The organism is Algoriphagus aquimarinus (genome assembly GCF_007997215.1).
In the GTDB taxonomy this organism is placed as follows: Bacteria; Bacteroidota; Bacteroidia; order Cytophagales; family Cyclobacteriaceae; genus Algoriphagus; species Algoriphagus aquimarinus_A.
On the sequence record NZ_VORW01000019.1, the window covers coordinates 1 to 57,671 of the forward strand.

General features: G+C 39.9%; 55 protein-coding genes and 1 pseudogene (1 of these 56 running past the window's edge). 17 read left to right on the forward strand and 39 right to left on the reverse strand.

The window, feature by feature from the left end:
* Positions 1 to 151: 151 nt before the first annotated feature.
* From ESV85_RS18100 to ESV85_RS18115, 5 genes and pseudogenes are all read right to left on the reverse strand, one after another.
* Positions 152 to 616 carry a hypothetical protein gene (locus ESV85_RS18100; RefSeq protein ID WP_146920109.1) on the reverse strand — a complete coding sequence of 155 codons (465 nt, stop codon included), beginning with the start codon at positions 614 to 616 and terminating at the stop codon, positions 152 to 154.
* 8 nt (positions 617 to 624) lie between these two features.
* The gene (locus ESV85_RS22360; RefSeq protein ID WP_191322051.1) at positions 625 to 984 is read right to left on the reverse strand and encodes a hypothetical protein; all 360 of its coding nucleotides are present in this window, start codon (positions 982 to 984) and stop codon (positions 625 to 627) included.
* Positions 985 to 1,116: 132 nt separating this feature from the next.
* A pseudogene (locus tag ESV85_RS18105) lies at positions 1,117 to 1,278 on the reverse strand (acyl-CoA dehydrogenase family protein); the annotation flags it as partial.
* A gap of 41 nt (positions 1,279 to 1,319) precedes the next feature.
* Complete coding sequence (locus ESV85_RS18110; RefSeq protein ID WP_146920111.1) at positions 1,320 to 2,237, reverse strand: ORF6N domain-containing protein; 918 nt, start codon at positions 2,235 to 2,237, stop codon at positions 1,320 to 1,322.
* A 124-nt stretch (positions 2,238 to 2,361) separates the two neighbouring features.
* Complete coding sequence (locus ESV85_RS18115; RefSeq protein WP_146920113.1) at positions 2,362 to 3,567, reverse strand: acyl-CoA dehydrogenase family protein; 1,206 nt, start codon at positions 3,565 to 3,567, stop codon at positions 2,362 to 2,364.
* Positions 3,568 to 3,686: 119 nt separating this feature from the next.
* Here ESV85_RS18115 and ESV85_RS18120 point away from each other — a divergent pair, with 119 nt between their 5' ends.
* Positions 3,687 to 4,646, forward strand: coding sequence for a tryptophan 2,3-dioxygenase family protein (locus ESV85_RS18120; protein ID WP_146920115.1), 960 nt, complete (start codon positions 3,687 to 3,689; stop codon positions 4,644 to 4,646).
* A 449-nt stretch (positions 4,647 to 5,095) separates the two neighbouring features.
* On the opposite strand, the gene ESV85_RS18125 is transcribed toward ESV85_RS18120, so the two are convergent.
* Complete coding sequence (locus tag ESV85_RS18125) at positions 5,096 to 6,706, reverse strand: membrane dipeptidase (protein WP_146920117.1); 1,611 nt, start codon at positions 6,704 to 6,706, stop codon at positions 5,096 to 5,098.
* 225 nt (positions 6,707 to 6,931) lie between these two features.
* Between ESV85_RS18125 and ESV85_RS18130 the strand changes: the two genes are divergently transcribed.
* The 6 genes from ESV85_RS18130 (at position 6,932) to ESV85_RS18155 (ending at position 13,332) form a co-directional block, all read left to right on the forward strand.
* Positions 6,932 to 8,416 (forward strand): calcineurin-like phosphoesterase C-terminal domain-containing protein, encoded by a 1,485-nt coding sequence (locus ESV85_RS18130; RefSeq protein ID WP_146920119.1) that lies wholly within the window; start codon positions 6,932 to 6,934, stop codon positions 8,414 to 8,416.
* A gap of 100 nt (positions 8,417 to 8,516) precedes the next feature.
* The gene (locus tag ESV85_RS18135; protein ID WP_146920120.1) at positions 8,517 to 9,905 is read left to right on the forward strand and encodes an MATE family efflux transporter; all 1,389 of its coding nucleotides are present in this window, start codon (positions 8,517 to 8,519) and stop codon (positions 9,903 to 9,905) included.
* Positions 9,906 to 9,960: 55 nt separating this feature from the next.
* On the forward strand, positions 9,961 to 10,674 hold the full coding sequence (locus ESV85_RS18140) for a 6-phosphogluconolactonase (RefSeq protein ID WP_146920122.1): 714 nt from the start codon (positions 9,961 to 9,963) through the stop codon (positions 10,672 to 10,674).
* Between the two features lie 150 nt (positions 10,675 to 10,824).
* Positions 10,825 to 12,204 (forward strand): MATE family efflux transporter, encoded by a 1,380-nt coding sequence (locus ESV85_RS18145; protein ID WP_146920124.1) that lies wholly within the window; start codon positions 10,825 to 10,827, stop codon positions 12,202 to 12,204.
* 205 nt (positions 12,205 to 12,409) lie between these two features.
* Positions 12,410 to 12,700: a hypothetical protein gene (locus tag ESV85_RS18150; protein ID WP_146920125.1), complete on the forward strand. Its 291-nt coding sequence runs from the start codon at positions 12,410 to 12,412 to the stop codon at positions 12,698 to 12,700.
* Between the two features lie 194 nt (positions 12,701 to 12,894).
* Entirely contained in the window at positions 12,895 to 13,332 is a 438-nt protein-coding gene (locus ESV85_RS18155) for a VOC family protein (protein ID WP_146920127.1), read from the forward strand.
* Positions 13,333 to 13,574: 242 nt separating this feature from the next.
* Here ESV85_RS18155 and ESV85_RS18160 read toward each other — a convergent pair whose 3' ends face one another.
* Positions 13,575 to 14,123: a fasciclin domain-containing protein gene (locus tag ESV85_RS18160; protein ID WP_146920129.1), complete on the reverse strand. Its 549-nt coding sequence runs from the start codon at positions 14,121 to 14,123 to the stop codon at positions 13,575 to 13,577.
* A gap of 182 nt (positions 14,124 to 14,305) precedes the next feature.
* On the opposite strand from ESV85_RS18160, the gene ESV85_RS18165 reads away from it, so the two are divergent.
* Positions 14,306 to 14,776: a DUF1456 family protein gene (locus ESV85_RS18165; protein WP_146920131.1), complete on the forward strand. Its 471-nt coding sequence runs from the start codon at positions 14,306 to 14,308 to the stop codon at positions 14,774 to 14,776.
* 108 nt (positions 14,777 to 14,884) lie between these two features.
* Here the strand turns inward: ESV85_RS18165 and ESV85_RS18170 are convergent, their stop codons facing one another.
* From ESV85_RS18170 to ESV85_RS18185, 4 genes are all read right to left on the reverse strand, one after another.
* Positions 14,885 to 15,586: an SCO family protein gene (locus ESV85_RS18170; protein ID WP_146920133.1), complete on the reverse strand. Its 702-nt coding sequence runs from the start codon at positions 15,584 to 15,586 to the stop codon at positions 14,885 to 14,887.
* 4 nt (positions 15,587 to 15,590) lie between these two features.
* A complete protein-coding gene (locus ESV85_RS18175; RefSeq protein ID WP_146920135.1) occupies positions 15,591 to 16,283 on the reverse strand; it encodes a formylglycine-generating enzyme family protein in 693 nt (230 codons plus the stop codon).
* A gap of 81 nt (positions 16,284 to 16,364) precedes the next feature.
* A complete protein-coding gene (gene nirK / locus ESV85_RS18180) occupies positions 16,365 to 17,819 on the reverse strand; it encodes a copper-containing nitrite reductase (RefSeq protein WP_191322052.1) in 1,455 nt (484 codons plus the stop codon).
* Positions 17,820 to 18,035: 216 nt separating this feature from the next.
* Positions 18,036 to 18,251, reverse strand: coding sequence for a YwbE family protein (locus ESV85_RS18185; RefSeq protein WP_146920139.1), 216 nt, complete (start codon positions 18,249 to 18,251; stop codon positions 18,036 to 18,038).
* 169 nt (positions 18,252 to 18,420) lie between these two features.
* Between ESV85_RS18185 and ESV85_RS18190 the strand changes: the two genes are divergently transcribed.
* Together ESV85_RS18190 and ESV85_RS18195 are read left to right on the forward strand one after the other, a co-directional pair.
* On the forward strand, positions 18,421 to 18,879 hold the full coding sequence (locus tag ESV85_RS18190) for a hypothetical protein (RefSeq protein WP_146920141.1): 459 nt from the start codon (positions 18,421 to 18,423) through the stop codon (positions 18,877 to 18,879).
* 25 nt (positions 18,880 to 18,904) lie between these two features.
* Entirely contained in the window at positions 18,905 to 19,375 is a 471-nt protein-coding gene (locus tag ESV85_RS18195) for a hypothetical protein (protein WP_146920143.1), read from the forward strand.
* 85 nt (positions 19,376 to 19,460) lie between these two features.
* Here ESV85_RS18195 and ESV85_RS18200 read toward each other — a convergent pair whose 3' ends face one another.
* The 10 genes from ESV85_RS18200 to ESV85_RS18245 all read right to left on the reverse strand — a co-directional run bounded on the left by ESV85_RS18200 (position 19,461) and on the right by ESV85_RS18245 (position 29,008).
* Positions 19,461 to 19,709: an acyl carrier protein gene (locus ESV85_RS18200; RefSeq protein WP_092901786.1), complete on the reverse strand. Its 249-nt coding sequence runs from the start codon at positions 19,707 to 19,709 to the stop codon at positions 19,461 to 19,463.
* A 380-nt stretch (positions 19,710 to 20,089) separates the two neighbouring features.
* Positions 20,090 to 21,244: a glycoside hydrolase family 26 protein gene (locus tag ESV85_RS18205; protein WP_146920145.1), complete on the reverse strand. Its 1,155-nt coding sequence runs from the start codon at positions 21,242 to 21,244 to the stop codon at positions 20,090 to 20,092.
* Positions 21,241 to 22,860: a glycosyltransferase family 2 protein gene (locus tag ESV85_RS18210; protein ID WP_146920146.1), complete on the reverse strand. Its 1,620-nt coding sequence runs from the start codon at positions 22,858 to 22,860 to the stop codon at positions 21,241 to 21,243. Before ESV85_RS18210 ends, ESV85_RS18205 begins: the two co-directional genes overlap by 4 nt.
* Positions 22,857 to 24,434, reverse strand: coding sequence for a tetratricopeptide repeat protein (locus ESV85_RS18215; protein WP_146920148.1), 1,578 nt, complete (start codon positions 24,432 to 24,434; stop codon positions 22,857 to 22,859). The genes ESV85_RS18210 and ESV85_RS18215 overlap by 4 nt, the downstream gene beginning before the upstream one ends.
* A gap of 321 nt (positions 24,435 to 24,755) precedes the next feature.
* Positions 24,756 to 25,061 (reverse strand): hypothetical protein, encoded by a 306-nt coding sequence (locus ESV85_RS18220; RefSeq protein ID WP_191322053.1) that lies wholly within the window; start codon positions 25,059 to 25,061, stop codon positions 24,756 to 24,758.
* A gap of 203 nt (positions 25,062 to 25,264) precedes the next feature.
* On the reverse strand, positions 25,265 to 25,759 hold the full coding sequence (locus tag ESV85_RS18225; protein WP_146920150.1) for a hypothetical protein: 495 nt from the start codon (positions 25,757 to 25,759) through the stop codon (positions 25,265 to 25,267).
* Between the two features lie 66 nt (positions 25,760 to 25,825).
* On the reverse strand, positions 25,826 to 26,170 hold the full coding sequence (locus ESV85_RS18230; RefSeq protein ID WP_146920151.1) for a hypothetical protein: 345 nt from the start codon (positions 26,168 to 26,170) through the stop codon (positions 25,826 to 25,828).
* A gap of 63 nt (positions 26,171 to 26,233) precedes the next feature.
* Positions 26,234 to 27,721 carry a glycoside hydrolase family 32 protein gene (locus ESV85_RS18235; RefSeq protein ID WP_146920153.1) on the reverse strand — a complete coding sequence of 496 codons (1,488 nt, stop codon included), beginning with the start codon at positions 27,719 to 27,721 and terminating at the stop codon, positions 26,234 to 26,236.
* Positions 27,722 to 28,471 carry a glycosyltransferase gene (locus ESV85_RS18240; protein WP_146920155.1) on the reverse strand — a complete coding sequence of 250 codons (750 nt, stop codon included), beginning with the start codon at positions 28,469 to 28,471 and terminating at the stop codon, positions 27,722 to 27,724.
* Positions 28,472 to 28,516: 45 nt separating this feature from the next.
* Positions 28,517 to 29,008: a glycosyltransferase gene (locus ESV85_RS18245; protein WP_146920156.1), complete on the reverse strand. Its 492-nt coding sequence runs from the start codon at positions 29,006 to 29,008 to the stop codon at positions 28,517 to 28,519.
* A 320-nt stretch (positions 29,009 to 29,328) separates the two neighbouring features.
* Here ESV85_RS18245 and rfbA point away from each other — a divergent pair, with 320 nt between their 5' ends.
* Positions 29,329 to 30,189 carry a glucose-1-phosphate thymidylyltransferase RfbA gene (rfbA, locus tag ESV85_RS18250; RefSeq protein WP_146920158.1) on the forward strand — a complete coding sequence of 287 codons (861 nt, stop codon included), beginning with the start codon at positions 29,329 to 29,331 and terminating at the stop codon, positions 30,187 to 30,189.
* Between the two features lie 5 nt (positions 30,190 to 30,194).
* On the opposite strand, the gene ESV85_RS18255 is transcribed toward rfbA, so the two are convergent.
* The 7 genes from ESV85_RS18255 to ESV85_RS18285 all read right to left on the reverse strand — a co-directional run bounded on the left by ESV85_RS18255 (position 30,195) and on the right by ESV85_RS18285 (position 37,376).
* Entirely contained in the window at positions 30,195 to 31,217 is a 1,023-nt protein-coding gene (locus ESV85_RS18255) for a hypothetical protein (protein ID WP_146920159.1), read from the reverse strand.
* Positions 31,218 to 31,220: 3 nt separating this feature from the next.
* A complete protein-coding gene (locus ESV85_RS18260) occupies positions 31,221 to 31,538 on the reverse strand; it encodes a DUF3817 domain-containing protein (protein ID WP_146920161.1) in 318 nt (105 codons plus the stop codon).
* 2 nt (positions 31,539 to 31,540) lie between these two features.
* Entirely contained in the window at positions 31,541 to 32,113 is a 573-nt protein-coding gene (locus ESV85_RS18265) for a hypothetical protein (RefSeq protein WP_191322054.1), read from the reverse strand.
* Between the two features lie 99 nt (positions 32,114 to 32,212).
* Positions 32,213 to 34,489: a S9 family peptidase gene (locus ESV85_RS18270; protein WP_146920164.1), complete on the reverse strand. Its 2,277-nt coding sequence runs from the start codon at positions 34,487 to 34,489 to the stop codon at positions 32,213 to 32,215.
* A 100-nt stretch (positions 34,490 to 34,589) separates the two neighbouring features.
* Complete coding sequence (locus ESV85_RS18275) at positions 34,590 to 35,144, reverse strand: DUF4287 domain-containing protein (protein ID WP_146920166.1); 555 nt, start codon at positions 35,142 to 35,144, stop codon at positions 34,590 to 34,592.
* Between the two features lie 6 nt (positions 35,145 to 35,150).
* Positions 35,151 to 36,152, reverse strand: a complete 1,002-nt coding sequence (locus tag ESV85_RS18280; protein WP_146920168.1) for an endonuclease/exonuclease/phosphatase family protein — start codon at positions 36,150 to 36,152, stop codon at positions 35,151 to 35,153.
* Positions 36,153 to 36,230: 78 nt separating this feature from the next.
* Complete coding sequence (locus tag ESV85_RS18285; RefSeq protein WP_146920169.1) at positions 36,231 to 37,376, reverse strand: acyltransferase family protein; 1,146 nt, start codon at positions 37,374 to 37,376, stop codon at positions 36,231 to 36,233.
* A 119-nt stretch (positions 37,377 to 37,495) separates the two neighbouring features.
* Between ESV85_RS18285 and ESV85_RS18290 the strand changes: the two genes are divergently transcribed.
* Together ESV85_RS18290 and ESV85_RS18295 are read left to right on the forward strand one after the other, a co-directional pair.
* Positions 37,496 to 38,380: a PPK2 family polyphosphate kinase gene (locus ESV85_RS18290; RefSeq protein ID WP_146920171.1), complete on the forward strand. Its 885-nt coding sequence runs from the start codon at positions 37,496 to 37,498 to the stop codon at positions 38,378 to 38,380.
* A gap of 130 nt (positions 38,381 to 38,510) precedes the next feature.
* Complete coding sequence (locus ESV85_RS18295; RefSeq protein ID WP_146920173.1) at positions 38,511 to 39,890, forward strand: S8 family peptidase; 1,380 nt, start codon at positions 38,511 to 38,513, stop codon at positions 39,888 to 39,890.
* A gap of 57 nt (positions 39,891 to 39,947) precedes the next feature.
* On the opposite strand, the gene ESV85_RS18300 is transcribed toward ESV85_RS18295, so the two are convergent.
* From ESV85_RS18300 to pdxA, 11 genes are all read right to left on the reverse strand, one after another.
* Positions 39,948 to 42,158 (reverse strand): adenylate/guanylate cyclase domain-containing protein, encoded by a 2,211-nt coding sequence (locus ESV85_RS18300; RefSeq protein WP_146920175.1) that lies wholly within the window; start codon positions 42,156 to 42,158, stop codon positions 39,948 to 39,950.
* 172 nt (positions 42,159 to 42,330) lie between these two features.
* Positions 42,331 to 44,460 carry a c-type cytochrome domain-containing protein gene (locus ESV85_RS18305; RefSeq protein WP_146920177.1) on the reverse strand — a complete coding sequence of 710 codons (2,130 nt, stop codon included), beginning with the start codon at positions 44,458 to 44,460 and terminating at the stop codon, positions 42,331 to 42,333.
* Positions 44,461 to 44,467: 7 nt separating this feature from the next.
* Positions 44,468 to 45,922: a DUF1501 domain-containing protein gene (locus ESV85_RS18310; RefSeq protein ID WP_146920179.1), complete on the reverse strand. Its 1,455-nt coding sequence runs from the start codon at positions 45,920 to 45,922 to the stop codon at positions 44,468 to 44,470.
* Between the two features lies 1 nt (position 45,923).
* Positions 45,924 to 48,236, reverse strand: coding sequence for a PSD1 and planctomycete cytochrome C domain-containing protein (locus tag ESV85_RS18315; protein ID WP_146920181.1), 2,313 nt, complete (start codon positions 48,234 to 48,236; stop codon positions 45,924 to 45,926).
* Positions 48,237 to 48,488: 252 nt separating this feature from the next.
* The gene (gene accC, locus ESV85_RS18320) at positions 48,489 to 49,838 is read right to left on the reverse strand and encodes an acetyl-CoA carboxylase biotin carboxylase subunit (RefSeq protein ID WP_146920183.1); all 1,350 of its coding nucleotides are present in this window, start codon (positions 49,836 to 49,838) and stop codon (positions 48,489 to 48,491) included.
* Positions 49,839 to 49,863: 25 nt separating this feature from the next.
* Positions 49,864 to 50,322, reverse strand: coding sequence for an acetyl-CoA carboxylase biotin carboxyl carrier protein (gene accB / locus ESV85_RS18325; protein ID WP_146920185.1), 459 nt, complete (start codon positions 50,320 to 50,322; stop codon positions 49,864 to 49,866).
* Between the two features lie 96 nt (positions 50,323 to 50,418).
* The gene (efp, locus tag ESV85_RS18330; RefSeq protein ID WP_146920187.1) at positions 50,419 to 50,982 is read right to left on the reverse strand and encodes an elongation factor P; all 564 of its coding nucleotides are present in this window, start codon (positions 50,980 to 50,982) and stop codon (positions 50,419 to 50,421) included.
* A 31-nt stretch (positions 50,983 to 51,013) separates the two neighbouring features.
* On the reverse strand, positions 51,014 to 52,012 hold the full coding sequence (locus tag ESV85_RS18335; protein ID WP_146920189.1) for a beta-ketoacyl-ACP synthase III: 999 nt from the start codon (positions 52,010 to 52,012) through the stop codon (positions 51,014 to 51,016).
* Positions 52,013 to 52,242: 230 nt separating this feature from the next.
* Positions 52,243 to 52,434 (reverse strand): 50S ribosomal protein L32, encoded by a 192-nt coding sequence (rpmF, locus tag ESV85_RS18340; RefSeq protein ID WP_075352334.1) that lies wholly within the window; start codon positions 52,432 to 52,434, stop codon positions 52,243 to 52,245.
* Positions 52,435 to 52,452: 18 nt separating this feature from the next.
* Complete coding sequence (locus ESV85_RS18345) at positions 52,453 to 53,025, reverse strand: YceD family protein (RefSeq protein WP_146920190.1); 573 nt, start codon at positions 53,023 to 53,025, stop codon at positions 52,453 to 52,455.
* Positions 53,026 to 53,134: 109 nt separating this feature from the next.
* Positions 53,135 to 54,157, reverse strand: a complete 1,023-nt coding sequence (gene pdxA / locus ESV85_RS18350; protein ID WP_146920192.1) for a 4-hydroxythreonine-4-phosphate dehydrogenase PdxA — start codon at positions 54,155 to 54,157, stop codon at positions 53,135 to 53,137.
* Positions 54,158 to 54,279: 122 nt separating this feature from the next.
* Between pdxA and rsmA the strand changes: the two genes are divergently transcribed.
* The 4 genes from rsmA to greA form a co-directional block, all read left to right on the forward strand.
* Positions 54,280 to 55,065, forward strand: coding sequence for a 16S rRNA (adenine(1518)-N(6)/adenine(1519)-N(6))-dimethyltransferase RsmA (gene rsmA, locus ESV85_RS18355; RefSeq protein ID WP_146920194.1), 786 nt, complete (start codon positions 54,280 to 54,282; stop codon positions 55,063 to 55,065).
* Positions 55,052 to 56,419: a magnesium transporter gene (mgtE, locus tag ESV85_RS18360; RefSeq protein ID WP_146920196.1), complete on the forward strand. Its 1,368-nt coding sequence runs from the start codon at positions 55,052 to 55,054 to the stop codon at positions 56,417 to 56,419. The genes rsmA and mgtE overlap by 14 nt, the downstream gene beginning before the upstream one ends.
* Positions 56,420 to 56,431: 12 nt before the next feature.
* Positions 56,432 to 57,367 carry a 2-hydroxyacid dehydrogenase gene (locus tag ESV85_RS18365; RefSeq protein ID WP_146920198.1) on the forward strand — a complete coding sequence of 312 codons (936 nt, stop codon included), beginning with the start codon at positions 56,432 to 56,434 and terminating at the stop codon, positions 57,365 to 57,367.
* A gap of 151 nt (positions 57,368 to 57,518) precedes the next feature.
* A protein-coding gene (gene greA / locus ESV85_RS18370) for a transcription elongation factor GreA (RefSeq protein WP_146920200.1) crosses the window boundary here: on the forward strand, positions 57,519 to 57,671 show its 5' portion. The gene runs 321 nt beyond the window's last position; the window shows 153 of its 474 coding nt (coding positions 1-153); it begins with the start codon at positions 57,519 to 57,521; its stop codon lies off the right edge, out of view.

The following is a 57,671-nucleotide window of genomic DNA, read 5'->3' on the forward strand; positions in this document are numbered from 1 at the left end:
TAAGTATGTTGGACTATTACTCTAAATCAAAGCCTGAGATTCAGTGAACCGCCGTATACGAGACCCGTACGTACGGTGGTGTGAGAGGCGCACCGTGGGCTTATAGCTCACGGCCGTCTACTCGATTGGGGGCAGTTTTTTTTATTTTATTCTATGTTTCATGCTGTAAAACTTCAACTACTTTATCGTTCCTCAACTTAATTAATGTTACGTCTGGGTCGATGTTGAATAATCCTGGGACAAATCCGACATCGTAATTAATTGAAGTATCAGTTGAAAAATAATAATCTTCTCCGAGTAAATTGATTACTTCATTTTTAGATAGTCCGATTAATCGGTTATTATCTATTAAATCTCCTGTCATTTCATATCGAATGTCAGGATTGCTAATCCAAAGTTGCTTGTCGAACTCCTTTTTTGGGTAGTAAGTGGCTGTGAAAATGAAAATCAAGAAAATTGAAACATAAACTATCGGGCCCAGAATGAATGCCAGTCCAAAGGATATTTCATTTCTCCAATTTGGGTTGAATAAATTGAATCGTGTTAAAATCCACTTTATTGAAAAGAAGATTATTGCGCCTAGGATCAATATGATTATTGGAACTTCTATTGACATATTACTTCCTAAATTTTAGAGTGGAACTTTAAAATCGAATAACCTGCAATTAAAATAAGAGTCGAAAAAATTCCAAATGCTGTCAATCTTGGGATTTTGGTATTCTCAATTTTAAGTACTCTGCTGATAAAGAGGTTGTTTATAATATAACCAAGGAAAGAAAATAGGAGAATTTCGATTGTAAGTAATCCAAACTGTGCGATCATAAAGTTGGTCATGTCATCTCTTAATTGTCCGTTTTCCCATCTTAAGTCACTTGGGATGAAATTTGGGTTGATGTACATGTTTAGGTAGAGTAGTACCCAAAGTGAAATTATTACACTTATGATATTATAGACTCCGTATATAATAATTAAGAGTGATCTCATTTTTTAAATTGCCCCCAACATGTGTGTATACGCAACTAGTTGCGTATATTTTTCATATATCTTACTTTTTAAGAGCTCTGACTCTAAAATTAAACCTCTACTAAACCTGGGTTCTTCCGCAGTAGAATTATTTCACACAAAAGCCTGAATCCCAGTAATCTCCTGGCCTAAAATCAGCAAGTGAATATCATGCGTTCCTTCGTAGGTAATCACCGATTCCAAGTTCATCATATGACGCATAATTGGATATTCTCCTGTGATGCCCATTCCGCCATGGATTTGTCTTGCTTCACGGAAGAAATATTTTTAAAGATTTGGGTCTACCAATTATATGCTCAAATTAACAACGATATCTTATCCAATATGCTACTTACACTTTCTTTTTCAAGCTTGGAAAAAGCAAACCATTTTTTTCCTAAATCCTTCAGTGAAGCCCCTAGATGGTAAATCTCCATTTTGTCAATTATTAGGAAGCGATCGTGGCTTTGAGTAAATGGCTTTACTAAGAACTTACCATTTTGGGCGTTGGCTTTTTCCACATCTAAGCTTAGTTGCTTGCTAATTATTTTTGTTAGTAAAAGCACTTCCACATTTTCATTCTTCTTTGATAAAAGGGTTAGTGTACTCTCATCGATGTAGTTGTCTATTAGTAGAATGCTTTGTTTGGCCGATCGAATAATTTTTGAAGCTAGTTTATAGGCATCAAATACTTGCCCGTCAAAAAAAACACCTTGATTCGGGATCAATTCTTTACTTTCTAAGGCTTTAAATACCTTTTCAAATTGTTGATAGGTTTCAATTTGCTTCAATTCCAAACGATCTAAGCGGTCATAAATTAACTGGTTTTCCTGGATTAGCTTTCGCATCGCTACGAAAGCTCGCATAATTGCCACATGGACTTTTGTAGCAGTTTCACTTTTAAGCACACCTGACAATCCAGCTACTCCTTGCTCGGTGAATACATAAGGGAGGTATTTACGATGTCTGCCCTGTTGGTTTTCTAAGATCGCATTTTGCGATCTTAGATTTGATTTAGCATGTTGTGTTACCAAATTGTCCCATTCGACTTGTGTAAGCTGAAACATAAAGTCCTCAGGAAATCGCTCACTATTTCTCTTTACTTGTTCGTTTAGTCTCCCTGTGGTGACATTATAAATTTCGGCTAAGTCACTATCTAGCATGGCCTGAACTCCTCGGATAGAAAAAATCCGATTTTCAATCTGCTTAGCGGATAATGAAAAATCTTTGTCCATTCATTTTTCAAGTTAAGCTAAAAATTAATCTACCCAGAAAAGTACTTAAGTCAGTTTTTGTTTATGCTTTTTCATCTTTGGTGCCCTCCGCGTTTCCCTCTGTGCCCTCCGCGGTTAAAACCCCTCACACAAAAGCAGGAATCCCAGTAATCTCCTGACCCAAAATCAGCAAATGAATATCATGCGTTCCCTCATAGGTAATTACCGATTCCAAGTTCATCATATGACGCATAATCGGATATTCTCCAGTGATGCCCATTCCTCCGTGGATTTGTCGGGCTTCTCGGGCGATGTTTAGCGCCATTTCCACATTGTTTCGTTTTGCCATGGAGATGTGGACAGTTTTAGCTTTTCCCTCATTCATCATCTTGCCTACTTTCCAAGCTAGGAGTTGGGCTTTGGTGATTTCGGTAAGCATTTCAGAAAGTTTCTTTTGGGTCAGCTGAAATCCTGCTATGGGTTTACCGAATTGGATGCGCTCAGCGGCATACTTTCTGGCAGACTCATAACAGTCCATCGCTGCGCCGATTACGCCCCAGGCGATTCCAAATCGTGCTGAATCCAGACACATCAGCGGCGCACCTAAACCGGATTTATTAGGAAGAAGATTTTCCTTTGGCACTTTCACATTATCAAAAACAAGTTCTCCGGTGCAGGAAGCTCGAAGCGACCATTTTCCATGAGTTTCTGGTGTGGTGAATCCTTCCATTCCTCGCTCTACGATCAGGCCATGAATTCTGCCAGTTTCATCCTTTGCCCAGACCACTGCGATATCAGCCTGAGGAGAATTTGAAATCCACATTTTGGCACCATTCAGCAAGTAATGATCGCCCATGTCTTTGAAGTTGGTCACCATGCCACTTGGGTTGGACCCGTGATCTGGCTCGGTGAGGCCGAAGCAGCCCAGCATTTCTCCTGAAGCTAGTTTTGGTAGGTATTTGTTTCGTTGGGCCTCCGAACCGAATTTATAGATGGGATACATCACCAGCGAACCTTGCACAGATGCTGTCGAGCGCATTCCCGAGTCACCCCGCTCGATCTCCTGCATGATCAAACCATAGGAAATATAATCCAATCCACCGCCTCCATATTGCTCAGGGATCTGAGGACCAAAAGCGCCCACATCACCGAATTTCTTCACAATGTCAGTAGGGAAGTAAGCTTTCTGAGCCCAGTCTTCCACGTAAGGAGAGATCTCCTTTTTGACAAAGTCCCGGATGGATGTTCTGATCAATTTATGCTCGTCAGTAAGCAAGTCATCTAGGTCTAAAAAATCGACTCCATCAAATAGATCCTGCTTCAAAGACTTTCGGATTTCAATTGACTCCATGGTTTTTTTGGTTTATTAGAATGAATCTGTGACTTTTGTCGGGATTTTAAAAATCCCCAGCAGATTCTAAGTAAATAGATCGCAGACGAAAATACTACCTTTTTATACTAAAAGCACTCATGGCAGAATCCCAATTTGATCCTAAGATATTAGAAAAAATAGAGCTGCTTCAGAAGAAATTCAAAGCTTCGGGGCAGGATATGCTTTCTTACCTGGAGGGTTTGCAGTATGCTGATTATTTGGCCTATTGGGATTATATCAACTTGGATGTGTTGCTTTCGCTGCAGCAGCCTAAGACTTCTTTCAAAGACGAAAAGATCTTCATCATCTATCATCAGATTACTGAGCTTTACTTTAAATTGATTATCTCTGAGATGGAACAGATTGCAGAACTGCAGCCAATTACTGAGCAATTTTTCAAAGCTAGGCTGGAGCGGATCAATATGTATTTTGATCAGCTGATTGGTTCTTTTGCGATGATGTGGAAAGGCATGGAGCAGGAGCAATTTCTCAAATTCCGCATGTCGTTGCTTCCTGCAAGTGGTTTCCAAAGTGCCCAGTATAGAGAGATAGAATTGATGGCTGCGGATGCGTTTAATCTGGTGGCGCTGGATAAGCGAACTGATCCTGATTTCCACACGCCTACAGACGAGATTTTCGAAAATCTGTATTGGCAGCAGGGAGCTATCGAGTTGGCAACAGGGGAAAAAACCCTGACGCTGAAGAATTTCGAAGCGAAATACAGCAAGAAATTAATGGATCTCATCGATGACTACAGACGTAAAAACATCTGGCAACGCTATATGGATGTGGTGGAACCTTCCGATGAATTGACGGAGACGATGAAGCAGTTTGACTTGAAGGCTAATGTCTTTTGGCCACTGGCGCACTATAAATCTGCAGTTAGATTTCTCCAGAGAGATCCAGTCGATATCGCAGCCACTGGCGGTACCAACTGGCAGAAATACCTGCCTCCGCGCTTCCAGAAAGTGATTTTCTATCCAGAACTTTGGACCGAGCAGGAGAGAGAAGAGTGGGGAAAAGGCTGGGTGGTGAAGGAGATTTTTGGGGAAGAGTAATATTTAAGTATTAAGATTTAAGACATAAGACGTTAGAATCAAGAATCAAGACATGAGAATTAAGACGTGAGTAGTTAGATATTGGAATAGATATGCAATTCTTCTGGTTTCTACTAATCGTAAAGTTGTGTCAGGCTGAGCGAAGTCGAAGCCCAGTAATTTGTCCTCGAACCTCTAGACTCCCGTCTCTCGGGTGCTCGGACTGACACGATTTGAGTGAAAAACATAAACTGTCGTTGGAAACGAAGTAGAAGAGTCCTCGATCCCGATAGCTATACGGGACGCTCGGACTGACTATTGGTATTGTTGGTTGGACTACCAGAAGAACCAAAAATGTCAGAATGATAAATTGACATCAACTCTCCATGAATCTCGTACCCCGATAGCTATCGGGGCGTAATTCGTAAGTCGTAAATTATTCCAATAGCTATTTGATGTGGATAATCACATTATCTAGGATAGTTCGCTCTCACGAATGCCTCGGCATTGTTGTAGCAAAAATCATCTACCAGAGCTTCGGTGTCTTCACGTGATTTGAGATGAGCAAGGTGTTTGGCTTTTGGGTCTTTGCGGGCTTGTTCGATCTCGAAAATCAGATTATTAGAAAAAAGCTCAAATTCCAGCACGGTAGGATAGTGGTCAATAGGATCGATTAATCCTTCGAAATCGGTTCCCAGTGTCATGCATTTCCAGATTTTAGATTTTTCAGTTTCGCTGAGATTGTCATTGCCAAAGGCGGATTTGGCAATACCTTCGATATTATCCCAAAGCAATTCAATCCCATTTCTCTTTGTTTTTTTGCTCTCTTTGGTGATTCCAAGAATTCGCTGATCAAAGGAAAGACCGAATAGACCATCCGTTTTCACTATCATTTCTATATCCTCTTCACAGATGTTGATATTCCAGGCATTGTATTTTTTGCTTTCATCCGAGTAATCGTCTTTTTCCTTGTGAAAGCAATTGATGTGATCCTGCAAGGTTTTGACCCCAGAAAACCCACAATGAGAAGCTATAACAGGGATTTTGTCACCTTTTGCCAGACAGGGACGGACGATGTGCTTGTAATATTCTTGTCTGCCGCATGCACTCATGTGCTTGACATCAATGAGAATCCGGTATCCTAAGTTTGAGTCTTTTTGGAGGTTGTTATCCAAACCCAATAATTCCAACACAATCCTTCTCCCGTGATCGGTAAAGCCCTTGTTCATATTATTGACCTGATTCAATAAAATCTTGCCTTTGTCAGGAATGGAGTGCGCATGTCCGCAAAGATTATTGTTGAAGTGATGGGAAAATGTGATGAAGAAAACGGGCACTTTCCACTCGTTTTTAATCAACTGAATACGCTTGGAGATTTCATCAATGCTGATTTTTCCTTTTTCCAACAGGTCAGTTCCCAATGCATGAGACCCTTCAATGGTCAGGATCATCGTGATCTCATCGTCGCTTTGAAGTGATTCTGCTAATTCCTCGGCAGACTCAGGGATCAAATACCTGGCATTTTCTGCCCAAAGCTCATCTCTAAACTTGGTCGCTCGTTTTTTCTCATTTTCAAAAATCCTCCGAATTACTCCGGTGGTGTGAATTTTATTGCAATCAATCCTCTTTCCAGAATCCATGAGCACAAACTCAAATTCCCGTTGCAAGGATTCCCAATAATCGTACTTTTCAGATTGCACATGATTGACTGTTTTTCGGGGAATCCGCATGTAAAAAGTCTGGATTAGATCTCTAAGCGGGAGTTTATCATGAGTGCTCACTCCGACCACAATATTGAGTAAATCACTTGAATTGATTTTGTCCAAACCCAGCACAAACTGCCGCTCAAGTGGATAGAGGGAGTTGAAAGTCAGTCGTACATTTCCATTCCAAGCTTTGACCAGGTCACATTGGCTGTATGAAGCTCCCATTTTGCCTTTTACGTAACCGGCTCTGTTGGATGAGATTACTGTCCAAGGACTGAATTCGTCCTTTTTCTCATAGGTTGATCTTTTTTCCTGCATGTGGAGATGAGCACGCATATGATTATGACAGTGCAGATCCGAAAATTTCCTAGCCATAGTCTAAAAATTAAGAAAAAACGAAATTAAACTTTAGCTTAATTTCTTGATTATTAGGCTAAAATGCAATAGCGTTAGGAAGCGTTCTTGGGAAACTGAACTTGTCCTTAAGATTAACAAATTGATATTTTTGATAAATGATGTTCTTAGATTGAGTATCTAAATGCATTTTTAATAAACCCTTAGGTGGTAGACTGCCACATCTTTTCATAAAACCCTAAAACCATGTTTAAAAGACGCGACTTTATCAAAACCCTTGGACTTACCTCTGCTGGATGGATGGGGATGAGTAATGTTGTTTTGGCTGGAATTCAATCCGATACTACTCAAGCCAACACTGCTCAATTCAAACCCATTAGAGTGCGAGGTAGAGTGCAAGTAAGTGGACAAGGAATTCATAGAGTTGCCGTTTCTGATGGACGCTCGGTGGTTTTGACGAATTCCTCGGGTGAATTTGATTTGTTCTCAGGTTCAGACCGTGACTTTGTGTTTATCTCGATTCCCTCAGGCTTTGAGATTAAAAAACAGGCGAATGGTTCCGCTCAATTTTTTCAAAAAATAGATAAAATCAAGTCAGAGCAGAATATTGGTTTTGATCTCAAAAAGTCTGGATCCAGTGATGAGAACCATCATTTCCTGTTGCTCTCGGACACACAAATTCAAAATGACTACGAAGCCAATCAGCTGCTGACCGTATCAGCTCCGGATGTGCAGCAAACTATCAAATCACTCAATGATCCCAATCTTTTTGGAATAGGTTGTGGTGATTTGGTTTTCGATCATTTAGAGCTTTTCAAGGAATACAACCAGAGTGTGCAGATGTATGATGTTCCTTTTTTCCAGGTCATTGGCAATCATGATATGGATTTGGGAGTCAGATCTGATGCTTTGAGTAGTAAAACATTTGGAAGCCATTTTGGTCCGACTTATTACTCCTGGAATAGAGGAGAGGTACATTATGTAGTCTTGGACGATGTTTTTTATATAGGGAATAAATACATAGGCTACTTGGGGGAGGAGCAATTGGCATGGTTGGAGCAGGATCTTTCTCATGTGGAGAAAGGCAAAACAGTGGTCGTTTCCCTGCATATTCCGAGTTACACCGGCGCAGTTACTCGATATCCTGATCGTGATACGATTGGTGGTACGGTCAGCAATCGAGAGCATTTGTATCGTTTGCTGGAAGGTTACAATGCCCACCTGATGTCAGGCCACACGCATTTCAATGATAATATGATTCAAGGTCATGTGTATGAGCATTGTCATGGAACTGTCTGTGGTGCATGGTGGTCAGGGCCGATTTGCTTTGATGGTACGCCGAGTGGCTATGCAGTCTATGAAGCGCGAGGCTCGGAATTGAAATGGCAATACAAGGGGACTGGCCTGGATATCAATGAGCAATTCCGTGTGTATGAGGCTGGATATCATCCGGATTTTCCTGATCAGATGAGCTTGAATTGCTGGAATTATGATCCGGCCTGGGAAATCAGTTGGTTTGAAAATGGAATGAAAAGAGGAGCTCCAGAGAAAATCTTAGCCAAAGATCCTTGGAGTATGGAGCTACATACCGGGCCAGAACTCCCAAAAAGGAGAGAATGGGTTGAGCCTCAGTTGAATGACCATATGTTCTTTTTTAGACCAGAGTCAAAAGACAATTTGATGGTCGAAGTGAAGGATAGATTTGGGAATGTTTATACCAAAAAGGTTTAAAACTTTGGGTTAGAAAACTGAGTTCTGGGCAGGCAAATTTCTGATTCCAGAATTTTACTAGCATCTTAGGAGTTCAAGTGGAAAGCAAGAATTGAGAGGCATGAGTAAAAAGTTAGATTTGTCACAAGGGAGTTTAATACGGAGCCTTTTTACGCTGGCTTGGCCTATTATTATGGCCAATATTCTGCAAACTGCTTACCAGCTGATAGATACTTTTTGGTTGGGAAGATTAGGCGCAAATGCCGTAGCAGCTGTGAGTATTAGCTTTCCGATTTTATTTCTAGTTCTTTCTTTAGGAGCAGGATTGACACTTGCCGGAACAGTGATTGTATCTCAATACAAAGGTGCCAAAGATCAGCGAATGATTGATTTTAGTGCTTCACAGACGATTTTTGTCATATTTTTCGTTTCTGCAATGCTGGCGGTACTTGGCTATTTGGTTGCATCACCTTTGATGAATTTGGTCGGTGCAGGCCCTGAAACATTGGACGACTCGGTAAAGTATTTCCAGGTTTCTTCCTTTGGTTTCGTGTTTCTCTTCATGTTTTTTACCTTCCAATCCTTGATGCGAGGGATCGGGAATGTGCTGATGCCGATGTACATCGTGCTTGGCACTGTGTTGTTGAATTTGGTTTTGGACCCACTGTTTATTTTTGGTTTTGGATCCATCGAAGGATATGGAGTGGCCGGCGCGGCAGTGGCAAGTGTGATCACCCAAGGAATATCAGCAGCTGTTGGAATAGCGATTTTATTTAGAGGGAGAAAAGGGATTAAGATTCGACTTACTGACATGAAGCCTGACTTCCAGTGGATCAAGCGAATGTTTGAATTAGGGATTCCTGCCAGTTTGGAGCAATCTTCCCGTTCGGCTGTATTGACTGTTTTGGTGATGCTGGTGACAAGTTTTGGAAGCGAGGTAGTCGCAGCTTACGGTATAGGAGCGAGGATACTGAGTTTGGTGATAGTACCAGCACAAGGTTTGGCCATGGCCACTACCACGATGGTAGGTCAGAATATTGGAGCTTCTAAAATCAAACGAGCTGAAAGCATAGGGAACTTGAGTGTGAAAGTTGCTTTCTTTGGCTTAACAGGAATTGGCCTTTTGCTATTTGTTTTCGCAGAGAACCTGACGGCTTTCTTTGTGCCAAATGATCCCCAGGTAATAAAAGAAGGAGCAATATTCATTCGGATAATGGCGCCAAGTTTTGGATTGTTAGGAGTGAATCAGGTACTAAATGGTCTTTTCAACGGAGCTAGGTTTACCCAAGCTTCTTTATTGATTTCCATCTTCAGTTTGTGGATTGTTCGCTTTCCGACTGCCTTCATACTTTCTCAAAAAACAGCATTAGCCTACGAAGGGATCTGGTGGTCTTTCCCTATTTCCAACGGTATAGCCGCGTTAATTGCCTTTATTTATTACAAAACAGGGCATTGGAAAGTAAGGACCATCAGGCATAGAGGCGATTGGATACAGCCGGGAGTTGGTTGAGTTGATGAATTGAAAAGTGAAAAAATAACCTAGATACTTATATAATAATTGACCCATGAAAATACACTACTGTAAAAGTTACGATGAAATGAGCCAGCTTGGCGCCGAATTAGTGCATGCTGAGGTGGAGGTCAAACCTGACTTACTTTTTTGCGCAGCTAGTGGAAACTCACCCGCGGGCTTGTATGAATTAATGGCTGACAAACATTTCGATTCGAATGGTTTTTTTGATTGGATGAAAGTAATCAAACTCGATGAATGGGTAGGATTGACCAATGCATCCACATTTACTTCTGAGTATGATATTCAGGAAAAGCTTCTGAAAAAACTGGGCATTGAGAGCGATCGATATATTTCCTTCGAAGTGGAAGCGGAAGACCCAGAATCTGAATGCGAGAGGATTCAGGTTGAAATAGATGAATTTGAAGGGATAGATATCTGTATTCTTGGCATTGGGATCAATGGGCATATTGCCTTAAACGAACCCGCAGAATACCTTCAGCCTAATTGTCACTTGGCTAATCTGCATCCTGTGACTTTGGCAAGTGGAATGATTGAGAAAGTCGGAGTTCCACTTACTCAGGGCATGACTTTGGGTATTGGGAATATTATGGATTCGAAAATGGTGATTCTCTTTATCACAGGGAAAGGCAAGAAGCCAGCTTTAGATTTGTTTTTGGAAGGTAGAATCCGAACAGATTTGCCAGCCTCATTTCTTTGGCTGCATCCAAATGCACATGTGATAATTGATAGGAAATCGTTGAGTTGAAAGAGAAGAAGGTTGGAAGATATATTTAAGAGGTGAAAAGCGACAAAAAGTGTCTTATATGCGTTTGGTAATCCTTTAATAACCCGACTGATTTTTCGGTCATGGGAAATTTCCTTTTCTTTCGGCCTTCAGTATTTTTCCAAATCACAAATGACCTGGCAATTAATCAAAGATGCCCTCCGAGGTAAAGAGCAGGATTTTACCAGCCTACCTCTGAAAACCGCCATTTTCGTTCTAGCGATTCCCATGATCCTGGAGATGATGATGGAATCTGCTTTTGCGGTGGTGGATATCTTCTTTGTGGCCAAACTTGGAGAACATGCCATTGCTACCGTCGGACTTACAGAGTCAGTTGTAGTACTTGTGTATGCGATGGGATTTGGCATTAGCATGGCAGCGACAGCATTGATTTCCAGGAGATTTGGGGAAAAGGAATATAAGGAAGCAGGAGCGGCTGCTTTCCAACTGCTAATCGTAGGAGGAGCCATTTCAATTATTCTAGGAATACTGGGTTGGACCTTCGCTCCGGATATTCTGGGCTTGATGGGAGCAGAGGCTAAAGTCATTGAAACTGGCGTAAGCTATACCAGGATTATTTTTGCGGGAAACACGGCAATCATGCTTTTGTTTCTGCTGAATGGGGCTTTTCGGGGTGCCGGGCAAGCTCATCATGCGATGCGATCGCTGTGGATTGCCAATGGATTGAATATGATATTGGATCCGATTCTGATTTTTGGACTTGGAAACTGGGCCGGATATGGATTGGAAGGCGCTGCTATCGCCACCACATTAGGGAGAGGAATTGGGGTGGTTTACCAGTTATACCACTTGTTCAACGGAAAGCATAAGCTGAAAATTCTAAAGGAGAACATTGTCATTTCTTGGGAGATCATCAAGAAAATCATGGAAATCGCCGCTGGAGGCATGGGGCAATTTCTGATAGATTCGGTAGCTTGGATTGCACTCACGCGTATGAATGCTGAGTTTGGATCTGCTTCTTTGGCTGGATTTACGATAGCTTTTAGGATTTTGATATTTACTCTTTTACCCGCGTGGGGCTTATCTGGTGCAGCATCTACTTTGGTAGGTCAAAATCTGGGGGCTAAGCAACCTGATCGTGCCGAAAAAGCTGTTTGGATCACAGCTAGGTACACCGTGATATTTATGGCTTCGGTGACTGGCATCTATTTACTTTTCAACCAGCAACTCGCTGGAATCTTTACTGATATTCCAGAAGTAAAGGCCGTGGCTTCACAAGGGCTATGGGTAGTGGCTTTGGGCTACGTTTTCTTTGCTGTTGGAATGGTGTTGACCCAGGCATTCAATGGTGCGGGAGATACCAAGACTCCAGCTTGGATTAATATAGGAGTGCTTTGGTTTATAGAGATTCCCCTAGCCTATGTTTTAGCATTCACCTTTGGCTTAGCACATTTGGGGATTTTCATTTCCATTGCGTTTAGCCATAGTTTTCATTCAGTAGTTTCCCTGTATTTTTTCCGAAAAGGCAAATGGAAGCTGAAGGAGGTGTAGATTAATTTATCTGATTATCCGCAGTCTTGCCAGTTGCTAAAATTTCTTTACCTAATTGGCAGGAAGAGAGAAGACACCAGCCCGACTACTGGCGGGGATGACCGAAGTGGTCTCAATTCTAATGTTTTGTAGGTAGTGAAGCGCTTATGTCTTTTAGCGATTTCATTGCGGATATCTAAAGTAAGATATTGGAAAAAGGAAACTCATGACCGTATCGAAAGGTGTAATTCTAGAAAAGTTGATAGAGATATTGAAATCTGGAGGTGTTTCTCCGATTCCTGAAAGAAGATTTCTGCTTGAAAAAATCAGTGTCAGAATGCATGAAGTTCAATCTTTGAAAATGGATGAGGGGAAATGGAAGACTCCTGAAGCTAGCGATTTTACTTCTCCAGTTTGCTTCGCAAATAGCGCTGAGGTACAGACGGATTACGTGAGTGAAGATGTGGCTTTGCAGCAAATCGATGGATATATTGATCGATTGATCCGCCAATCTTGACTTTAAAATTTATTTTATGTGCATCTATTTTTTTTCCGATAAAGAGATTAAAGCATCATTGGATTAGGTAAACAGAAGCATTTAGGCTACTTCGGTCATCGGTCTTCCGTCTCCCTGCCTCGTACTTGAATAAAACTTTAAATAGAAATGATAAAAAGCATAATACAATAAGTATCATTTAACCCCAATACACGATGACAACTATAAACGCATACCTAACCTTTGAAGGTAATTGTGAAAATGCCTTTAACTTCTACCGCTCAGTTTTTGGTGGAGAATTCGCTCATGTGGGCAGGTTTTCTGACATGCCAGCAGATCCAAATTACCCAATTGCTGATGAGGTGCGGAATCAAATCATGCACATTAGCTTGCCTATCCATAAGGATTGCATCTTGATGGGATCTGATACTGGAGGACATGGCGGGCCATTGACTGTTGGGAATAATTTTTCACTATCCATCAACACCGATTCTAAGGAGAAAGCAGATACTTTTTTTGCGAAGCTTTCTGCAGAAGGCAAGGTGACTATGGCTATGGATAAGACATTTTGGGGAGATTATTTCGGAATGCTTACCGATCGATTTGGAATCAACTGGATGATAAGTTTTGCTGAGCCAGCAGAAAGTGCTTAAGTAAACTTGCCTTTCTGAATACGGGAAAAATGCATAGGTGAAATGCTCTTGAATTTGCACTTCAATAGGGGAGGAATACAACCTTAATATAATGGTTGGTTGCTAGACAAATTTGACTGAATAGCCGAGATCTGGATATATGAATAATTAGATCTAATGGTTCCTTTTGAAGTTGAAACCGATATTCCTTAAACAAAAAAAAGACCGTGATTACGGTCTTTTAATTTTTTCAAAGAATGAAATTAAGGCAATAATACCTTGTCAATCACATGAACTACGCCATTTGAGCCAGCAAGGTCAGCAGCTACAACAGTAGCATCACCGATCATTACTTTGCCATCTTTGATCGTAACTTTCAAATCCTTTCCATTCAATGTAGTTACCATCTGGCCATCTTTTAGATCTCCGGACATAACATTTCCTGCTACAACGTGGTAGGTCAAAATTGAAGTTAAGTCTGCTTTTGCTTCAGGCTTCAGCAAGCCTTCCACTGTACCAGCAGGAAGTGCATTGAATGCGGTGTTTGTAGGAGCAAACACAGTAAATGGACCTTCGCCTTTCAAGGTTTCTACTAGCTCTGCTGCTTGAACTGCAGCCACTAAAGTAGTGTGATCAGGAGATCCTATCGCTATGTCAACTACAGTATTTGGTGTTTCCATAACTGGAGTCTCTTCTACTACCTCAGCCATAGTGGTTTCCTCTACTTCGGTGGTAGATTTGCTATCACAACTGATTGTAAAAGAAGCTACTGATGCAGCAGCGAGGAATGATAATAATCTTAATTTTTTCATTTTGAATTGGTTAGTTTTTTATAGTTTTCCAACAAACAACTCTTCAATATGTTTTTTGTAATACTACTTTTTTTTAGTTGAATTGATAGTAAATGAATGCTGCATAAGTTTCATTAGTCCATCCCAGTATGCAATTCCCAATTCATCCTTACCTTTGAGGATAAACATGCCAATTTACCTTCATGAATAATTCAGACATTTTGCGAACTATCCGTTATATTTTTAACTTCAAAGACCCTGAAATGGTCGATATGTTTAAAGCAGGAGGATTAGATCTCAAGCGTGAGGAAGTTGCTAATTTTTTAAAAAATGAGGAAGAACCATTTTTTAAAGCCATAATCGATAAAGATCTCGCTGCTTTTCTAAATGGTTTTATTATTGAAAAAAGAGGTAAAAAGGAAGGTGAAGTGCCTACTCCGGAAAAAACCTTAAATAATAACATCGTTTTCAGAAAGTTGCGCATTGCATTGAATATGAAAGAGGATGATATATTAGAAATTCTTTCATCTGTAGGTATGCATATCAGTCCTCATGAACTTAGCGCATTTTTCCGCAAGCCAAGTCAGGCTCAATACCGTGCCTGTAAGGATCAGATCCTAAGAAATTTCTTGAACGGATTAAAAAAGAAACATAGACCTGCAGTGGCAGAATAGGTTTTTAGCGTCTTGAAAACAAAGGACTCCAGATACTAAACCAAGTGGGTGAGTATTGCAGTGAACTTATCACTTAGCATACTTACTTTTACCTATCTAGGATTAATTCTATTCCTCAATGAGTGCTTTTACTTCTTGTACCAACTTATCATTACTTACTCCCAGACCTTCTTGCTGGTGCTGTAAGACGCCGTTTTTATCAAAGACAGAAATGATATTGGTGTGTGAAAAGTCAATGGGAGAGATCTTTTTGTACTTCATGGAGAGCACATTCGAAAACTCTCTCACATCATCCAGTTTGCCTTGAAGTAAGATCCATTGATCTCCTTCTAAGTGCTCTTCTTTTGCATAAGCTTTTAATTTCTCCGGAGTGTCTTTTTCTGGATCTATACTTACCAATACATAGTCGACAGCTGGATTATCTACTTTCGAATAGATATTTCGCATATCTGCTACCAGCCTAGGGCAGGCTGCTTCGCAAGACGTATAGATCATCACTACAACCAGAACTTTGCCTCTCAAATCAGTCAGATGAATAGTCTCATTATCCTGAGTTTTCCATTCAGACTGAAGATTGAAAATCGACTCTTCAGAAATTCCATCTTCATCCAAAATTGGTGCTTCCAGCGAGCTGACCTTCACTAAATCCATCTTACACACGGGGCAAGTTCCGGGATGATCATAAGTTTTGTGATCTTCACATTTCATGGGACATATGTATTGCTCTGAGGAATTGACTTGGGTTTGACAGGCAAATAGACATATCAGAAAAACTAAGCTGAGGATGTTTTTTAGGTGACTGGTTTTCATTGTTTTACTTTGATTTGGCACATCTAAAACCTAGGTTTTTGATGTTGTAATTTGCTTTGATACTTCCCCTGAAGGCATAACGCATAAATGCGGCATAATCCCGAAGGTTACTTGCGCTGATAGCTGCGCCTGCACAAAACAGATTTCTATCTGCCTCGCCATCTTGTCTTGATTCCCCAGATATTAAAACGGAGTTGAAATCGCTGGTCCATTCCCAAACCAAGCCGTGCATGTCATAGATTCCCCAGAAGTTTTTATAGGTACTTCCTACGGTTTTGGAATAGGTATTTGGGGTTTCATAGGACTCTATAATCCGGGTATTGAACGAGCTATCATTCTCTGCATTTGCTTTGGTCTCACTCGCTCTGGCAGCCAATTCCCACTCGTCCACGGATGGCAGTCGCTTGTCTTGACAGGCGCAGTAAGCTTTTGCAGCAAACCAAGATACATTGGTGATAGGTGCCTTAGGATTCATATGACTACCTAATTGTAAATCACTTTGCCATTCCGAAAGGTAATTTCCATCAGCAAAAATAGATTTTGCATTAGCTCGTTTCCATTCGGGGTATTTTTTTACAAAGTCAAGGTATTGCTCATTGGTAACGGCAAATTCATCCAACAAGAAATCATCTACCCATACTTTGCCTGAATCTAAACCATAAAGGGGGATCAATGTCCCCCCTTTTATTGGTCGCATGATTGTTCTGGTTTGGCTATTCCCTGTCATAGAAAAAGCAAGTAAACCCAAGCAAGCGAAGATATATTTTAGACGAATCATTTAATGTGCACTTTTCCTCTTCATCACCATCGTAGGTGTAACCTCAACTCCACTATTTCCCCAACTGCTATATACGTAAGTTAATACATTGGCCACTTGCTCGTCAGTAAGCGTTTGGGCGGTCATCACAGAATTATAATTTTTGCCATTAACGGTGATTTCACCTGTTTTTCCGTGAAGGACAATATCTATTGCTCGATCCACATCTGCATTTAGATAGTCAGATTTGGCTAGAGGAGGGAAGGCACTTGGGATGCCCTGACCTTCTTCTTGATGACAGGCTAAACATGTTCTGGCATAAATACTCTTGCCTAGCTCAATTCTTTCAGACACAGACTCTGCGCTAGGGGCTTCTGGTGCACCTTGATTTCCTGGCATGGTTTGAATTGATCCACCTTCTGGCTGGTAGATTCCCTCCTGAATCGTACCTGAATACACGGATTCATTTGCATCGCCAGTAACTTTCAGCATTCCTAAAGCGCCCTTGTTGAAGGCTCTGAAAATCGCATGATCTACCAAAACAAATGTGCCCGGAGCTTCGACTTTAAACTCAACAATGGCAGCTCCTCCTGGAGGTATAAGTGTTGTTTGCACATTATGGTTGATAAGTTTTCCGCCTTCTACATGGACTCTGTCAAATATTTCTCCAATCACATGGAAAGAAGAAGCTAGATTGGGACCACCATTTCCTACATAAAGTCTGATCGTTTCTCCCACTTCTGCAGTAATTGCGTTTTCGCCAGTTAGTGCATCTGTGCTACCATTGAAAACAACATAATCTGCATCTTCATCGATTGCTTTTTGCATATCGAAAGGTTGAAGTCCTGGTTCTCCGTTATTGCCTTTGGTGTAGAAATCTCCCTGCATGATATAGTATTCTTTGTCCACCTTAGGCAATCCACCGGCTGGTTCAACTAATATCAACCCGTACATTCCATTGGCTATATGCATTCCAACTGGCGCTGTTGCGCAGTGATAGACGTACAAACCTGGATTTAAGGTTTTAAAGGAAAATGTGATCTCGTGCCCAGGAGCAACGAATGAGGACGATGCTCCTCCTCCAGGACCAGTCACTGCATGCAGGTCAATGTTGTGAGGCAGTTTGTTATTTGGGTGATTTTTAAGAGTAAACTCTACTTCGTCTCCCAGTCTTGTACGTATGAAACTTCCAGGTACAGAACCTCCAAAAGTCCAATAGATGTAGCTTACCCCATTGGCCATATGACCTTCCTGCTCCAGTATTTCCATATCTACTATTACATTCTTTGCTGGCCGACTGCCAATAGGGTCGGGCACATGAGGAGGACTGGTGAGTTGAGCATTGATCTTGCCATTTACTTCAATATCCATGGAATTCTCTCCATTTTCATGGCTACTTCCACTGCATCCTACTAAATAAAATATACTGCAGAGAAGCAGGAGTTTCATACTTGGGTACTCAAAGCCATAGGTCATGATCATTCTTTTTAGTAGAAACTAGTATAAAAATTTATCCTGAAGAATTCTGACCATTTATTGCATCTAGTTGCCGATTCTAACAGATCAAAATGTCGAACGCAGGTGATTAATTTGTGTCTGATTGATATTCAAAAATATAGATAGAAAGCAACCCGTAACGTAGTTAATACTCTGTAATACAATGATTTTTGTCATGTAATTTGCTTGCTTTTGTTAATCCTCAACGAAAACATCTTTCACTCTACCTACTTCACCGGTGTCCAGCAGTACTTTGATTCCATGTGGATGAGTAGGTGAGGAGGTTAGGATTCTTTTTACAAAACCTTCGGTAAGTTCTCCGCTTCGCTGATGATGTTTTTGGACGATGGTAACTTCGCTGTCTATTTGTATGTTTTTCCGGATGGTTCCTGGGAGTGTCTTCTTTTCCATGAGGATTGATTTCTTAAATGAAAGTGCAATTTACTGATGACTTTGCTCCTAAAATAATTTTAAGCAGTTCTCTAAGTTGTAGCGTTTTGTTAGGTATCTCCGTCATTATTTAAAGTTTTGATTTTCTTTACGTTAATCAGTTATTTCTCTTGCTCAAATCTCTTTCTATATGAAAACTAAGCTGTTGTATTTTTTATTACTTGCGTTTGTGGTCCTTTCCTGTAGTGATGAAGATAAGAATCCGGATAAAACACTGATTGGAACTTGGGAATTAGTAACTAAAGGTTCGGGATTTGATGGTGCAAGTACTTTTGAAATCATTGCTGGTGGAACTATCAAAGGAATGAATACTATCAGAAAAAAAGACTCGCGCACGGTTTTAGGGTATCAGAGCGTATTTTCAGGAACTTATACCATTGAAGGGTCTAATCTAATAATTATAAAAAATGAGCTTGCATACTTGACTAATCCTGATTTGGACTATGTTGATAAGGAGGATTTAACCAGTATTGAAGGCTATTTAGATGAGAATAGGTATACTATAAATGATTCCTTTACAAAATTATATTATAGCTGTGGTCCCGGCGAGCTTTGCTCTCCCCCAAAACCGTATTTAAAAATCAAATAAAGTCATCCAAAATTATAGTGCTATCATGCATAAAAAACTTTATCTACTAATCGCAATTGCTTTTGTTCTCTTCAGTTGCAAGGATAATGATGATATCAATCCTGAGGTATTGACTGAGAATCAATGGCAATATGTCATTGAAAATACCACTGCAGACCCACCGTATGAATATGTGTTTTCTATAGAATTTGAACCTGATGGAAAAGTGTATTCTGAAGCTTTCTTAAGAGATGTGGAGACCAAAGAAGTAATGGGTCATCAGGAATATTTCAATGGAAACTTTCAACTGATCAATGGAAAAATTGAGGTTTCCATTTTAGAACTTTACTCCATTCAAGTAAGTGAAGGTCTTTATTTGGACAAAGAGAAGCTAAGTATAGTAGAGGGAGAAATCCAATCCAGAGAATATCAACTCAGAAATAAGAACTCTGAATTGCATACCATAATGCCTATCTATGCGAGTTCATTGGGTATTATTTACAAAAGGGTTGATTAAAAAGTGTCTTGTATTCAAATACTTAAAAAGGGCTGCTTTCTAGATGAAAGCAGCCCTTTAAGTTGGTTTAGTTTTGTGATTCAGATCAATTATCCTGTGGAATATTGATAAGAAGAGCGATCAGGTCCTTTGGCGTATTCACAGTCCCTAGCTTTTCATCTTGAAAAATCACATGAAGCTGATACTCAAGCTCGAAAATCAGTCCATTGATGAATACGGGATCCATGCGTAACTGTTGGATAAAGTCTGCATTTTTATGCTGACCAATCAGTGTAATGCCATAGGAATGAAAAACTTGAATGGCTTTTTTCAGGATAGTAAATTGTTGGTTCATAGGAGTAGAATAATGTTGTGATAATCTTCTGGTTATTTTTGAAAACAAGCAGTCTTTGAAAACAGAATTTGAACTACTTAGTTCCAATTAATTGAAATAACGTTTTTGAAAGAGGATTCGCTACTTCCAACTAGAAAATTAACAATAAATAGGGTTGTTAATTTTTCTTTCTAAGGGGTTGATTGATAGTCTACTGCTGCTTATGAGTAGCATTTACGAAAGGAGCCAACCTAATGGATTTGGCAAAAAGTAAAGTCTTATCGTTTCGAGTATTATCTCAAGAATTCCCCTCCGTATTTGCTGCTTCTTTGATAGAGTCGCTATCCCAGGTATGATCATTTATGGAGAATTATATGATCCCAACTCCCATTTTTACCAAATTATTTGGCGGGCCATTTCAAAAATTGAGATTTGATAGCTTTCGTAACTATTGAATCGTCCTTAATATACCAGTTAAGCGTTTGGTAGGTTGTGGTGCCATCACTTCCATTATGGAAGAAAACCAAGCCTTTCACTGCTGGAAAGCGTGTAGGGAAATCTGCTAAAGCTTTTTGATACCATTCCGCTTGATTCCCACCGACGGCAAGGGATCCGAATTCCGCTATTAAGATCGGTTTATTATACTTCACAAGGTTTTCATAATGCTTGGCGAAGATTTCCTCAAACGACCACCATTGACTCCAAGGGGCGACGGTTCCGTAATTTAATGTTCCTGTACCGACCCAATCTACATAATCATCTCCAGGATAGAATTTATCAAATTCTCCATAAGCTAAATGCGGTGCCCATACCCAACTGACATTAGTTGCACCTGCTGACCTGAAAAGAATAACTACGTGTTTCCAAGCATTGATGAAATCTATAGGTTGATTGTTTTGAGGTCCCCATGGATATCGATAGGGATCATTCATTTCATGGCCTAATCTGAGAAGTATATTTCCTTGAAAATCTGAAGCATCCTGTGCCCATTTGGTCAAATAAGCATCATATTTTCCGGCTGAAATATCTTTAAGTCCCTCTATATTTCTGTCAGTTTTATCTTTAGAGATTGGGTATTCCAGCGCATCAAAATCGTTTAGCCAAGGCTCCCAAGTGATAACAGGAATGGAACCAAGGGTATGGATTGCATCCACTTGATCTGCAGGGAAGCGCTGATTACGCTCACTTCCCCAGGCGGTATAGATGTGAATTAGAGGGAACACGGTTTCCAATGAATCTTCCAAGGTGATTATTGGCTGAAGAGTTCTATCGGCTTGATTATCGTATGCTCCCAAAAGCAACTTGTCAAGCGCGTCAAGATCAGCCTTATTATCGCGGTAAGACTTTAACCATTCTAATTGTGAAGATCTTGAAATCACTCTTTTTTTGATGATGTAATCTTCCTCGATTTTTGAAATGGTGTTTTGGACTCCTTTTAATAGATCTTCTATTGGTCCAGAGGATTCATCTCCTAGGTAAGTAATGCTAGTCACGAGCAAAAGCCCTACGATCAATGCCGTAATCACAATTGCGAACCTGTATATGATTTTTTTCATTTCTTTAGAGCAGTAGATACAGGAGATTGAATTTCTTTAAGGGAAATTGATTCCCAAGGAGATTGGACTGTCAATCTGGAGGATTCCCAAACGGCATAGAGGCTTAGGCAAGCCAATACGAATGGGATAAAACCAAAGGCCAACATTCCGTAGGTAATCTCGCTGCTAGAAATTAATTGAACTTCATCAATTAATGAATAGCGGTTATAGATTACCCAAATTAGAGTGCCAAGGTAAAGTATAATTTGGATCAATAAGGGCTTTGCAAAAACTGACATTTTTCCTGCCACGGCTTGCTTTGAGGTTGGTATATAGGGGATCTCTTTATCCAAAACCGAAAGCACAAATCCCATAAGATATACTGGCCAGCATGCAAATTTCATGATCATTCCCCTCCAGTGAATTCCGCGTTCATGGGAACCGTGCACAAGCCAACGCTGCACGTGGAAATAAATCCATGTGGAGAAGAACAAAACAGGGAATCCGTAATAAATAAATTCAATAAAAAACATCCGAGCTGGGAGAAGCCCAAACCAAAAAAACATAAAAGGAATTGTTAAGTAAATGAATGAAATGAGTCCTTCCAAGTAATAAGTGCCTATGGTGATGTAGGAAAGCTTTTGCCAAAAGCTCAGTTTCCTGAATAATTTTGGAACTTCCGAAAAGAGCACTTCATGTACTCCTCTTGCCCATTTGAGTTGCTGCTTACAAAATGAGCCGAAATCTTCTGGAACTAAACCTCGGCTGACGACTATTGGGGCATAGATCGATTTCCATCCAGCAGCATGTATCCTGATAGAAGTGACTAAATCCTCAGCTAAACCTATCCCATGTCCGCCTGCAGATTCCAGTGCTTTCCTTCTGAAGGTACAGTTAGCGCCAATTGCTACGGCACAGTTGTACCCATTCATTCCCATTTGAGTTGGACCATAGAATGTGTAGGTCTGTTCGGAGGCAGCTTTTGCAGTAAAAGATAGCGATTGATTGTAATATGCTTGGGATACTTGAACAAAACCCACTTTTTCTTCATCAAAATACCCTAGTACTTCATCGAGAAAGTTGGGGAATGGAATATGATCAGGATCAAGAACTAAAATAAACTCTTCGCTTGTCTTTGCCATAGCCGCATTAATTTTCCCCGCTTTGGCCCCGGGTAATCCTACAAGTTCTAACCAAACAGCTCCATGCTTCTCTGCTACTGCTCTGAATCTTGGATCTTTGGTGTCATCCAAAAGATAAGTAGTGTGTGGATAGGTAATATTAGAACATGCCTCTAAGGTTTTTTCAAACATGGATAAAGGCTCCCCAGGAGAGCTGGTAGTGAATATTGCCACTGATTTCCCTATTGGAGCACTTAGTAAAGGAGGCCTAGAGATTCCAAAGTAATTAATCCAAATGATTACTAAACGTAGCATGCCGTACCAAAAAATCAAGGAAAGAATCAAGTATAAAACAAGGTTCCCAACATGAATGGCTTTGAACCACCAATCTGCAAGCCTTCCTATACTGATCAATCCTGCTGTAATCAGGCAGATCAAGAAGAACTTCTGTAGAATGGAGCTTGACTTGGCCCGTCTAAAAGCCCATAAATTTGTTTTTTCAGTTTGCTTACTCATCTTTTCAGACGTTGTGAAAAGTTCAAATTCAAGGAATTGCTATTGAAAAACACAGTGGTCTGGTGTACAAAAGAAAATTGGAGGGCAGAATAATCTGAAAGGGCCCATTCGAAATTAAATGTTAAATCCCACGGTGTATAGTCTAATGGATTAAGGATTAGGAATAAGTCATCCTCCACTATTGGTCGGTTTGCAGGGGGATTGCCTACGCCATAGTAAATCATATTCGGATTGTCAATCGTGGCTTTAACGCCGATGTTAGTGCTTACATCTAGTTTAATAGAAGCGCTTGGAGTAAAGGTGAATTTGCCCAAAAGCCCATGAATTTGTTGATTGATGGGAGTGAAGTAAGGCTGATAAGAACCTGGGATTATTGACCCAACCTCCGTATTGTTGACTTTAGCTTGAATCGGAAGATTTGGCTCAAACCGAACTTCTTTAGAATCGCCATGAGTATAAGTATATCCTAATTCTATTCGAATTAAAGGTAGTTTCAAGACTGGATAAAGCACCCAAGCTCCAAAAGATTTTACCCAATTATTATCTTGGAATGATGAATTTTGAAACCAAATTCTCCCTAAAAAATCTCCACCAGATTCCCTTCCAAATGAAGCCTTTAGCGTAGTTGGCGTGATTGCTTGATCTAGACTTGAAAGCGTATAGAAATAAGATTCTTTATCAGCAGCTAAATTGAGGGTAAAGCCCGATTTGATTTTTTGATCCAGCTTTAATCCATACAGTCCGACACCATTTTCCCATGAAGTTGAAGCTGTAAATCCTGCCGATAAGGTAATGGATGTTCCTGTTTGAGTAAATGAACTGGTATTTCTTAGGTTAAAAAAGGATATCAATTGATCGGTTTGATAAGAACTGATTGAAGCCGTGATTTCGGGTTGAAGTAAGGCAGATTGATAAAGTCCGAAAGAACCTTCCAGAAATGAATACCGCATGGGTTGCGAATCGGAAAAATTACCCACTTGAAGACTGATTTTTGGAGCAGTTGCCTTTTCGATTTCTGATTTCACTGATTTCGCAGCTTCATTTTCTGGATAAGGTTTTAAGATTTTCTCTAAATAATCGTAGCTTTTCTTCGGACTGCCACCAAGCCAATAATTCATTTGTGCCAATAGTGTGTTGGCTTCTGGGTCTTCAGGGTTTGAAATAAGGTACGACTCTAAGATAGGGGTAGCCTCTCGGTAGGATTGAAGCTGAAACAATATTCTTCCGTAGTCCAATTTAATAAACTGCAGCGAAGGATAGACCTCTATTGATCGTGCGAAATATGCCTTAGTCTTTTCAAAATCTTTGGACCAATAAATGGCTTGACCGCGGAGTCGAATTACATTCTCATCTCCTGGGTAAGTCCGTTCCATCGCTTCAAGGAGATTCAGTGCCTCAGAGATTTGTCCTTCATTTAGAATTGATCTTGCATTTTCCAAACCATCAATGTATCCTTCAGTCTGCGCAACACTATTGGAGGAATAAAGGAAAAGTGCTAGGAATAGTATTTTTGAGAGGAAACTTAAAGGGATTTGAAATAGTGTTGAAACGAAGCCTTTTGTTTTAAAAACCACAGTTTTTTAGTAATAAAGAATTCATTCTTTGAAAGAATGGGGATAGAATATTTCTTTGAATATAATTAATGACAGAGAATTTTTTTCATTCTATACCTTTGAAAGTATTTTATTTTTGGTTTGGATAGTTACGCTTAGAAATTAATTATGGCATTCCTCGCCAATTAGTATCTGAATTAATTGGTACTGATAATCAACTGTTCATGAATTTATTTTTGGTTCTTACTTATTGGATATTCAAACTGAAAGAGTGATAGTGGATTAATTAGGGACAGTAGTTGATTTGTTAATAAGTATAGCCCAAGTCCAAGTTGAATATTCTCAAGAATTCCCCTCCGTATTTGCTGCTTTTTTGATAGATTCGCTATCCCAGGTATGATCATTTATTGAGAACTTGCGCATCAATTCACCTGATAATAGGCTTTCCTGTAGTTCAATTTGTTGGCGACTTTTGGAAATGTATTCATCTCTATTGTCTTTGAATTTCACTAATACTTTCAGTGCATCCTCATCATAATCCCGAAATTGCTTCGCTAGTCTGTGTACTGTATGGGCTCTGAAACCAAGCTTTTTCAGAACATCCTCACCCATGCGAATGGTGCCATTTGCTCTCAGAAATCTTCCCAAAGTAGTTCCGAAGTGTCCGACATAGCGTTTGTGAAAGTTGACCTTATTTTAATATTACAAAATATTCAACTTTGAATGGTGAAATCGAAAAGCAGATCCATAAAAAAAGACCCAGTTACCTAACCGGGTCTTTTACAACCAACTAACCATTTATGAGTTTTACTTTAAGCTGGATGAGAGTTTATCCAGCAAGTAGTATAGACTTAATCTATCAGATGACTTTCAAGGATTTTTTGCCACTTTTCAGCTATCCCTCGTTCTCCAGCTAGACTTGTAAATAGCAATCCATCATAGATTTCAATTGTTTTTGGAGAATGCGAAAAGTCTTTGAAGTGAAATTGTAAAGCTAGAAAATCCAGAATGTAGCGCTTTTCTTTTCCCGCCTGCACTCTTCGGATTTTCTCTTGGATACTTACCTTATTTACTTGGCTGAGATCTATCACACTTTGCTCGGGATAGCTCCCAAATCTGTGATAAATCAACTTTTTATATTGGCTATCCAGCCCCAAGTGGTAGTGATTTCGCCAACGCTCATGCTGTGTGGGAATCACATTATTAGTAGAGGAAAATTCTTCGAAAGTGGCGAGATTTTCACTACTTATCTTACGGAGTTTATAACTATAGTATAGAAATGGTGAGGCAGAAGCCACCATAGCAAATGAAGACACAGCTAGTGTGATAGGATCAATGGAGATCATAGTAATGTGGATAAAATGAATAGATTTTTAGGCGATTATGATCGCATAGGGTGATACTATTCTATTTTACCAGGTATAGAAAAAGTGAATGAAAGTCTCCTTTACGTCGAAAAGTGGTATAGACTTTTTGAAAAATGAGGGTGATAAATAGACTTCACTAGGACTGATTAAGTCAAAATACCAATCTGGATTTAACTTTGCATTTAAGCTCCAATCCACTTTAAATTCAGGTATTTCCAGTAATTCTGGAGTAGCATTGAATTGGATATGGGTGATCTGGGAAAGATTCGAAACTGAATCTTGCGAAAAGTCCTTGTTGAAAGAATGTGAGGAAACTGGAAAAACAAAAACAGCTACAAGCCATGCAACCCAACTCAGGGAAATCATAACTAAGGAAAGCTGTTTTTTCATTGTTTTACTGTTAGTTAATCAATGTAAAGCAAAATATTTCGAGAAGTCAATAGCAAGTGAATCTTATTTTTTCAAATTATATAATTTTAAGGATTTTAAATTTTCAGATAAGTCCACAGTTTTCCATGGACTAGTTGGAAATAGGATTGATGTCATCGCCAATTCTCCATCATTTATAAATAATTCTATTGATGACGCGTCTAGAAATATCCGGATATCTTTTGCCTCCCAACTCATAGGTGCGGAATGCATCGCAGCGAAGTCAGGGTTGAAATCACTCTTTCCTGCATTTCTGCGATCTATACTTACCAAGCCATTTTCTTTTGAAATAAGCAGTTTCTCACCGAGCTCATTAGAGAAGGTAATCAAAAAGGAGTTATCACTGACTCCAGCGGTTATTTCCACAGCTTCAGAAGGTAATGCGGAAGTTTCTGTATTCACTTTGAATTCTACAGCTCGAAGCTTTTCCATTTCCTTTGCGGGAGCAGATTTCAGCAATAATGTCCCGTCTATATCGAATAAACTTAACTCTCTCGGGATGGTCATCGCAGATCGCCACGCCTGGGTAGGAACGACATTGGCATATAGCCAGTTACTCATCCACCCAATAAAAAGTGTTCTATTTTGATCGCTTGGCAGATTACTCCAAGTTACGCCTGCATAATTATCCGGCCCATAATCCAGCCAGCGGATCATTGTATCGTCTGGTGTAAATCCCCCATTTTCGAAGTCACCGATAAAATATTGAGTAGCGGATCCATTTTGAGGGCCACCAGGATTTATGCTGACGAGAAGAACCCATTTATCTTCTCCTGATGGAGTTTTGAACGGAAGAAGGTCTGGACATTCCCATACTCCTCCATGTGCGCCTATAGTTTTCCCAAACTCACTGAGTAAAGTCCAGCTTTTCAGATCTGGAGAACTATAGAAATTGATATGATCCAGAACAGCCAAGGTCATAATCCATGACTTGGTACCATCCGCGTTTGTGATTTGAGATACTTTTGGATCCCGGAAATCGCGAATTCCAGGATTAGGCAAGACAGGATTTCCTTCGTATTTCTCCCATGTTCTGCCCTTGTCCAGAGAAAAAGCGATGGCTTGATTCTGGAATGTATCTGAGGAAGTATTCGCTTCCTCAGCATTGTGGTAGGTGAATATCGCCACCATTGGAGGGTTTTCTGCAGAGCCTAGGCCCGAACTATTTTCAGCATCTAATACTGCACTTCCTGAGAAAATGTAGCCGAGACTGTCTGGGTAGAGAGCAATTGGAAGTGATTCCCAGTTTACCAAATCAGTAGAAACTGCATGTCCCCAGTGCATCGGCCCCCAGACAGTTCCGTCAGGGTAATGCTGATAAAAGAGATGATATTCCCCATCCAAATAGATTAATCCATTAGGATCATTCATCCATCCGCTCTCAGGTGTGAAATGATAAAGCGGTCTAAATTTCTCCGTAGAGCTGCTTTCAAATGAGATTTCTGGATCAGACTGACAGCTTGAAATCAATAAAATACAGAGAATGGAAAGTAGAAGATTATTAAGTTTCATTTAATTGCGGTTAGAATTGGGGTTCAAAACTAGATTAAGGACTGTCTCTCGTTTCGCTTCAAATTTAATCTGCTCTGAAAGCTTCTTTGCATTTTTAGCGTAAACTGGATTTGTCCAAAAGTCCTTCAAAGCTATCTCAAATTTGCTTGCGTCCAAATCATGAATGCTTGTTCCTAAAGGACCTACTTCTCGGTTTTCTATTATTCTATTCCAAAAATACTGATCAATAATGTGAGGAACAATCATTTGCACGCATCCGTGAGCGGCACCTTGATGAGTCGTCCCCGATCCTCCGTGGTGAATAAGTCCATATAGCTGCGGCAGTATCCAATCGTAAGGAATTTGATTTACATAAAAAATGGATTCATCACTATTTCCTACCTGCTCCAGACCTCCCCAAGAAGTATTAACGATTGTTGGTATCTGATGCTTTTGAAGTAATTCTATAATGGTTTTGGAGTGCTCTTTAGGCTTGGTATTGCTCATGGATCCAAAGGTGAGTAGTATAGCTTTGGGGTATTTTGCGAGCCATGTTTCTAACTCTATTGATGGTTGGTATTCTTTGGTTTGATTTCTGAAGTAGTATCCCACAATCTTCGCTGATTCTGGACAATTATGAGGTCTTGGGAATAGGTAAGGGGAAATAGTATAGATTGTTTGCAGTCGGTTTAGTTCAAATTCCTTGATGGTCTTTGCGTTTATCTTTGTCGAAGGAAAGTCCGCATAATATTTCCAAAGGAATTTTTTCATGGAAAGACGTCTTGCTCCATTTATCAAATTGTAGGATTTAAGATTCTACTTTGGGCTAAAGGGTTTCCATTTGCCCAATCCAATGTGCGGATATTCTGACGAAGGATGAATGAGGCAGGGTAGAGGCGTGAGTAAGGCAAAACGAGCTGGATCAGCCATGGCAGCCACATAATAATACACGCATTTGGCATGAAAAATAACTCGGTCAGGTTGATGAGAATTTATTGCGTCGCGTTGCTGAGAGATTAGGATGTGTTGTAAACTGAATGAATTCTTGGCCAACTTGATGTAGTTTTTAAGTTGATTCCAGGTATTTCCGCCTCCGCCCATAATAGCTTTGCCACTTTGAGTTTCCAGCATTTCCAGAAAGCTTTTGTCAAAACCGATGAATTCGTACCCAAGTTGGGTGACAGTGTCTCTAAATTGTTCTGGGAAAAGGCAAATGACTTCATATCCCGCTTCTGCGAATATCTCAGCTTGCGCTAAAAAAGGTTCGATATCCCCACGAGTTCCCAAGGAAGCAAACAGTGTTTTCATATGCTTATAATTGAATATCAGCGATTATTCCCGATAATTATCGGGGCTATTGGGAGGAATCTCTCAAGATATACTTATGCCAGTGTGTGGGTTTTAAGTCATGCCTGTCTTCCTCGGCAGGCTTGATTTCATATCTTATTTTTTTAATTTTCACTCTTTCAGTAGCTTTGAGTCATAATCTACCTCAAATTCCAATCTTTTTAGCTCTTATTGCTGTTGAAAACGAATGAAGAGAGAGTTTTCTATAATTAATAGCAATTAGAAATTTGGATTCATTTTTGAAATTGTGAGGAGTTAACAACAACAAACTAATACTACCTATGAAAGGAATTATTTTGGCCGGAGGGTCTGGAACGCGTTTATATCCTTTGACAATTTCTGTAAGTAAGCAGTTGATGCCAGTATATGATAAGCCGATGATTTATTATCCGCTTTCTGTATTGATGATGGCAGGGATCACTGAAGTTTTGATCATCACTACTCCAGAGGACAGCGAAGCTTTTAAGCGACTTTTAGGCGATGGCTCTCAGGTGGGATGTTCTTTTGAATACGCTGTACAACCTAGTCCAGATGGTTTGGCTCAGGCGTTTATTATAGGTGAGAAATTTATTGGAAATGAGAAGGTTGCTTTAATTCTGGGCGATAATATTTTCTATGGATCTGGTTTGCATAAGACCTTACAAGCTTATACTGAAACGGAAGGCGGAGTAGTTTTTGCCTACCATGTGAATGATCCTGAGCGCTATGGTGTGGTGGAATTTGATGAGGATAAGAAGGCTATCAGCATTGAGGAAAAACCTGAAAAACCAAAGTCTAATTTTGCGGTTCCAGGTCTTTATTTTTATGATAACAGAGTAATTGAAATAGCTAAAAAAATCAAGCCTAGCCCGCGTGGTGAGCTGGAAATCACAGATATCAACAACGAGTATTTGAAGTTAGGTGAATTGCAGGTTGCTATACTGAATAGAGGAACTGCATGGCTGGATACAGGTACCCATCAGTCTCTTTTGCAAGCTGCGCAGTTCGTAGAAGTGATAGAAGAACGCCAAGGATTGAAGATTGGCTGTATCGAAGAAATAGCCTTCAGAGCTGGCTTTATAGGTGAAGAGAAATTGCTTCAAGCAGCGGATAAACTGGGAAAGAGTGGCTACGGCGTTTATCTGAGAAGATTGATCAAATAAGGCTGTTATTTCTTGATCAGTTCCTCAAGACTGGTTTTCATGATTTGACCCATGTTTTTGCATTGCAGAAATTTATCATTTCCGTAGTGTTTTGCTAGATCTATTTTTAGCGAAGCAATATTCTCAGGAGGAGAGATGGTATCGTGCTCCATGGAGCGGAGTATATCAAGAATGCCTTGCCGAGAAGATTTAAGGCGTGTAGCAATTAGTGCACGCTCTTCTTTCTGGTATTGCACCATGGATTCGGGCGTGATATATTTCATTCCCAACTGAATCAGTACATTGTTTTCTTTAAAATATTGGGGCAAGTAAATTGATTTTTTCCCCTCATAAGATTGCTGATCAAAGTCAATTGCACGAATTCTATAATGAGTCTCTTCAAAGTCAGGCGTCACGTCAATCACAAAATTTGAAGAATGCATATCTCCAAGTAACCTTACAAAGCAACGCTCATTGAATTTGACGAATTCCTTTGCCAAACGAATAGGGTTCAGATGTGGATCATTCATATGAGCGCGCATGAATTTGTCACCTGGGATTCCAGCGATGTGCTCCTCTATCAGTGTATTTTGATGAACGAGGTAGGAAATGCGATTTGGGGAAAGTAAATGCTCAAACTCCAATCCGTAAACACGGGAAGCATCAGCATTTTTTACATAGAAATAATCAAAGTTATCATTGATTCTATTTACTATTCGCACACGAAAAGGCTGTGTATTTCCGTATACGCATAGATCGATTCTATCCACATAGAGATGCTCCATCACAGACATGTCGCCTCCAGCTTTGAGCAAAGCATAGATTTTCTTGACATTTAGATGGATTTCCTCACGGTCGGATTGATCATAAAAGACCGTCTCCCACAGTGTATCTTGCTCTCTAGAATCGTATAGGGCGATAGAACTCGTATATCGAAGCAACTCATGGTAGTGAATAGGGATATCCACTTCACGAGAGTATTTAATCAGGTAGCGTCTCAGCCCATTGCTGATCGGGTAAATGCGCTTCTTTTTACTGATTAATGCCATTTGTTACAAATCCACGTGCTGACTTTTCTTCAAATTTCTATCGAAAATAAATGGGCCAAATGGCAAAACTGAGGAAATGAGAGCGAAAAATGTCCGACTGAAATTCCACTTCAACTTATGTGCCGTTGGGAAAACAGTGAAGATATAGATCACGAAAAGCAAGCCATGAGCCCAGCCTACATATTGCACAGCTTGAGGGCTGTCCCACATGTATTTGAGAGGCATTGCAATTAATAGGAGGACTAGAAAAGATGTTCCTTCTATAAGTGAAATCCAGCGAAAACGCTTTGCCCAGGTATGTTGTAGGGGTGTTAGGCTCATTATTAGTTAGATATGTTAAAGAGTACTTTTAGGGTATTCCAAAGTTTGCCTTTTAGGGCTTTATCTTCAGAAATGGTGTTAAGTGAATCAGCGAAGAGATATTCTGTTTCATCTTCTGTGTGAATCTGATAGTCCGATGCAGGAAGTGCATTGATTGGGTGTTTGAGACGACCAAACTTGAGTACGATATGGGCATTCAGATCATATAGTTCTGTCAAGGTTCTTCCTTCCAGTTCATGAGAAGATAGTAATCCGACCTCGTTCATTGAATGACCTACTGCATTGATCATTTTTACAAGCATGTCCATGACTTCAGGTTTTAGATTGGGTTCTTCATGAAGCACTAATATTCCCTTTTCAAAATTCCCTCTCACTGTCAATGGCTCAGGTTTTACTTCTTCTTTAGGAGAAGCAGTGTCTTCAATATGAACTGTTTTCGGAAGAGTCTTTGGCTTTTCTGACTCTATGGCGGTATTTGTGTCCTCTTTTACTGAATCGGATTTAGGTTCTTCTTCAAAGTAAAAAAGCTCTTCGGTGATGATATGCTGGAGCTCCTGAATACTCATATTTTCCATGTTGGGAAATTGCTCAAAAATCGCCTTAACACAAAAAAAAGAGGGATAATATCTCTATCAACCCTCGCTTTTTTAATGAATGAAACATCAATTCTCTTTTCAATCCGGTGTTTGAATCTGATAATGTCTCAGGGGTTTTTCTCCTTTCAGATGTTCAATGAAGTAGTCCCAGCGTTTTTTGGTGAAATAGTCTCCGTTTGTTCTACCAAAGCTGTGATTGCGACTCGGCCAGATAAATAGGTCAAAGTCTTTACCTGCATTGATCAAAGCTTCTGCGAATTTGAAAGTTGCCGAAGGGTTTACATTTTCATCTATTCCTCCATGTGCTAGGAGCAAATAACCTTTGAGATTGGCTGCATTGGTGATATTGGATTGTTCATGGTAAAAGTCTCCCGCTGGATATCCCATGTACATTTCTGGCCACCAGGCTTTTTCCATTCTGTGATCATGATCTCCAGCCGAAGCAACGCCTACTTTATAGAAATCGGGGTGTAGCAGCATCGCTCTACCAGCATCGTATCCACCAGCAGAGTGACCAAAGATTCCTACTTTGTCCACATCCATAAATTTGTTTTTAGCTGCCAATTCCTTAATAGCCAAGACGTGGTCAGTGGTGCCGTCTCCAAGATTATTATAAGAGACGTCGTTGAAAGCTTTTCCTCTTCCATGTGTACCAAGTCCGTCCACCGTGACAACCACAAAACCAAGCTCAGCCATCGGCTGAGGTAAGCCAACTAATCCAGCCCGGAATGTCTTGGGAGTTATGTCTATGTGTGGGCCTGTGTAGGTGTAGTCTATGATAGGGTATTTCTTTTTGGAAGTGAAGTCTGTAGGGAGGTAGTAAATCCCATAAATCGTAGTCTTACCATCTTTAGCGGTTGCGGTGAATTGCTTAGGACTTTGGTATCCTTTTTTGACAAGGTTTGAAATGTCAGCTTTGGAAATTTCGTTTACCACTTTTCCTGTTTTCAATTCCCGTACAACGGAGACTGTAGGCTGATCAACCCTAGAATAATTATCAATAAAATAGTCCTTTCCGCTGCCATAACTGATGTCGTGAAAAGCATTTTCAGGAGTCAATAACTCCAGTCCTGAGCCATCAAAATTCACTTTATAAACAAATGAATAATATGGGTTTACGTTCTCTTCCTTGCCAGAAGCCTCAAAGTAGATGATGTTGTTTTGCTCATCAATGGAAAGCAGGTTTTTGACCACATAGGCACCGGAAGTGATTCGATTGACAAGTTTCCCCGTCTTCCAATCCATTAGATAAAGCTGATTCCATCCTGATTTTTCTGTTCCGAGGATAAATTGTCCATTGTCCAGTCTTCTGAAAATATTGTCATTATTGATATGGGTGGGGGATGACTCAGAGTAGACTTTTCGGATTTCTTTGGAGTCTACATTGATTTCAAGTAAGTCAAAGCTTTTGAAACCTCTTTGCAAATATGTGCCGTAGAGATTTTCACTATCACTATCCCAATTGAAGTACATCCCAATGAAATGTGGAAGGGAAAGGTTAGGGAATTTTGTCTCTTTTTTAATTTCTAATTCGAATAATACAGGCGTGTACATCACCACGGTAGTGTCTCCGGGCGAAGCTCTAAAGTAGCCCATGAGTTGAGGTCGAAATTTGTCATCATGACTATTATCCAAAAGGAGCATTTTTTCAGCCAAGCGTAAGTCCACAATCTGAGTTTGTATTTTCTTTGAATCAGGCGACCAGTTGATACTTAGGTGCTCCGGACGCTCTCCATTTTCTCCTAGCACCATGTCTGACCATCCCCAAAATGAAGCATATTCATAGTCTTTTTTTCCGTCGTAACTCAGTTGAATTTCCTCGCCGGTTTCCAGATCTTCTACAAAAAGATTGAAGTTTCTTACATAAGCTTTCCAATTGCCATCTGGGGAAATTGATACAGATCTGTCTCTAGAATCAGCCGAAGGTCTCTTAGACTCCAGAGTTCTATCTTTATAGGTCCAGCTTTTGTTCATCCAATCAAAGTCTACAGATCCATCGTCTTTGAGTTGAATTCGATTGAAAGGCAAGCTAGTGGGGTCAATAGATTCCCCACTTTTTTCACTTAGCAACTTGGCTAATTCCTTATGGTCAAAAGCTTCTTTGGTTTCTCCTTTTTCAATATCCGTGAGAAAAAAGCGCTTACCATCTTTGGTATACGTCTGATGCCAAAAGCTCTTTTTATCATTAAGCCAATTTGGAATCACATCTAGGTGGTAGACTTCCTTTTGGATGTTGCCACTGAGAAAGTATTCAGCTTTGTGGTAGGTGTCCTCGGTGATTTGGCCAAAAGTGTTTTGTGCAAATAACCCAATTAAGAGAATAAGTAGAGGTGAAAATCGTAAAGGTTTAAACATAAAAAGGCGAGATGGCTTGGGAGGTTAAGGTATACCCAAATAATTGGAAAAACACTTCGGGAATTGACCTAAAGTGATCCTATTTTGTGAATGGTACTAGTTATCCAGCGGTTTCGTAGGCTTTTTTGATCCATGTGATGACTTCTGGAACTATATCATTTTCATCTTTCAAGTGAATTTTGTGACTGCACATACCATTGGTTTTGGTGTCAAATTCCAGAATTCCCTCTGCTGTATGTCCTTTAAGATTGATGCCTATTTCATAGCGCGTTTTAGTAGCTGGGATGAGCATAGCAAACTGCTTTTTGCGCTTGATACTGACGTAAGCATTTTTAGGAGCGAACTCTACGTCAGTTCCAAAAGCTTTGATTTCATTACTCAGCTTTTCATAAATCGGTAAAAAGTGCTCCTTGCCTTTGTATTGCTTAGTAATCAACTCATCTGTGTCTGATACTGATCCGGCATCGGATTTCAGCGCTTTATGTGCGACTAGGTTTGCAAAACCATGGGTAAAGGCATGCTCAGTTTTTAGGAAGTTGAGAATTTCCCCATGTTTTTTATAACCTTCTTTTTGAACAATCGCAACCCATTGAGCTAGGCTTTTGCCTGTGTTTTTCTCAAGATTGTCGATCATTGTTTGAGCTGCTTGATCCATAATTTATTAGGAGGTTTGTGTTTCTATTTCGCAAAGAACAGGAAAGTGATCTGATGCTTTTTTGAGTGAATCGCTTACAGCTTGGATTATTGGATTGCTCTTTTCTAAAATCGGGTTCCAGACTGCCCCTTTTAAAACTTTCAAACCTTGACTAGCTAGTATATGATCAATCAATACATTGATTTGATCTCCAGTGATTCTGTCTTTGTATTTGCTGGAATTTGGCGTGTAGCCATAGCTGTTAAGTCTTGGTTTGGGCAGAACTGGCTTCAAAACACACTCTGGTTTCCAGACATCTCCCAATAAAATCTCGACAGCACTTTTGGCGAATTTGTTTTCATAGAAATCCAACTCAAATCCGTCATTGATATCTCCCATCACCATGACTTGCTGATTTTTCTCCAAATACTCATCACAGCGCTCACGTATGGACATGCATTCTGCAAATAACTTCAGCCGATCCCTTGCTGAAATCTGTTCAAATCTAGCGTAATCTACCATGTCGAAAATCCCTTTAGACTTGGTATGCGCAATAATGACTCTAGTAATCAGCGAATCATCCATACCTAAAATACTCAATTCAAGTGGTGGACGATAATGCTTATACTGTTCTTTGATCAACCGATTTGTAGTGTCTTGAAGGAAGGGTTCATCAAATCGCCTTCCAGCCTTTGTCTCAGGGGTAAAGAGAACGTTGACTTTGTCGGGATTATAAATGGCACATAGTTCTTGCTGACCTGCAGAAGGGAAGCCGTGCACTCCTTTGAAATTGGAATCTGGAATAAACATTTGAGTCCAGATTTCCATTTGCCTGGAAGCAGTTTTAGATCCGTCTACCAGTGTGTTTGGACCTTCCACTATTCCAAGGAAATCTGGATTCATTGCTTTGATCACATCGGCCAGTTGCCGACTTCTTGTGAGTTCCTTTCCTGTTGTTTTTGGATTTCCGTCGGTGTCAAAAAGATCCCGCATCCATTCTACATTGTATACGCCAATTTTATATATCATAAAAATGTAACTTAGGTTAAAAATCAACCTTAAGTTACATTTTTTATAGGTATATACCTGATTAGCATGTTATTGTATTTACACTTTGATGTAAATTTTCTTTTTATCCATCCACAATCCAATCAGCCAAATTAGTAGCATATAGCTAAAAGCGAAAAGGAATGAGGCCATTTTGGGAGAAAGCCATGTTGTATAAAAATTTGTATAAATGAAGCCTCTTAGTGTAGTTTCTCCCATAGGAATCATAGAAAGTAGTCTTATAACCAATCCCGATAGCACGTATAGAATCAATGGGTTTCTTCCGAATACCTCGAAGAAATAGGTCCAGCCTTTCCAGTTTTTGATCTCGATCACAGCAACCAAGAGGGCTAAAAGAACCAGGTCAATGCCAGTGGTAAGAAGAACGTAAGAGCTTGTCCAGATCTTCTTATTGATAGGAAAAAGAAGGTCCCAAGCATAACTCAGGACGATAAGCACCACAGCTATGCCTAGCAATTTCTTAACGGCATCCATGGTATTACCCAATTTCTGAATCATTTTGCCTGCTAAGTAGCCTGCGATCACATTTACGATTGCTGGTAGAGTACTCAGTATTCCTTCTGGATCGAAAGGAATTCCCTCTCCTCCGTACATTCTTTCTGGGCCTATTAGTGCCAAATCTAGTTTAATTGCTGCATTGCCTGTAAGGCTATAAGGATCAGAAGCGTCTCCAAAGAAATACATAATCACCCAATAGCCAAGAAGTGCGATTGCACTGAAAATCCAGCCTAATTTTATCCCTCCATAATAAAGGACGATAGATGCGAAGAAGTAGCATAAGGCTATTCGCTGCAATACTCCAAACAAGCGAACTTCAGTAAGGTCTATGAAGCTGATTGCTCCCGAATCAGAAAGGTCATAAAAAGGAAAAGCATTGAGCAGCCATCCAATCAGAAAAATCAAGACGGTTCTTTTTCCTACTTTTTTGAAAAAGTCAGCGGTATTCATTTGCTGAAGCTTTTTCATAGAGAAGCTCATCGCATTGCCGACTACGAATAGAAATGTGGGAAAAACCAGATCAGTCGGAGTGAAACCGTGCCATTTTGCGTGAGCAAGAGGCGCAAATAAATTGCTCCAATCACCTGCGGTGTTGACTATGATCATAAATGCAATTGTCAATCCGCGTAACACGTCCAGTGCCAGATATCTGTTAGTTATACCTGGAGAGATAGAATTTTGGGTCATCTTAAGGTGGGGTAAATTGGGGTGAAAAAGATTACATATCCTTTAAGCTTCAAGATAAAATATTATCTTGTTTTTCACTTAACTACTCACTTTTTATCACAAAAAAAAATACACTATTTATGAAAAATATATCAGTAGAAGATTTCAAAATAACAAAACCAATATCCTTAAAAGATATATCGACGAGTTTGGATTTGGAAGCATCGGAAAAGAAAAAGGACAAGGAACTAAACAAGCTGAGAGAAAATCTCAGCGAGCATCAGGATATTATGTATGCTCATAATAAGTATTCTGTACTCATTTGTCTCCAAGGAATGGATACGGCAGGAAAGGATAGTTTGATTAGAGAAGTGTTTAAAGAATTCAATCCTCGCGGAGTGGTAGTTCATAGTTTCAAGACTCCTTCCACCTTGGAACTACAGCATGATTACTTGTGGAGGCACGTTGTGGCCTTACCGCAGCGTGGAAAATACGGAGTTTTTAATCGCACACATTATGAGAACGTATTAGTCACGCGTGTTCATCCTGGTTATATTTTGGGTGAAAATATTCCTGGGATCAATTCAGTGGATGATATCACAGTAGATTTTTGGGAGAAGCGATTTGAGCAGATCAATAACTTCGAAAAGCAGATCAGCGATAATGGGACCATTATTTTCAAATTCTTTCTACATCTAAGTAAAGAGGAGCAAAGACAGCGATTGCTTCGTCGGTTGAATAAAGCGAAGCATAATTGGAAATTTTCACCTGGTGACTTAAAGGAGCGGGATCGATGGGATGATTATCAGAAGTGCTATGAAGAAGCGATTAACAAAACTTCTAAAGATCACGCACCTTGGTATATTATTCCGTCAGATAATAAGGAAACAGCTCGTGTTTTGGTTGCAAAAATCATCTATGAGCAAATGAAAAAGATGGAAGATATCCAGGAGCCAGAGCTGGATGCGGCTATCAAGCAGAATATTGAAATGTATAAGGATATCCTATCTAAAGAAGGGCAGTAGATCAAAAATTGTATTTTAAACCTATATATATGCGTAAAAAAAATTAAAGTTGTTTTTGATATGTTCTGAATTTTAGTAGCTTCATATACTTTTAAATGATTGATTTTTAACTAATTAAATTTTTAATGCTATGAAAAATTTATTCAGCTTCCTCGTAATTGGATTTATTTTTATTTCCTGTAATCCAGATAAAACCTCGAGTGAATCAGAAAGTGTTTGGCCTGGATCACTGGAGAAAGAGGTATATAACATTGAATTGGAATTTGATGAATCATCAGGTTTTGTTCCACTGAAAAATAATCCTAACTGCAAAAATGGCTTAGACGGTAAAGCTTGTCAAAGTGACGCTTTGGAACTTAGAAATAGCGTGCTTGAAATAATCAAGAAAATTGATGATTCTATACAAGTAGATACCATGCATATCAGAGTTTATCTAGATGTGTCAGTATACTTGGATGGCTTGACACCCTTGCAATATCTAAAAATTGAGGATAATGCAATTGTTCATCATTATGTAGTTTCTCAACCATTTGAAATCCAAGCTAGACGACCAATCATGCAAACTGATTATATACAGCAAGCAAGGCGCCCAATAATGCAGGAACAATTTAGGTATGATTCACTATCCAAAACTAGTATGATGGTCAAAGAAATTGGTGGTGGTCAACCCGGCTCTTCAAATCCAACTCATCGTGTTTGGATAGTTGACAGTGGAATTGATTCCACACATCAAGATCTGAATTTTGGACAAAGTGAGGCTGCTCTTTCGTTTGATTTTTCTATAGGTAATAGCAAAAATCCTTTTGAGGATGGTTACGGGCATGGAACATTTTTAGCTGGAGCGATAGGAGGATTAGCCTCTTCAAAACCGATTTTCGCTGAGGGATATGGTATAAATGGAGTTTTTCCTCTTGCAAAAATGGTTTCGATAAAGATTTTTAATGAAACAGGTAGGACAAACAGTGGAAGAGTTACATCGGCCTTGTCCTATATATTTAGCTCTGCAAAGTCAGGAGATGTGGTGAATTTAAGCTGGGGACTGAATATCTCCTCTGGAGATTGTGAAGCAAATCAGTATAAGAAGATATATGAATGGATTGATAAGCTAGCAATCAAAGGAGTATATGTTGTAATGTCTGCAGGAAATGAAGAACAGGAATCATTGACCAATTTCCCTGGATGTATTGATTTAGCATCCCAGCCAGCTTCTGTTAAATCCAAGATTTTCACCATCGGATCAGTAGAAGTTCCTATTTCTGGATCCTATTATTACTCTTTCTTCTCAAATTACGGGAGACCTTCAATTGATTATTTGACTCCTGGAGAGGATATTTTTACTACAGCCCCAGGTGGCAAATACGTGCTAGTGTCTGGAACTTCTTTGTCCGCAGCAATATTCTCAGGGATTCTTTATCATAATTCCGGCGTAGGTACTCTTGCAATAATCAAAAGAGGCGCCGTCCCTGGAGGTACTAATCCTGATTATCCAATTGCGAAAGTTGGGAATTAACATACTGAAGAATAATAAGTAATAGCTGACTTTAAATCTCAATCTTTAAATCAGCTATTACTTTTGTTGACCTAGATCGTTGGATTGTAGTTCTTGATTTAGCTCGTACAGTTTAGTATCTATTTGGTTTAGTACTTTCTTCAATGCAGGATCCTTTAGATAGTCTTTAAAAATGGGGTTTGTTCTGATTTGAAATACATCTCTATAGCCACTGGTAAAAGCTTGATTTAGGTATTGGACTAGCAGTGTTTTGTTGTTTCTTATTGCCTCCAATTGAGCTAGATCAAACCATAGATTCGAATCATTTTTAATTGATTCCACAGAAGTTTCCCGTGCATTTAGTGCGATATCAGTCAGTAACTTTGCTTGGGATTTGTCACCCTTTTGTAAATAGGCATGAGCTAAGAAAATTGGAGTGGAATCATAAATGTCATCAACAGTATTGGGGTTAAGTTGTAAGACTTTTTCAAATAGCTCAATTGACCGATCCATATTTCCAGCCATAAAGGCAATGTATCCGGCTGAGGAGTAATTGTAGACTGAGTTAGTAGTATTATTCTCTAAGATTACATCAATCATCTTTAAGGCCTTAGTTTTATCACCTTGTTCAAGATAGACATAGGCAAGTTGTTCGGCAGTTACAGCATCAAAGGTGATGGTGTTTGATTTTTCTAGCCAGTTGATTGCAGTCTCTTGGTGACCTAGGATTCTATAAATCCAACCTGTGATTTGAGTAGGAATGTAGTTGGTAGGGTTTAAGGATGCCGATTTAATCTGGAGGTCTAATGCACGAATTAGGTCTCCCTGTGTCATGTAAACTGTAGCCAAATTCCCAATGGCACCACTCAGGTTTGGGTTGAGTACCAAGGCCTTTTCCAAAGCGATCTGTGCTAAATCAATATTACCTTGATAATAATATACAGATCCTGCAGACTTATATGCCTCTTCGAGATAAGGGTCAATATCCAAGGCATGGCCATTCGCCTTCAAACTGGAATCAAGCCATGTTTCTTCTTCACCATAATAAACAAGTCTTGCGTAGGAATCTGCGAGACCAGTATAGGCTAATGCATAATTTGGATCAATATTAAGAGCGGATTTAAAATGCCTAATAGACTCTAAAGTTTCACTTTTGTTGCTTCTGCCATAACTTTCCTTTCCCTTGAGATAGAGTTCATATGCTTCAAAACTGTTAGTTTGTTCTTTAGAAATCTGCTCTTTTTCTTTTGAGCTGAGATTGATATTGAGGACTGTGGCTATTGTGGAAGCAATCTCGGTTTGGACTTTGAAAATATCCTTCACTTCTCTATTGAAGGTTTCAGTCCAGAGGTTTTTATTTTCTATAGGATCTATCAGCTGGACATTTATTCGGATTTTATCTCCAATCCATTCTATTGAACCTTTGAGGATAGTGCTCACATCCAACATTCTAGCAATAGAATCCAAAGGGATTTCTGAGTCTTGATATTTGGAAACGGCATCCTTGTCAATCACCTTAATTCCTTCAATTTTAGAAAGGTGTGATATAACATCCTCCGTGAGCCCATCTGCAAAAAACATCAGATCAGGATTGGAAATGGTGTTAGTGAATGGCAATACAGCGACAGATTTATCCTTTTCCCAAGTGTAATCATTCCATAGTAAGGAAAAGATCAAAAAAATGGACAAGAGAACGGCTACGCCTAATCCAACCCAAAACTTCCAAGGTTCTTTTTCCTGAGATTTTATAGTGCTGATCATCTCCTTGCGTTTGGGAACCGCGAGTGGGGTATTGCTTAAAGCATAAATCTCTAATTCTTTTGCTACATTTTTAAGGCGAAAAGCACCTAAACTCACATATGTTAATTTTGAGATTTGAGGGAGTTGCTCTAATACTTTGGATGAAAAAAGCACACAAGATGGTACTCCTATGCTTTGAACCCGTGATGCTACATTAACTGCGTCACCAAAAACATCTCCATGGTCTAAAATAACTCCTCCGCAGTGTAGACCAATTCGAAGTTTAAGTTCTCCTGTTGTGATCCATTCCTTTTGGATCTCAAGACTTGCTTTCAAGGCTTCTTCAGCTGTCTCAAACGTAGCCAGAATTCCATCACCAAGTTCTTTGATTACTAATCCGTGGTATTTGCTCAGAACACGTGTGTGAAGTTCCAGATTTTGCTTCATCAGCTCAAAAGCATACTCTTCATCTTGGCCCATCAGTAGGGTATATCCTACTATGTCAGAAAAATAGACGATCGATTGCTTTCGATTTAGCTCCTGATTCATGAAAAATTGTAAATGAGGGTAAGAACTCTACATTAACTCTAGTAAGTATAGCAATTAATCTAATCATTTTTCAGGAGCTTAGAAAATCGCTATTGTAAAGATCGATTCTGATTTACAATTAGTTGATTAATTTTAACTTAAGTCAAGATAGCTCTTAGTCGTTTCTTCATTTTCATTGATTGAAAATCACCTCATCCACAAAGACCCAACCTTTGCTACCAGCATTTGAGTGCCACTTTGGAAGATGCGGAAGAGGGGTAAGGGTTATTTTAAGCTTGTCGTAGTTTGTGTTTTCTAACTCAAGAGTTAGAAGTTCTGATCGTGCTGACAATGCTTTCGGTGACACGGCTGGAGAGTTACTCGCTAGCGGCTTCCAAGTTCCATTTTCGAATCCTTGAACGATCACTTTTGAAGGAGGGAAAATATGTGCTCCTTCATTATAAAGTAGGCTAAGGGATAACTTTTTAGCCTTTGGTAAACCCTTAAAGTCAACTTCTAGCACCATAGGTTCATCCTGAAAACCCAACCATTTTTGACCATGATTTGACGCGTCAGCCTTTTCCAAATCAAAAAGAGTCGCAGGCCCGGAAGCATTATACTTTGAATTTGGCTCGTAAACCAAAGAGAATTTAGAAGGCTTGATTCCAGAATGGATGTAAACAGATTCAGTTGGTTTAGATCCTTTCCAATCCTTTGCAAATGCTTTTGCTATGACCTTTCCTGTATTTGTAACAAACAGTGGTTTGGTATAAATCGTACTGGAAATGCTATCTGGCTCGGTTCCATCGAGTGTGTAGCGGATCTCAGCTGTTTTTATTGGGTGCGAGAGCTTTAACTCAAGACTATCTTGATAGATTATTTCCGATTGGGAAATGATTGGGCTATTCAAATCATAAATTATTCCCTTACCATCAAAGCCAAAGTCTATTTCAGTTTCTGGAAGTGCCTTTTTTATGGTTTCCTGATCTTGACTACTCATTGCTGTTTCCCATAAATAAAGCTTTTTCAAAGACTTCATCTTAGCGAGATTTTGTATAGACACTTGATTAACTATGTTGCCGGAAATGGCCAGAACTTCTAAGTTATTGAGTTCAGAAATTACTTTTAGCTGGTCAGCATCCAAGTCAGTGAAGTTTAGTTGAAGCTCTTCCAGATGTTTGAAGTCCTTCAAAAACTTAAGATCAACACCAGTCAAAGGCATCTTGTTTAGACTAAATCGAACGATTTGGTCACTGACTATATTTAGGTCCGAAAGTGATTTAGGTGGAAAAGCGGAGATGCCAAAATAGGAGACATCCAAAGCTGGAGACTCAGGGAAAAGAGCTTGAACAGATCTGTATGAAGTGTTTAATTCCTGAATATCGTCTTTGTCAGCAGCGTCAAAGGAATAGATTTTATTTCCTTCAAACTTCACAGAAGCCAATTGGTAGAGTTCATTTTTAGTAGGAAGCGTAACCAGCTTTTGTTCAAAACTAGCTCCAGAGGCAACCCATTCACTTAAGATCAGAAACTCTTCTTCAGTCAATTGAGTCTTGTTCTTAGGAGGCATATGTTTCTTGTCATCCTCAGGAAGATTGATTCGCTGGATAAGCATTGATTTTTCAAAATCTCCAGCCAAAACAAATGGTCCGGATTTTCCACCTTTTTGCAAACCTTCGATATGATCCATTCTTAGCTTGCCTTTGATCTTGCCTTCTTTATGGCAACTGATACATTTAGCCTGTAAAATCGGCTGAACTACATGTTCAAAAATTTCAGCCTCAGCCAAGGGAATTACTTCAATTTCATTTGACTGTATGGGAGCCAGAAGAAAATCTTCCCCATGTGTCAATCCTGCTCCCCAATGACCTGTAGCAATAATTGCGATGGCGAGAGCTACACTGGAAAGGCGAATGAAATTTGCTTTAATAGATCTGAAAAAATAAAGCAACACACAGCCTCCGAAAACTACCAGTCCTCCCCATTTGTGCCAAGTGAGTATCTCTCCGGTATATTCTTCCTGAGCCAGAATCAGCCCTGCCAACACAGTGATTCCTGCAAAATTACAGCCTGCGAGAAAGCTGATTTCTCCTATTTCTCTGATCTCAGGTTTTTTGTCAATTCCTGGAATCCAGAAAAAGAGCAAGCCCATTAAGAGCAATACAATAGGGAAGTGCAAAAGTATAGGATGGCTTCTGCCGACAACCTGTAGCCAGTCGGGTAACACCAGAGAATTTCCCGCAAGGGTAATGATGAGTGTGAGACCTATCCAGACAAAAAGGGTGTTTTCCAGAATAGATCTGATCGAAGAAATCTTGAGCATATTGATTCTAAGCAATTAAGTCTTTTACTACTTTGCCAGAGACATCCGTCAGGCGATATCTTCTTCCTAGGTGTTTGTATGTCATGCGCTCGTGATCAATTCCCATAAGATGAAGGACCGTAGCTTGGAAATCATGAACGTGCACAGGGTTTTCGGTGATGTTGTAGCCAAATTCATCGGTTTCGCCATAGACCATTCCAGACTTCACTCCGCCACCTGCCATCCATATAGAGAATGCGCGAGGATGGTGATCACGACCATAGTTATCCACCAAGATTTTTCCTTGGCAATAATTCGTTCTCCCAAATTCACCCCCCCAGATTACCAATGTCTCATCAAGCAATCCTCTTTGCTTTAAATCTGTAATCAAAGCAGCTGAGGCCTGATCCACATCTTCTGCCTGAAGTCTCATTTCATTTGGCAAATTGCCATGCTGATCCCAACCTTGGTGGTAGAGTTGAACGAATCGAACGCCGCTCTCAGACAGTTTTCTAGCCAAAAGACAATTGGCAGCATAGGTGCCTGGAACCAAGCAATCTGGTCCGTAGAGTTTGATGATACTCTCTGGCTCCTTGGAAATATCAGTCATTTCCGGAACGGCTGTTTGCATACGATAAGCCATTTCATATTGCTTTACTTTCGCGGAAATCTCAGGATCATTGAATTGCTGCATGCTTAAATTATTCATCTCAGCAATCTGATCTATCATTTTCCTTCTTTCGGCGCGACTCATTGATTCCGGGTCTTTGAGATAAAGGACTGGGTCTTCAGAATTGGAAAACTGAACGCCTTGGTGAGTGGCGTCTAAGAAGCCATTACTCCAAAGCTTAGAATAAACCCCTTGTCCATTGCCACGTCCACGACTAAGCAAAACGGAAAATGCAGGAAGATTACTATTCTCAGATCCTAATCCGTAGCTCAACCAAGACCCCATACTTGGACGGTTTCCTACTTGAGCACCTGTCTGGAAAAAAGTAAGTGCAGGATCATGATTGATTGCATCTGTATGCATGGATTTCACGATACATATATCATCAACAATTCCGGCTGTATGTGGAAAAACCTCTGATATCCAAGCTCTTGATTCTCCGTATTGGTCAAATTTGTAGTGAGAACCTACCAAAGGAAAGGAGGATTGACCAGCGGTCATTCCGGTGAGTCGCTGCGTTCCACGAATAGATTCAGGAAGTTCTTCTCCCATTCTCTTATTCAAAAGAGGCTTATAATCAAATGATTCCAATTGACTTGGAGCACCATTTTGAAATAGATAAATAACTCTTTTCGCCTTCGGAGCAAAATGAGGAAGTGCCTTCATCATAGCTTCTTCGGCCTCAGCTTTTCCAGAAAAAAGGTCAGGAACCAATAGAGATCCCAGTGCTAGACTTCCAACCCCAAGGCTAAGTCTGGAAAGGAATTTCCTTCGATTGTGATTGAGTCCTTCTTCTAATATTTCCTTTTCCATATCAACTCTTGGTAATGGTTTCTTCCAGATTATAAATACTCACGATCACTTGCATGAGCGCTGCGGTTTCTGGATTGATATTTTTTTCTTCCAGTGGATATTCACCTACACTTAAAGTAGGGAGCACCTGGTCTGGATTTTCACTGAATCTCTCTAATTGATCTTTGTAATACGAAAGTAGAATTGACTTTTCCTTACTGCTCAAATCCCTGCAAACGATACGTTTGAAAGAGGTGGAAATAGCATTTTCTCCATCCTTGTATTCGTCCCACATTTTGCCAGCCAGTACACGGGATGCTTCCAAAATCATTGGATCATTCATCATCACTAGTGCTTGTAATGGCGTATTTGTTCTGCTTCTTCCTATCTCACATCGATCACGATTACTGGAATCAAATATGATCGCCTTAGGCGGTGGGACAGTAAGTTTAATGAAATTGTATAGACCTCTACGGTAGAGTTTATCGCCCTTATCCTGAACATATGTTGCCAAAACTCCTCTTCCAGAGGTAGCAGCTTCCCAAATTCCTTCTGGCATATATGGCTTAAGACTTGGACCTCCCAGTGTTCTTACTAAAAGTCCACTGCTAGCAAGTACCAAGTCCTGAATGTTTTCTGCAGGTAATCGAAGGCGGGGTGCTCTAGCCAAATATAAATTGTCAGGATCTGTATTGAGATGCTTTTCAGTAATTACAGCTGACTGCTTATAGGTAGCAGAGCTAAGAATTTGCTTCATCAGGCGCTTGATGTCCCAACCATTTTCCATAAAGTCAACTGCCAACCAGTCCAATAACTCAGGATGTGTAGGAAGATCTCCCTGCATACCAAAATCACCAGCAGATTTGACTATGCCTTGACCGAAAATCTCTTGCCACATCAGGTTCACAAATACTCTAGCTGTCAGGGGATTTTCTCTTGCAGTGATCCATTTTGCCAAGCCCAGACGATTCTTTTCAAGGTCGTCCGGGAATTCCATAATGGAACTAGGAGTGGAGGGCTCCACCTCCGTAGTAGGCGCATCATACACACCCCGATCGAGAATGTACGTTGGTCGCTGCTCATCTAGTTCTCCCATCACAGAGATGCTTAATTTGGATGTGTCAGCGTAATTAATAAAGCTGAGGATGCCTGATAAATCTTCCTGATCTACCCATAAAATTGGTGTTTTAGCAGGTTTGGATTGAGAAACGTCCCCTTGGTATCCTTTTTCAGGTGTATTATTGAAAAAGGCAAACATCTCATAATACTCTTTCTGCGAAAATGGGTCGTACTTATGATCATGACACTGGGCACACTCTATTGTGATTCCCAAAAGCCCTTTACTTACTGTATTTGTTTTGTCAAGTACATATTCGATTCGGTATTCCTCGTCGATTACGCCTCCTTCTTCTGTGTATTTGTGATTTCTATTGAAGGCTGTCGCCAAAATCTGTTCTTTGCTTGCATCAGGCAAAAGGTCTCCCGCAAGTTGCCATGTGACAAATTGGTCATAAGACATATTTTCGTTGAATGCATGAATCACCCAATCCCGATAAGGCCACTGAGTTCGGATATTATCGTCCTGATAGCCATAGCTATCTGAATATCTTGAAATATCCATCCAGAGAATTGCCATTTTCTCTCCAAAACCTGGATCATCTAATAAGCCTTCCAATAAATCTTCATAGGAAAGTTTACCAGTGAAATCTCCAAATCTATCCAAAACTTCGGGACTTGGTGGGAGTCCTGTTAGATCTAGACTTGCCCGCTTGATCAGTTCATTAGGTTTAGCTTCAGGATTAGGTTGAAGGCCTTTTTCCTTCATTTTCTTTAATGCAAAGCGATCTATTTCAGTGAGGGTCCAGTCAGTTTCTTCAGGGAGGGGGGATTTTTCTGCAGGTACGAAAGCCCAGTGTGGTTCATATTTAGCACCTTGTTCGATCCACTTTTTGATCAGCTGGATTTCCAAATTGGATAAGGCAAGATTAGAATCTGGAGGAGGCATGAGCTCTCCTGGGTCTTCGGAAGTGATTCTATGGTAGACTGTTGATTCTTCTAGGTTCCCAGGCTTAATCACAAAATGATTTGGGTCTTCTTTCAGTGCAGCATAAGCACCAGCTTCGGTGTCCAGACGTAGGTCAGATTCGCGTTTGTTAGCGTCTGGGCCATGACACGCAAAGCATTTGTCAGAAAGAATAGGGCGAATATGAAAGTTATAGCTGACTTGTTCAATTCCCGAAACTTGTATTTCATTGGACTGCTTTGAGTTACAACTGAAAATTGCCAATCCAAAGCTAGAGAAAGCTAGAAGTCTAAATATATTGGGATACGCCATTTTTGGGTCAAATCGATAGTTAAATCACTCTCAAACTAGCGATAATTTGGACAAAAGCTGTCCTGATAGTAGAATTATTCTTTTGCTTTTTTGACAAAAGGAAAAAAACTTAACCAAAAATATTAATGAATAGAAAAACGTTTTGTGATATTTAAAGAAAAATGTTTTTAGAAATCATATTGAAATACCTGTACCTATAAACAGAAAAAGCTGCCCAGTTGGACAGCTTTTCTATATATTAAGGTATTTAAATTATCCTTTTATAACTGAGAAGTCAAAGTCTTCCAAGAATTTCGTGGTGAAATTTCCTGCTTTGAACTGCTCATTTTCTAATAGCGCGATGTGGAAAGGAATGGTGGTTTTGATACCGTCAATTACAAATTCCTCAAGAGCTCGTTTCATTCTCACAATTACCTCTTCTCTTGATTGCCCGCTGACAATCAGCTTTGCAATCATGGAGTCGTAATTAGGAGGAATCACATAGCCTGCATATACATGCGAATCAATTCTCACACCACGTCCACCAGGTACATGAAGGTTTTGAATCTTTCCAGGACTTGGTCTGAAACCATGAGTAGGATCCTCTGCGTTGATTCTACATTCCATAGCATATAGCTTAGGATAGTAATTTCTTCCAGAAATAGTCTCGCCTGCAGCCACTTTGATTTGTTCTTTGATCAAGTCAAAATCAGTAACTTCTTCAGTAATCGGATGCTCCACTTGAATACGAGTATTCATTTCCATGAAGAAGAAATTGCGATGCTTGTCCACAAGGAATTCTACTGTACCAGCGCCTTCGTATGCGATGGCCTCAGCACCTTTGATGGCAGCTTTGCCCATTTCTTCGCGAAGTTCATCCGTGATGAATGGAGAAGGAGTTTCTTCAATCAGTTTCTGATGTCTTCTCTGAATTGAACAATCTCTTTCCGAAAGATGACAAGCTTTTCCTGTTCTATCTCCGATGATCTGAATCTCAATATGTCGAGGTTCCTCTACATATTTCTCAAGGTACAAGCCATCGTTGCCAAAGGCTGCAGCTGATTCCATTCTTGCATCATCCCAAGCTTTTTTGAATCCTGCTTCTTCACGGACAATCCTCATTCCTCGACCACCACCACCGGCAGTTGCTTTTAGAATGATAGGATAACCCATTTCAGAGGCAAGTTTGACACCTTGCTCCATGGATTCCAGAATGCCTTCAGAACCCGGGATAGTAGGTACTCCAGCAGCTTTCATGGTTGCTTTGGCCGTAGCCTTGTCACCCATTTGATTGATCATCTCAGCACTAGCACCGATGAATTTGATTCCGTATTCTTCACAGATTTTAGAAAATTCTGCATTCTCAGAAAGGAAGCCATATCCTGGGTGAATAGCATCTGCATTGGTTATTTCTGCAGCGGCAATGATTCTTGGGATGTTTAGATAGGAGTCGCGGCTTGGTGCCGGTCCTATACAGACAGCTTCGTCAGCAAATCTGACATGTAAGCTATCCTTATCCGCAGTGGAGTAAACTGCCACTGTCTCTATCCCCATTTCTTTACAGGTACGGATGATTCTTAAGGCAATTTCGCCTCTGTTGGCGATTAGTATTTTTTTAAACACAGCTATTTATTTTTTGGTGAAAAAATTAACCCGCTGGATCTACAAGGAATAATGGCTGATCGTATTCTACAGGAGTAGAATTGCTAACCAAGATTTTGACGATTTTACCGGAAATTTCAGATTCGATCTCATTGAAAAGCTTCATAGCCTCAATGATACAAACTGTTTGTCCGGTTTTGATGGAGTCTCCAACAGCTACAAACGGATCAGCATCTGGGCTTGATGTCATGTAAAATGTACCGATCATTGGGGATTTGATCTCTACCAAATTAGATGGAGTAGCTTCAGCAGCAGGTGCTGGAGCAGGAGCAGGAGCAGCAATAGCCGCCGGTGCAGGTGCCGCCGCCATTTCTACCATTCTTGGAGCATTGGATTCTGCATATTTCTTAATAGAAAGTTCAAACTCGTCAGTCTTGATTTTAACTTCCGCCAAACCAGAATTGGAGATGTAATCGATCAACTCCTGAATCTCTTTTGCTTTCATAGGTCTATTATTTAGAGGTGCCCTAAGGCAGTTTTTTAAATGGGTTTTAAAACAATAAAGCTGTGTAATTTAATGAACTCACACAGCTTAACTAAGTTATTTTACTCTTTCTGAGTAGGAACCATCGCGGGTATCCACCTTGATTAGGATGTCTTGCTCCACGAATAAAGGCACCATTACAGTAGCTCCAGTTTCTACGGTAGCTGCTTTCAATGCGTTTGTAGCTGTGTCACCTTTGATGCCAGGTTCGGTATAAGTAATCATCAATTCCACGAAAGGAGGAAGTTCTACTGCGAGAGGAGTTTCCGTTTCGTCGTGAATCAAAATATCCACTAACTGTCCGTCTTTCAATAGATTATATCTTTCGATAAGTTTTTCCTGTATAGAAATCTGTTCGAAAGTAGTAGTGTCCATGAAGTTGTAACCCATGTCATCGGCATATAAAAACTGATGAGGTCTTTTCTCCACTCTTGCAGTTTCTACTTTTTCTCCTGCGTTGAAAGTTTTGTCAAGCGTCTTCCCTGAAGTGATACCCTTCATTTTTGTTCTTACAAATGCAGGTCCTTTTCCAGGTTTGACATGCTGAAACTCAACAATGGAGTAGATGTCATTATTCATGACCAAACAAAGTCCGTTTTTAAAATCTGCAGTACTAGCCATAATATTATTGTCGTATTATTTTCTTATAAACTTATTTTGGGTCGTAGCCCCACTTAAGGTATATAGATCCCCAAGTGAACCCTCCTCCAAATGCAGCAAGAATTAGATTGTCGCCCTTTCTCAATTGACTTTCATAGTCCCAAAGACAAAGCGGGATTGTTGCAGCTGTAGTGTTGCCATACTTTTCGATGTTCATCATCACTTTATCAGAGCTGATTCCCATACGATTGGCAGTAGCATTGATAATTCGGAGATTAGCTTGATGAGGGACTAACCAAGCGATATCATCTCCTGTCAATCCATTTTTCTCCATGATCTCTGCACTTACGTCAGCCATGTTGGTCACTGCAAATTTGAAGACAGTAGAGCCTTCCTGATATGCAAAGTGTTCGCCAGCATCCAACGTTTCCTGAGAAGCTGGTTTGCGACTCCCTCCTGCTTTCATTTGAAGATATGGAGCTCCAGATCCATCAGATTTGAGAATTGAATCTACAATACCTAGGTCTTCGGTGGTAGGCTCTAGCATCACGGCACCTGCCCCATCACCAAATAGGATACAGGTAGCTCTGTCTGTGTAATCGACGATAGAAGACATTTTATCTGCTCCGACTACAATTACTTTCTTATGTGTTCCACTTTGGATAAACTGGTTACCAATTTGAAGTGCATATAAAAATCCTGAACATGCGGCGCCAATATCAAAGCTATAGCTGTTTTTTGCACCTACTAAATCTGCGATGATATTTCCTGTAGCGGGAAAAGGCATGTCAGGAGTTACCGTTGCACAGATGATCAAATCAACATCAAGTGGGTCTGTTCCTGTTTTTTCCAGAAGACCCTTGACGGCTTCGGCACCCATTACTGAAGTGCCTTGATTTTCTCCCTTAAGTATTCTTCTTTCTTTTATTCCTGTTCTTGAGACGATCCACTCGTCATTTGTTTCTACAAGCTTCTCAAGTTCTTTGTTAGTCAACCTGTATTCCGGAACGTAACCTTGTATTCCGGTGATCATGGCTCTTAGTTTGTCCATTATGCTGGGGTTAAGCCAAGACGATCAAATCAAAATCATCTCAAACTGTTTATTATGGATGTGTTGTATTCTGTAAGGAAGGCAAAAATATTACAATTGTCATTCTCTACCAAAAGAAATCCATCAATGGAAAGGATTAGCCTTGATAAACAAGTGTTTTTAAATAGGCATAAAGCAAAAAAAATCCATCTGCAAGTCACAAATGGATTTTTTTTGGATTATATGACTGATTAAGCCAAGATTTCTTTCTCGATGATAACTTGTCCTTTGTAGTACAATTTACCGTCCAACCAGAAAGCTCTGTGTGGTAGGTGCATTTCACCTGTAGTTTGACATTTCGCCAAACCTGGAGCCTCCAACTTGTAGTGAGTTCTTCTTTTATCTCTTCTGGTTTTCGAAATTTTTCGTTTAGGATGTGCCATTTTATGCGTGGTTTATAATTATTCCTTATTTTTTAATTTTTTTAAAAGATCCCATCTAGGATCAACTGCACTGTTATTATCTTCATTGGAATCTGATTCGTCGTCCTGATTCTGAGAATCTTGCCCATCTATGTAAGCGTAAATCCCTTCTCCTTCGTACTCCTCATCATCCATCTCATTTCTGTAGTCAGGATGAATTTTCTTTGCTGGTAATGCCAACAGAATAAATTCATAAATCAATTGAGCCACATTGACACTCGGGGTGTCCCTAGTGATCATACTCATGTTTTCGTCGATCTCCTTTTCCTCAGAGCCGTATTTGAAAATCATTTTTTCATGGAAATCCAAAGGCTCTTCAAAAGACTCCAGACTTCTATCGCAGGTCAAGGTTACTTTTCCCACGATATGAAAATTCATTTCTATTAAGTTGGCTCCCATTTTCATTTTGATCCGTACGATCAAATTGCCTTTTTTGACAAGTTCGTTGTCTTCGAATTGCTGGAAAAATGAATCTCCAATTTCGAAGTCAATTTCGTGGATGCCTTCGAGGAACTTAATGACCTCAATATCAAATGTTCTCCAGAATTTCACGATACCTCCTCTCGATTTAAGACCGCAAAAATAGTGAATTATTATAAAAGGATGAAAGAGATTCTGAAATAATCTTTGGTTTAATTTAATAAATCTCCTTTTTTCCTTCTCAATCCTCTGATTCTTGTGGGTTGTGTAATTGAATAATGTCAGCTGCAAGGAATATAGCCGCTCTCATGGAGCCTTCGTCTGCCAGATTTTTTCCTGCAATATTATAAGCAGTGCCATGATCAGGTGATGTTCTCACCACTGGCAAACCTGCAGTGAAGTTTACGCCCGTACTGAACGCCATGGATTTGAAAGGTACTAATCCTTGATCGTGATACATAGCCAGAACGCCATCAAATTTGGTTTGATGCGCCATTCCGAAGAATCCATCCGCTGGATAGGGTCCAAAGACCATTTTGTTTTGATCCTTCAGCGCGTGAATAGCAGGCTTGATGATTTTTTCTTCTTCCTCACCCAATAGTCCATCTTCACCGGCATGGGGGTTAAGTCCTAATATTGCGATTTTTGGTTTGTTGATTCCAAAGTCCTTTTCAAGGCTTTTGAGAAGGATTTTAGCTTTCTGATTAATCCGCTCCTGAGTTACATTCTCAGCCACTTTTGCCAAAGGCACATGACCAGTTACTAATCCTACTCGTAGTTGCTCTGATACCATCAGCATCAGGCTTTCTTTAGATCCGACTGCTTCGGTAATGAATTCGGTATGTCCTACAAATGGAAGCTCCTCAGAATTCACATTGTTTTTATTCAGCGGAGCCGTTACTAACGCCTGAATCTTTCCTTCTTTCAGGTCATTCACAGCCATTTTTAAAGCTTCCAATGCAAATTTCCCAGCTTCATGAGTTTCCACTCCTGGAATCACCTCAGGACATTCTTCGGACACATTGATTACATTGATCCTCTTGTGCTGAATTTCATCCAAGCTTTTAATCTGCGCAAAATTGAAATCATCTAGCCCCAATTGTTTTCTATAGAAAGTAATCGCTTTACCGTGCGCATAGATCAGCGGGGTAAACGACTTGTAAGTTCTATTGTCAAGCAAGGCTTTCATGGTGACTTCCACGCCTATACCATTGATATCGCCAATACTTATTCCGATAATGGGTTTGATCTTTCGTTGATGCATATAAAATATAATATGGACTTGGTGTTAAGGTTTGGTCATGCCAGCCTCAGTTCGCTAGTCCTTTAGAATTATTCTCTTAATTTTGATTTCGCTAATTTATAAAAATTTATCTGAGCTAACCGATGGAAAAGGTCAAAGCCAAGAAACACTTGGGACAACACTTTTTGACCGATTTGAGTATTGCGGAGCAAATAGCGCAAGCGGTCAAAGGTCATAATGAAGTAAGCAAAGTCCTTGAAATCGGGCCTGGTATGGGTGTGCTTACTGATTTCCTGCTGAAGGGAAATCTGGATTTGCACCTTATCGATATCGATAAGGAATCTATAGCTTATCTGCATAAAAAATATCCGGAATTAGGAGAGAAGATCATAGAGGGTGACTTTTTGAAAATGCATCTTCAGGAAGCATTTCCGGATAAGTTTGCTATCGTGGGCAATTTCCCATACAATATTTCTTCACAGATTTTCTTTAAAGTACTGGATGTAAAAGATCAGGTGACGGAAGTGGTGTGTATGCTACAAAAGGAAGTTGCGGAGCGTATTGCTTCGCCAAAGGGAAATAAAGACTACGGAATTTTGTCAGTGCTTTTGCAGGCATTTTACGATATAGAATACTTATTTACTGTTCCACCGCATGTATTTGATCCTCCTCCGAGAGTCAATTCTGGAGTAATACGCCTGACTCGGAACACTACTGAAAAATTGGATTGCAACGAAAAGCTCTTTAAACAGGTAGTTAAGGCAGGTTTTGGAAATAGAAGAAAAACCCTTCGAAACTGCATGAAGCCTTTTAATCTTCCTGAAGAGTTTAATTCAAATCCGATTTTGAATTTACGTGCCGAACAATTGGATGTGGCTGAATTTATATTTCTAACTCAAACAATCGAAGCTTCTCGTGGAAATCATTAAGCAGTTTGAACTTTCAAAAGAATACTTAGAAAGCCTCCAACAGGCGATTGAAACGGAAGATTTATCTTTCATTCAGGAGACGCTTGATGGAATTAATGTAGCTGATATTGCAGCACTGCTCGATGAGTTGTCGATGGAGGAGTCCATCTATGTACTTCGGGTATTGGATGCGCAGTTAGCGGCGGATATCATTATTGAGCTGGAAGCCACTACTCAGCATAGAGTATTGAAAGAGTTGGATGTCCAAGAAATGGCCAACCTGATTGAGCTAATGGACTCCGATGATGGAGCGGATATACTTAATCTTTTCTTAGAAAGAGAAAGAGAAGACATCATCAGTCACTTTCAGGATAAAGTAAAATCAGATCAAATACTTGAACTCTTACGCTATGATCAAGACACAGCTGGGGGTATTATGGCGAAGGAATACATTCGCGCAAATAAAAACTGGAATGTCGTTCAGACTATCAATGAGATCCGTCGCCAAGCAGAGAATGTAAGTAAGATCTATTCTATTTTTGTTGTAAATAATAGGCAGGAATTAATGGGGATTGTATCCCTGAAGAGAATCGTACTAGCATCCGATGAAACAAAAATCGAAGATATCTATGAGGAGGAAGTGATCTCTGTACCTACTTACATGGATCAAGAGGAAGTAGCGGAAGTAATGCGAAAGTATGATTTGGAATCACTTCCGGTAGTGAATAGTAAGAATAAGCTGGTAGGAAGGATCACTGTCGATGATATCTTGGATGTAATCCGTGAGGAAGCAGAGGAAGATATTCAGGCTATGACAGGTATATCCGATACCGTCGATGAGTATGATAGTGTGATTAAGCTTTCCAAAGCCAGATTACCTTGGTTATTAATCGGTATCTGTGGTGGTTTGCTTGGTGCGGGGTTTATAGGTTTTTTCGAAGAGGGGCTTAGTAAGGTAACAGCTCTTGCCTTTTTTATTCCTCTGATTACAGCGACTGGCGGAAATGTAGGTATCCAGACTTCTTCCATCGTGGTGCAATCTCTGGCTAGCAAATCAATTTTTGATGATTCGATGGCCAAGAGATTTCTGAAGGTGTTGCTAGTAGCAATATTGAACGGATTGATCTTAGCTACTTTCGTGTTTGGCGTGGTTGTTTTGTTTTACAAAACCGACGTAGCATTTGCGATGGTGGTGTCAATAGCCTTGTTTTCAGTCGTGCTTCTTGCTTCATTTATGGGGACAATCACACCAATAATACTTGATAAAATAGGTATAAATCCGGCTTTGGCTTCTGGACCTTTTATCACCACTGCAAATGACCTCATTGGTCTTGCGGTTTACTTTTTGGTAGCCATGTCCTTGTTACACATTTAATTTCTTTCAAAAATGAAGATTCTTATCATTGACGAGATGCATGAAAGTATCATGCCTATGCTGCAAAAAGAAGGTCATGAGGTGATCTACTCTCCTGAAATCACGCGAGAGGGAATCATTAATACTGTAGCGGAATTTGATGGACTCATTATTAGATCAAAAACTCCGATGGATCGGGATCTGCTAGAGCGAGCTACTAATCTTAAATTTATTGGTAGGGCGGGAGCTGGTCTAGACAAGATTGATCTGGAGTATATGGCAGAAAAAGATATTAAGCTTTTTCATGCTGCAAAAGGAAATCGAGATGCGGTTGCTGAACATGCCGTCGGGATGCTGTTGGCGTTATTTAATAATGTCGGAAAAGCTGATCAGGAAGTGAGAAAAGGCATTTGGGATCGAGAAGGAAACCGTGGTCATGAGCTAGCAGGTAAAACTGTAGGAATTATGGGCTATGGTAATATGGGCAAATCCTTTGCTCATAGACTTCAAGGTTTTAAAGTTGACATTCTGGCTTATGATAAGTATAAGATGGATTTTGGAGATGATTACGTTCAGGAAGTGATGTGGGAAAAGCTAAAAGCTGAAGCTGATGTACTGAGTATTCATGTGCCACTAACACCGGAGACAAAAGATTTTTTTACACTGAAAGAACTTAAAAGTTTCGCTAAACCTTTCTGGCTGATTAATACAGCTAGGGGAGAAGTGATAAGTTTCAAGACATTAAATGAAGCTTTGGATCAGGGGATTTTGCGTGGAGCATTGCTTGACGTATTGGAAAACGAAAAGTTCCAGAAGTTTACTCCTGATCAAAAAGCCGAATTTGAAAAGTTGGCTGCCCGTGACAATGTATTGTTTAGTCCGCACGTGGCTGGCTGGACTTATGAATCTTATGAAAAGATTAATAAAGTTTTAGCAAAAAGGATCAAAAAGGCCTTTAAGGGTTCTTAAACAAGTTTTCAAATGTTGATCAAAGAAAATGTGGCTTTGCTTTGTTTCAAAGCTTTGTTATCTTTGTAGTTCAAATACAAGCTAATAACAAGGTAACGGTCACGTCTTGCGACCGTTACTTTGTTTTTGTAGCTTTTTAATAGAGTAGATTATGGGAACAATACAATACTATACTGAAGAAGGTTTGAAGCGATTGAAGGATGAACTTCAAATGCTTAGAACAAAAGGCAGAACTGATATTTCTAATCAGATCGCTGAAGCTAGAGACAAAGGTGATCTAAGCGAGAATGCCGAATATGATGCC

Excerpts from the sequence above, each read along its gene's own strand:
- ESV85_RS18100 (WP_146920109.1), bottom strand. The coding sequence starts at position 616 with ATGTCAATAGAAGTTCCAATAATCATATTGATCCTAGGCGCAATAATC.
- ESV85_RS22360 (WP_191322051.1), bottom strand. The coding sequence starts at position 984 with ATGAGATCACTCTTAATTATTATATACGGAGTCTATAATATCATAAGT.
- ESV85_RS18110 (WP_146920111.1), bottom strand. The coding sequence starts at position 2,237 with ATGGACAAAGATTTTTCATTATCCGCTAAGCAGATTGAAAATCGGATT.
- ESV85_RS18115 (WP_146920113.1), bottom strand. The coding sequence starts at position 3,567 with ATGGAGTCAATTGAAATCCGAAAGTCTTTGAAGCAGGATCTATTTGAT.
- ESV85_RS18120 (WP_146920115.1), top strand. The coding sequence starts at position 3,687 with ATGGCAGAATCCCAATTTGATCCTAAGATATTAGAAAAAATAGAGCTG.
- ESV85_RS18125 (WP_146920117.1), bottom strand. The coding sequence starts at position 6,706 with ATGGCTAGGAAATTTTCGGATCTGCACTGTCATAATCATATGCGTGCT.
- ESV85_RS18130 (WP_146920119.1), top strand. The coding sequence starts at position 6,932 with ATGTTTAAAAGACGCGACTTTATCAAAACCCTTGGACTTACCTCTGCT.
- ESV85_RS18135 (WP_146920120.1), top strand. The coding sequence starts at position 8,517 with ATGAGTAAAAAGTTAGATTTGTCACAAGGGAGTTTAATACGGAGCCTT.
- ESV85_RS18140 (WP_146920122.1), top strand. The coding sequence starts at position 9,961 with ATGAAAATACACTACTGTAAAAGTTACGATGAAATGAGCCAGCTTGGC.
- ESV85_RS18145 (WP_146920124.1), top strand. The coding sequence starts at position 10,825 with ATGACCTGGCAATTAATCAAAGATGCCCTCCGAGGTAAAGAGCAGGAT.
- ESV85_RS18150 (WP_146920125.1), top strand. The coding sequence starts at position 12,410 with ATGACCGTATCGAAAGGTGTAATTCTAGAAAAGTTGATAGAGATATTG.
- ESV85_RS18155 (WP_146920127.1), top strand. The coding sequence starts at position 12,895 with ATGACAACTATAAACGCATACCTAACCTTTGAAGGTAATTGTGAAAAT.
- ESV85_RS18160 (WP_146920129.1), bottom strand. The coding sequence starts at position 14,123 with ATGAAAAAATTAAGATTATTATCATTCCTCGCTGCTGCATCAGTAGCT.
- ESV85_RS18165 (WP_146920131.1), top strand. The coding sequence starts at position 14,306 with ATGAATAATTCAGACATTTTGCGAACTATCCGTTATATTTTTAACTTC.
- ESV85_RS18170 (WP_146920133.1), bottom strand. The coding sequence starts at position 15,586 with ATGAAAACCAGTCACCTAAAAAACATCCTCAGCTTAGTTTTTCTGATA.
- ESV85_RS18175 (WP_146920135.1), bottom strand. The coding sequence starts at position 16,283 with ATGCGACCAATAAAAGGGGGGACATTGATCCCCCTTTATGGTTTAGAT.
- nirK (WP_191322052.1), bottom strand. The coding sequence starts at position 17,819 with ATGACCTATGGCTTTGAGTACCCAAGTATGAAACTCCTGCTTCTCTGC.
- ESV85_RS18185 (WP_146920139.1), bottom strand. The coding sequence starts at position 18,251 with ATGGAAAAGAAGACACTCCCAGGAACCATCCGGAAAAACATACAAATA.
- ESV85_RS18190 (WP_146920141.1), top strand. The coding sequence starts at position 18,421 with ATGAAAACTAAGCTGTTGTATTTTTTATTACTTGCGTTTGTGGTCCTT.
- ESV85_RS18195 (WP_146920143.1), top strand. The coding sequence starts at position 18,905 with ATGCATAAAAAACTTTATCTACTAATCGCAATTGCTTTTGTTCTCTTC.
- ESV85_RS18200 (WP_092901786.1), bottom strand. The coding sequence starts at position 19,709 with ATGAACCAACAATTTACTATCCTGAAAAAAGCCATTCAAGTTTTTCAT.
- ESV85_RS18205 (WP_146920145.1), bottom strand. The coding sequence starts at position 21,244 with ATGAAAAAAATCATATACAGGTTCGCAATTGTGATTACGGCATTGATC.
- ESV85_RS18210 (WP_146920146.1), bottom strand. The coding sequence starts at position 22,860 with ATGAGTAAGCAAACTGAAAAAACAAATTTATGGGCTTTTAGACGGGCC.
- ESV85_RS18225 (WP_146920150.1), bottom strand. The coding sequence starts at position 25,759 with ATGATCTCCATTGATCCTATCACACTAGCTGTGTCTTCATTTGCTATG.
- ESV85_RS18230 (WP_146920151.1), bottom strand. The coding sequence starts at position 26,170 with ATGAAAAAACAGCTTTCCTTAGTTATGATTTCCCTGAGTTGGGTTGCA.
- ESV85_RS18235 (WP_146920153.1), bottom strand. The coding sequence starts at position 27,721 with ATGAAACTTAATAATCTTCTACTTTCCATTCTCTGTATTTTATTGATT.
- ESV85_RS18240 (WP_146920155.1), bottom strand. The coding sequence starts at position 28,471 with ATGAAAAAATTCCTTTGGAAATATTATGCGGACTTTCCTTCGACAAAG.
- ESV85_RS18245 (WP_146920156.1), bottom strand. The coding sequence starts at position 29,008 with ATGAAAACACTGTTTGCTTCCTTGGGAACTCGTGGGGATATCGAACCT.
- rfbA (WP_146920158.1), top strand. The coding sequence starts at position 29,329 with ATGAAAGGAATTATTTTGGCCGGAGGGTCTGGAACGCGTTTATATCCT.
- ESV85_RS18255 (WP_146920159.1), bottom strand. The coding sequence starts at position 31,217 with ATGGCATTAATCAGTAAAAAGAAGCGCATTTACCCGATCAGCAATGGG.
- ESV85_RS18260 (WP_146920161.1), bottom strand. The coding sequence starts at position 31,538 with ATGAGCCTAACACCCCTACAACATACCTGGGCAAAGCGTTTTCGCTGG.
- ESV85_RS18265 (WP_191322054.1), bottom strand. The coding sequence starts at position 32,113 with ATGGAAAATATGAGTATTCAGGAGCTCCAGCATATCATCACCGAAGAG.
- ESV85_RS18270 (WP_146920164.1), bottom strand. The coding sequence starts at position 34,489 with ATGTTTAAACCTTTACGATTTTCACCTCTACTTATTCTCTTAATTGGG.
- ESV85_RS18275 (WP_146920166.1), bottom strand. The coding sequence starts at position 35,144 with ATGGATCAAGCAGCTCAAACAATGATCGACAATCTTGAGAAAAACACA.
- ESV85_RS18280 (WP_146920168.1), bottom strand. The coding sequence starts at position 36,152 with ATGATATATAAAATTGGCGTATACAATGTAGAATGGATGCGGGATCTT.
- ESV85_RS18285 (WP_146920169.1), bottom strand. The coding sequence starts at position 37,376 with ATGACCCAAAATTCTATCTCTCCAGGTATAACTAACAGATATCTGGCA.
- ESV85_RS18290 (WP_146920171.1), top strand. The coding sequence starts at position 37,496 with ATGAAAAATATATCAGTAGAAGATTTCAAAATAACAAAACCAATATCC.
- ESV85_RS18295 (WP_146920173.1), top strand. The coding sequence starts at position 38,511 with ATGAAAAATTTATTCAGCTTCCTCGTAATTGGATTTATTTTTATTTCC.
- ESV85_RS18300 (WP_146920175.1), bottom strand. The coding sequence starts at position 42,158 with ATGAATCAGGAGCTAAATCGAAAGCAATCGATCGTCTATTTTTCTGAC.
- ESV85_RS18305 (WP_146920177.1), bottom strand. The coding sequence starts at position 44,460 with ATGCTCAAGATTTCTTCGATCAGATCTATTCTGGAAAACACCCTTTTT.
- ESV85_RS18310 (WP_146920179.1), bottom strand. The coding sequence starts at position 45,922 with ATGGAAAAGGAAATATTAGAAGAAGGACTCAATCACAATCGAAGGAAA.
- ESV85_RS18315 (WP_146920181.1), bottom strand. The coding sequence starts at position 48,236 with ATGGCGTATCCCAATATATTTAGACTTCTAGCTTTCTCTAGCTTTGGA.
- accB (WP_146920185.1), bottom strand. The coding sequence starts at position 50,322 with ATGAAAGCAAAAGAGATTCAGGAGTTGATCGATTACATCTCCAATTCT.
- efp (WP_146920187.1), bottom strand. The coding sequence starts at position 50,982 with ATGGCTAGTACTGCAGATTTTAAAAACGGACTTTGTTTGGTCATGAAT.
- ESV85_RS18335 (WP_146920189.1), bottom strand. The coding sequence starts at position 52,012 with ATGGACAAACTAAGAGCCATGATCACCGGAATACAAGGTTACGTTCCG.
- rpmF (WP_075352334.1), bottom strand. The coding sequence starts at position 52,434 with ATGGCACATCCTAAACGAAAAATTTCGAAAACCAGAAGAGATAAAAGA.
- pdxA (WP_146920192.1), bottom strand. The coding sequence starts at position 54,157 with ATGCATCAACGAAAGATCAAACCCATTATCGGAATAAGTATTGGCGAT.
- rsmA (WP_146920194.1), top strand. The coding sequence starts at position 54,280 with ATGGAAAAGGTCAAAGCCAAGAAACACTTGGGACAACACTTTTTGACC.
- ESV85_RS18365 (WP_146920198.1), top strand. The coding sequence starts at position 56,432 with ATGAAGATTCTTATCATTGACGAGATGCATGAAAGTATCATGCCTATG.